The organism is Archangium sp., from assembly GCF_045802675.1.
Classification (GTDB): Bacteria; Myxococcota; Myxococcia; order Myxococcales; family Myxococcaceae; genus Archangium.
Genome location: NZ_JBJMQO010000117.1, coordinates 1 through 55602, shown reverse-complemented (window position 1 = coordinate 55602; position 55602 = coordinate 1). Strand labels below are relative to the sequence as shown.

The 55602-nt window shown below is 71.0% G+C and carries 53 protein-coding genes (1 of these 53 only partly in view); 35 read left to right on the top strand and 18 right to left on the bottom strand.

From position 1 onward, the window contains the following. Nucleotides 1–1990, bottom strand: partial view of an ATP-binding protein gene (locus ACJ8AN_RS32625; RefSeq protein WP_407759450.1) — the 5' portion only. It extends 140 nt beyond the left edge of the window; 1990 of the gene's 2130 nt are visible here — the first part of the coding sequence; its start codon is at nt 1988–1990; its stop codon lies off the left edge, out of view. Between the two features lie 70 nt (nt 1991–2060). After that, entirely contained in the window at nt 2061–2555 is a 495-nt protein-coding gene (locus tag ACJ8AN_RS32620; protein WP_407759449.1) for a YbhB/YbcL family Raf kinase inhibitor-like protein, read from the bottom strand. A gap of 218 nt (nt 2556–2773) precedes the next feature. On the opposite strand from ACJ8AN_RS32620, the gene ACJ8AN_RS32615 reads away from it, so the two are divergent. From ACJ8AN_RS32615 to ychF, 9 genes are all read left to right on the top strand, one after another. Then, nucleotides 2774–3292, top strand: a complete 519-nt coding sequence (locus ACJ8AN_RS32615) for an N-acetyltransferase family protein (protein WP_407759448.1) — start codon at nt 2774–2776, stop codon at nt 3290–3292. Between the two features lie 22 nt (nt 3293–3314). Continuing rightward, nucleotides 3315–4271 carry a hypothetical protein gene (locus ACJ8AN_RS32610; protein ID WP_407759447.1) on the top strand — a complete coding sequence of 319 codons (957 nt, stop codon included), beginning with the start codon at nt 3315–3317 and terminating at the stop codon, nt 4269–4271. A 5-nt stretch (nt 4272–4276) separates the two neighbouring features. Continuing rightward, the gene (locus tag ACJ8AN_RS32605; protein ID WP_407759446.1) at nt 4277–5686 is read left to right on the top strand and encodes a putative metal-binding motif-containing protein; all 1410 of its coding nucleotides are present in this window, start codon (nt 4277–4279) and stop codon (nt 5684–5686) included. A gap of 145 nt (nt 5687–5831) precedes the next feature. Then, entirely contained in the window at nt 5832–6095 is a 264-nt protein-coding gene (locus ACJ8AN_RS32600; RefSeq protein WP_407759445.1) for an AtpZ/AtpI family protein, read from the top strand. Beyond that, the gene (locus ACJ8AN_RS32595) at nt 6092–6490 is read left to right on the top strand and encodes a hypothetical protein (RefSeq protein WP_407759444.1); all 399 of its coding nucleotides are present in this window, start codon (nt 6092–6094) and stop codon (nt 6488–6490) included. The genes ACJ8AN_RS32600 and ACJ8AN_RS32595 overlap by 4 nt, the downstream gene beginning before the upstream one ends. Further along, complete coding sequence (gene atpB / locus ACJ8AN_RS32590) at nt 6490–7629, top strand: F0F1 ATP synthase subunit A (protein ID WP_407759443.1); 1140 nt, start codon at nt 6490–6492, stop codon at nt 7627–7629. The genes ACJ8AN_RS32595 and atpB overlap by 1 nt, the downstream gene beginning before the upstream one ends. 137 nt (nt 7630–7766) lie before the next feature. Beyond that, nucleotides 7767–7997, top strand: coding sequence for an ATP synthase F0 subunit C (locus tag ACJ8AN_RS32585; protein WP_407759442.1), 231 nt, complete (start codon nt 7767–7769; stop codon nt 7995–7997). A 152-nt stretch (nt 7998–8149) separates the two neighbouring features. After that, entirely contained in the window at nt 8150–8689 is a 540-nt protein-coding gene (atpF, locus tag ACJ8AN_RS32580; RefSeq protein WP_407759441.1) for a F0F1 ATP synthase subunit B, read from the top strand. Between the two features lie 45 nt (nt 8690–8734). Further along, a complete protein-coding gene (ychF, locus tag ACJ8AN_RS32575; protein ID WP_407759440.1) occupies nt 8735–9844 on the top strand; it encodes a redox-regulated ATPase YchF in 1110 nt (369 codons plus the stop codon). Nucleotides 9845–9936: 92 nt separating this feature from the next. Here ychF and ACJ8AN_RS32570 read toward each other — a convergent pair whose 3' ends face one another. Beyond that, complete coding sequence (locus tag ACJ8AN_RS32570; protein ID WP_407759439.1) at nt 9937–10215, bottom strand: hypothetical protein; 279 nt, start codon at nt 10213–10215, stop codon at nt 9937–9939. Between the two features lie 178 nt (nt 10216–10393). Then, nucleotides 10394–11686: a citrate synthase family protein gene (locus tag ACJ8AN_RS32565; protein WP_407759438.1), complete on the bottom strand. Its 1293-nt coding sequence runs from the start codon at nt 11684–11686 to the stop codon at nt 10394–10396. Between the two features lie 74 nt (nt 11687–11760). Between ACJ8AN_RS32565 and ACJ8AN_RS32560 the strand changes: the two genes are divergently transcribed. Then, nucleotides 11761–12540 carry a class I SAM-dependent methyltransferase gene (locus ACJ8AN_RS32560; RefSeq protein ID WP_407759437.1) on the top strand — a complete coding sequence of 260 codons (780 nt, stop codon included), beginning with the start codon at nt 11761–11763 and terminating at the stop codon, nt 12538–12540. A 100-nt stretch (nt 12541–12640) separates the two neighbouring features. Next, a complete protein-coding gene (locus ACJ8AN_RS32555; protein ID WP_407759467.1) occupies nt 12641–13141 on the top strand; it encodes a hypothetical protein in 501 nt (166 codons plus the stop codon). A gap of 6 nt (nt 13142–13147) precedes the next feature. On the opposite strand, the gene ACJ8AN_RS32550 is transcribed toward ACJ8AN_RS32555, so the two are convergent. Next, nucleotides 13148–13675, bottom strand: coding sequence for a hypothetical protein (locus tag ACJ8AN_RS32550; protein ID WP_407759436.1), 528 nt, complete (start codon nt 13673–13675; stop codon nt 13148–13150). A 130-nt stretch (nt 13676–13805) separates the two neighbouring features. Between ACJ8AN_RS32550 and ACJ8AN_RS32545 the strand changes: the two genes are divergently transcribed. After that, nucleotides 13806–14123 carry a hypothetical protein gene (locus ACJ8AN_RS32545; protein ID WP_407759435.1) on the top strand — a complete coding sequence of 106 codons (318 nt, stop codon included), beginning with the start codon at nt 13806–13808 and terminating at the stop codon, nt 14121–14123. On the opposite strand, the gene ACJ8AN_RS32540 is transcribed toward ACJ8AN_RS32545, so the two are convergent. Next, nucleotides 14124–15143: a Rieske 2Fe-2S domain-containing protein gene (locus ACJ8AN_RS32540; protein ID WP_407759434.1), complete on the bottom strand. Its 1020-nt coding sequence runs from the start codon at nt 15141–15143 to the stop codon at nt 14124–14126. A gap of 136 nt (nt 15144–15279) precedes the next feature. Between ACJ8AN_RS32540 and ACJ8AN_RS32535 the strand changes: the two genes are divergently transcribed. Then, entirely contained in the window at nt 15280–15933 is a 654-nt protein-coding gene (locus tag ACJ8AN_RS32535) for a TetR/AcrR family transcriptional regulator (RefSeq protein WP_407759433.1), read from the top strand. Here the strand turns inward: ACJ8AN_RS32535 and ACJ8AN_RS32530 are convergent. The 3 genes from ACJ8AN_RS32530 to ACJ8AN_RS32520 form a co-directional block, all read right to left on the bottom strand. Next, complete coding sequence (locus ACJ8AN_RS32530; RefSeq protein ID WP_407759432.1) at nt 15930–16883, bottom strand: type VI immunity family protein; 954 nt, start codon at nt 16881–16883, stop codon at nt 15930–15932. The two genes, ACJ8AN_RS32535 and ACJ8AN_RS32530, sit on opposite strands and share 4 nt — an antisense overlap. A gap of 110 nt (nt 16884–16993) precedes the next feature. After that, complete coding sequence (locus ACJ8AN_RS32525) at nt 16994–17773, bottom strand: hypothetical protein (protein ID WP_407759431.1); 780 nt, start codon at nt 17771–17773, stop codon at nt 16994–16996. A gap of 128 nt (nt 17774–17901) precedes the next feature. Continuing rightward, a complete protein-coding gene (locus ACJ8AN_RS32520) occupies nt 17902–18411 on the bottom strand; it encodes a hypothetical protein (RefSeq protein WP_407759430.1) in 510 nt (169 codons plus the stop codon). A 330-nt stretch (nt 18412–18741) separates the two neighbouring features. On the opposite strand from ACJ8AN_RS32520, the gene ACJ8AN_RS32515 reads away from it, so the two are divergent. From ACJ8AN_RS32515 to ACJ8AN_RS32505, 3 genes are all read left to right on the top strand, one after another. Beyond that, on the top strand, nt 18742–19866 hold the full coding sequence (locus tag ACJ8AN_RS32515) for a metallophosphoesterase (protein ID WP_407759466.1): 1125 nt from the start codon (nt 18742–18744) through the stop codon (nt 19864–19866). A gap of 82 nt (nt 19867–19948) precedes the next feature. Further along, nucleotides 19949–20413 carry a hypothetical protein gene (locus ACJ8AN_RS32510; protein ID WP_407759429.1) on the top strand — a complete coding sequence of 155 codons (465 nt, stop codon included), beginning with the start codon at nt 19949–19951 and terminating at the stop codon, nt 20411–20413. Nucleotides 20414–20559: 146 nt separating this feature from the next. Beyond that, a complete protein-coding gene (locus tag ACJ8AN_RS32505; protein ID WP_407759428.1) occupies nt 20560–21078 on the top strand; it encodes a DUF2062 domain-containing protein in 519 nt (172 codons plus the stop codon). Between the two features lie 66 nt (nt 21079–21144). Here ACJ8AN_RS32505 and ACJ8AN_RS32500 read toward each other — a convergent pair whose 3' ends face one another. After that, nucleotides 21145–21657, bottom strand: coding sequence for a hypothetical protein (locus ACJ8AN_RS32500; RefSeq protein WP_407759427.1), 513 nt, complete (start codon nt 21655–21657; stop codon nt 21145–21147). A 431-nt stretch (nt 21658–22088) separates the two neighbouring features. On the opposite strand from ACJ8AN_RS32500, the gene ACJ8AN_RS32495 reads away from it, so the two are divergent. From ACJ8AN_RS32495 to ACJ8AN_RS32450, 10 genes are all read left to right on the top strand, one after another. After that, nucleotides 22089–24674, top strand: a complete 2586-nt coding sequence (locus ACJ8AN_RS32495) for an SDR family NAD(P)-dependent oxidoreductase (protein WP_407759426.1) — start codon at nt 22089–22091, stop codon at nt 24672–24674. Nucleotides 24675–24719: 45 nt separating this feature from the next. Further along, nucleotides 24720–25898 carry a lipid-transfer protein gene (locus ACJ8AN_RS32490; RefSeq protein WP_407759425.1) on the top strand — a complete coding sequence of 393 codons (1179 nt, stop codon included), beginning with the start codon at nt 24720–24722 and terminating at the stop codon, nt 25896–25898. A 121-nt stretch (nt 25899–26019) separates the two neighbouring features. Further along, nucleotides 26020–28233: a CHASE domain-containing protein gene (locus ACJ8AN_RS32485; protein WP_407759424.1), complete on the top strand. Its 2214-nt coding sequence runs from the start codon at nt 26020–26022 to the stop codon at nt 28231–28233. Nucleotides 28234–28407: 174 nt separating this feature from the next. Next, nucleotides 28408–29892: a CoA-acylating methylmalonate-semialdehyde dehydrogenase gene (gene mmsA / locus ACJ8AN_RS32480; protein WP_407759423.1), complete on the top strand. Its 1485-nt coding sequence runs from the start codon at nt 28408–28410 to the stop codon at nt 29890–29892. 10 nt (nt 29893–29902) lie between these two features. Further along, nucleotides 29903–31156: a GTP cyclohydrolase II gene (locus tag ACJ8AN_RS32475; RefSeq protein ID WP_407759422.1), complete on the top strand. Its 1254-nt coding sequence runs from the start codon at nt 29903–29905 to the stop codon at nt 31154–31156. Beyond that, nucleotides 31149–32339, top strand: coding sequence for a URC4/urg3 family protein (locus ACJ8AN_RS32470; RefSeq protein WP_407759421.1), 1191 nt, complete (start codon nt 31149–31151; stop codon nt 32337–32339). Before ACJ8AN_RS32475 ends, ACJ8AN_RS32470 begins: the two co-directional genes overlap by 8 nt. A gap of 57 nt (nt 32340–32396) precedes the next feature. After that, nucleotides 32397–33035 carry a uracil phosphoribosyltransferase gene (gene upp / locus ACJ8AN_RS32465; RefSeq protein ID WP_407759420.1) on the top strand — a complete coding sequence of 213 codons (639 nt, stop codon included), beginning with the start codon at nt 32397–32399 and terminating at the stop codon, nt 33033–33035. A gap of 48 nt (nt 33036–33083) precedes the next feature. Beyond that, on the top strand, nt 33084–34403 hold the full coding sequence (locus ACJ8AN_RS32460; RefSeq protein ID WP_407759419.1) for an AHH domain-containing protein: 1320 nt from the start codon (nt 33084–33086) through the stop codon (nt 34401–34403). Between the two features lie 15 nt (nt 34404–34418). After that, nucleotides 34419–34982: an imm11 family protein gene (locus tag ACJ8AN_RS32455; RefSeq protein ID WP_407759418.1), complete on the top strand. Its 564-nt coding sequence runs from the start codon at nt 34419–34421 to the stop codon at nt 34980–34982. Between the two features lie 286 nt (nt 34983–35268). Further along, on the top strand, nt 35269–36411 hold the full coding sequence (locus ACJ8AN_RS32450) for a hypothetical protein (RefSeq protein ID WP_407759417.1): 1143 nt from the start codon (nt 35269–35271) through the stop codon (nt 36409–36411). A 27-nt stretch (nt 36412–36438) separates the two neighbouring features. Here ACJ8AN_RS32450 and ACJ8AN_RS32445 read toward each other — a convergent pair whose 3' ends face one another. After that, on the bottom strand, nt 36439–37104 hold the full coding sequence (locus ACJ8AN_RS32445; protein WP_407759416.1) for a sterol desaturase family protein: 666 nt from the start codon (nt 37102–37104) through the stop codon (nt 36439–36441). A 274-nt stretch (nt 37105–37378) separates the two neighbouring features. On the opposite strand from ACJ8AN_RS32445, the gene ACJ8AN_RS32440 reads away from it, so the two are divergent. The 3 genes from ACJ8AN_RS32440 (at nt 37379) to ACJ8AN_RS32430 (ending at nt 41576) form a co-directional block, all read left to right on the top strand. Continuing rightward, nucleotides 37379–38665 (top strand): c-type cytochrome, encoded by a 1287-nt coding sequence (locus tag ACJ8AN_RS32440; protein ID WP_407759415.1) that lies wholly within the window; start codon nt 37379–37381, stop codon nt 38663–38665. Nucleotides 38666–38669: 4 nt separating this feature from the next. Continuing rightward, nucleotides 38670–40322 (top strand): M55 family metallopeptidase, encoded by a 1653-nt coding sequence (locus tag ACJ8AN_RS32435; RefSeq protein WP_407759414.1) that lies wholly within the window; start codon nt 38670–38672, stop codon nt 40320–40322. A 273-nt stretch (nt 40323–40595) separates the two neighbouring features. Next, nucleotides 40596–41576: a hypothetical protein gene (locus ACJ8AN_RS32430; RefSeq protein WP_407759413.1), complete on the top strand. Its 981-nt coding sequence runs from the start codon at nt 40596–40598 to the stop codon at nt 41574–41576. A 36-nt stretch (nt 41577–41612) separates the two neighbouring features. Here ACJ8AN_RS32430 and ACJ8AN_RS32425 read toward each other — a convergent pair whose 3' ends face one another. Further along, nucleotides 41613–43016: a cytochrome P450 gene (locus ACJ8AN_RS32425; protein ID WP_407759412.1), complete on the bottom strand. Its 1404-nt coding sequence runs from the start codon at nt 43014–43016 to the stop codon at nt 41613–41615. 163 nt (nt 43017–43179) lie between these two features. Between ACJ8AN_RS32425 and ACJ8AN_RS32420 the strand changes: the two genes are divergently transcribed. After that, on the top strand, nt 43180–43734 hold the full coding sequence (locus tag ACJ8AN_RS32420) for a molybdenum cofactor carrier protein (protein WP_407759411.1): 555 nt from the start codon (nt 43180–43182) through the stop codon (nt 43732–43734). A 98-nt stretch (nt 43735–43832) separates the two neighbouring features. Here the strand turns inward: ACJ8AN_RS32420 and ACJ8AN_RS32415 are convergent, their stop codons facing one another. The 6 genes from ACJ8AN_RS32415 to ACJ8AN_RS32390 form a co-directional block, all read right to left on the bottom strand. Next, the gene (locus tag ACJ8AN_RS32415) at nt 43833–44153 is read right to left on the bottom strand and encodes a hypothetical protein (protein ID WP_407759410.1); all 321 of its coding nucleotides are present in this window, start codon (nt 44151–44153) and stop codon (nt 43833–43835) included. 94 nt (nt 44154–44247) lie between these two features. Next, a complete protein-coding gene (locus tag ACJ8AN_RS32410; protein ID WP_407759409.1) occupies nt 44248–44853 on the bottom strand; it encodes a hypothetical protein in 606 nt (201 codons plus the stop codon). Nucleotides 44854–44982: 129 nt separating this feature from the next. After that, nucleotides 44983–46050 carry an Ig domain-containing protein gene (locus ACJ8AN_RS32405; protein WP_407759408.1) on the bottom strand — a complete coding sequence of 356 codons (1068 nt, stop codon included), beginning with the start codon at nt 46048–46050 and terminating at the stop codon, nt 44983–44985. Next, entirely contained in the window at nt 46047–46796 is a 750-nt protein-coding gene (locus ACJ8AN_RS32400) for a hypothetical protein (protein WP_407759407.1), read from the bottom strand. The genes ACJ8AN_RS32405 and ACJ8AN_RS32400 overlap by 4 nt, the downstream gene beginning before the upstream one ends. Beyond that, nucleotides 46793–48052: a hypothetical protein gene (locus ACJ8AN_RS32395; protein ID WP_407759406.1), complete on the bottom strand. Its 1260-nt coding sequence runs from the start codon at nt 48050–48052 to the stop codon at nt 46793–46795. The genes ACJ8AN_RS32400 and ACJ8AN_RS32395 overlap by 4 nt, the downstream gene beginning before the upstream one ends. Nucleotides 48053–48178: 126 nt before the next feature. Then, complete coding sequence (locus ACJ8AN_RS32390) at nt 48179–50386, bottom strand: NAD(P)-binding protein (protein WP_407759405.1); 2208 nt, start codon at nt 50384–50386, stop codon at nt 48179–48181. Between the two features lie 131 nt (nt 50387–50517). On the opposite strand from ACJ8AN_RS32390, the gene ACJ8AN_RS32385 reads away from it, so the two are divergent. The 5 genes from ACJ8AN_RS32385 to ACJ8AN_RS32365 form a co-directional block, all read left to right on the top strand. Beyond that, a complete protein-coding gene (locus ACJ8AN_RS32385) occupies nt 50518–52578 on the top strand; it encodes an FAD-dependent oxidoreductase (protein WP_407759404.1) in 2061 nt (686 codons plus the stop codon). A gap of 199 nt (nt 52579–52777) precedes the next feature. Continuing rightward, on the top strand, nt 52778–53392 hold the full coding sequence (locus ACJ8AN_RS32380; RefSeq protein ID WP_407759403.1) for an RNA polymerase sigma factor: 615 nt from the start codon (nt 52778–52780) through the stop codon (nt 53390–53392). After that, entirely contained in the window at nt 53389–54168 is a 780-nt protein-coding gene (locus ACJ8AN_RS32375; RefSeq protein ID WP_407759402.1) for a zf-HC2 domain-containing protein, read from the top strand. Before ACJ8AN_RS32380 ends, ACJ8AN_RS32375 begins: the two co-directional genes overlap by 4 nt. A gap of 102 nt (nt 54169–54270) precedes the next feature. Beyond that, entirely contained in the window at nt 54271–54696 is a 426-nt protein-coding gene (locus tag ACJ8AN_RS32370; RefSeq protein WP_407759401.1) for an arsenate reductase ArsC, read from the top strand. 106 nt (nt 54697–54802) lie between these two features. Continuing rightward, the coding region (locus ACJ8AN_RS32365; protein WP_407759400.1) for a HAMP domain-containing protein at nt 54803–55602 on the top strand (800 nt) is incomplete at its 3' end.

The window sequence follows — 55602 nt, the reverse complement described above, 5'->3', positions numbered from 1 at the left end:
TGCCGGTGGCCTTGGTGGTGAAGAAGGGTTTGAAGAGGCGCTCGCGCACCTCCTGGGGGATGCCGGGGCCGGTGTCGGAGAACTCCACGATGGCGCCGGGGCGCTGGGTGCAGGCGCGGGCGCGCACGCACAGGGTGCCGCCGTGGGGCATGGCCTGCACGGCGTTGAGGGCGAGGTTGAGGAAGGTCTGCCGCATCATCCGCTCGTCCAAGGGTACGGGAGGCACGTCGGGCGCGAGCTCCCACTCCACGCGGATGCGGGGCTGGCCGCTGGTGGCGGTGCGCACCGCTTCCTCCAGCAGGCGCGCGAGCGGCACCGGGTACAGCTGGGGCGAGGAGGGGCGGGCGAAGTCGAGCAGGTCATCCACCAGCCGGTTGAGGCGGTTGGCCTCCTCCTCGAGGATGGTGACGAGGGTGTGGGCGGGGGCGGCGGGCTCGACGAAGCGGCGCAGGGTGGCCACGGCGTTGAAGATGGCGCCCAGGGGGTTGCGCACCTCGTGGGCCACCACGGCGGACAGCTCGCCGAGCGCGGCCAGGCGCTCATGCTCCACCACCTGGCGCTGCGCGCGCTCGAGCTGCGTGTGCAGGCGCGCGAGCTCCTCGGCGCGCCCGCGCACCTGCTGCAGCAGCCGGTGGGACTCGATGGCGGCGGCGAAGTGGGTGCCCATGGCCTGGAGCGTCTCCAGCTCCAGGGCCGTGAGCGGGCGGTGCTGGCGGAAGGTGAGCACGAGCGTGCCCACCATGAGCGAGCGCACCTGCAGGGGCACCATGACGATGGTGGTGCGGTCGTTGCGCCGCATGTCCTCGCGGATGGACTCGGGGAAGTCATCGGCCTGCAGCACCAGGGGGGTGCCCAGGGCCATGACCCGCCCGGAGAGGGTGCCCTGCACTGGCTGGCGCTGGTAGTGGCGCACCGACTCCTCGGTGACGCCCTGGTGCCAGACGAGCTGCAACTCGTCGGAGTCCTCGGCGCGCAGCAGGATGAGCACGCCGTCGCAGTGGATGAGCCCGACGATTTCCTCGGTGCCCGGCCCGAAGAAGGCGCGGGGCTCGGCGGCGGTGGCGGCCACGGCGGCCAGGCGGCTGAGGGCGGCGAGCGCGATGTTGCGCGTGGACAGGCGGGAGATGGTGCGCGCGGACTCGAGGGCGGCGGACACCTGCGCGGCGAACAGGCGCAGCGGGGGCAGCTCCTCGTCGCGCAGCCAGTCCGCGGCCACCGCCAGCAGCGCCCGGGGCCTGCCCTCCAGGTCGATGCGCACGCAGATGGCGCGCAGGGGGCCCACGCGCCCCAGGTGCGTGCTCACCGGCTCGGCCCAGTCCGGGCCCAGGAAGCGGGCCGTCTCCCGGGCGAAGTCCTCGCCGTAGGCGCCGCCCTCGCGCCAGGCCTGCTCCAGCATGGGGGACCAGGTGCCCGGCACATCCACCAGGTGCTGGCCGGTGAGGCGCGACTCGCCCGCGGCGGTGCCGGAGGCCACGAAGGCATGGCCCAGCCACACCCGCGCGCCCTCGGGGACGAGGTAGCCGTAGGAGAGCTCCAGCTCGGCCAGGCCCTCGAAGACGCGGCGCAGCACCTCGTCCTCGGTGTGGATGCCGGGCAGCGCGGCGCCGAGCGAGGCCACGCGCTGCAGCAGCTGGCGGTGGGCCACGCGGCCGGTGAGGTCGCGCAGCAGCAGCCAGGAGTCCGGCCCCTTCCGGGAGATGGACAGCTCCACGCGGCGCTCGCCCGTGGCCGTGAGCACCACCGTCTCGTAGGTGTCCGGGACGGGCTCGCCGCGCATGCGGCGCACATACCGCTCTTGGATGAGCGCTTGTTGGTGCGCCGGGAGCAGCTCGAGGAACTTGCCCACCACCTGCTCTCGCGGGAAGCCGAGCAGCTCCAGCAGGGCCGCGTTGGCATGGACGATGCGGCTGTCGCGGATGACGGCCACCGCGAAGGGCAGCGTCTCCAGGTGCTCGTACGGGGCCCCCCCCGTTCCGTCGGGCGTCGTCACAGGGAGCGAGGATGGCACTCCCGGAGCCACGGGGGGAAGCGGGCCCGGGCGTTTTCCGGGCCCGGGGTTTTCAGTGACGGGGGTGGTTGAACTTCTCGTAGGTGCCCATCAGCTCCGTCTGGCCGAGCACGTGCCCTTCGATGGCGCGCTCCACCTGGTGCCAGGGGACGTGGCCCATGTCGGGCAGCACGGTGTCCAGGGCGTAGAGCCGGATGAAGTAGCGGTGGCGGCCGATGGGAGGATTGGGGCCGCCGTAGCCTTGCTTCTTCCAGTCGTTGAGGGCCTGGCGGGCGCCGGTCGGGAGGCTCTCGGGCAGCATGGAGTCGGGGATGTCGTGGATGTTGGGCGGCAGGTTGTAGAGCACCCAGTGCACCCAGGTGGCCCGGGGGTTGGCCGGGTCGGGCGCGTCGGGGTCCTGCATCACCAGCACGTAGCTGCGCGTGCCTGGAGGCTCGCCCCGCCAGTGGAGGGGCGGGGGCAGGTCGTCTCCCTCGCCGGTGTAGGCGACGGGAATCGTTTCTCCATTCTTGAAGCGGGGCGAGGTGAGCTCGAACGGGATGGGCATGCCGCGGGTCCTCCTGACGTGGGAAAGCGTTCCATGACGGAAGCTGGCGACGCGGAATGCGCGTGGCGAGGTGGGCCCGGCGGCCCGGTGGGGGCGAGGCCGCCCATTCCCCTGGCGCCGCGCTGGCTGTCCTCCGGGGAATAATTCGCGCGAGGGCTCCGGGTGCTGCCCGAGCGCTTCCTTGACCCGGTGAGGTGGCCGGGGTGGAGGATGGGCGGGTGGATTTCCTCATCCGACGCGCGGGCCCCGAGGACGCCGAGGGCATCACCCGGGTGCACATCGACAGCTGGCGCAGCAGCTACCGGGGCCTGCTGCCGGGGGACTACCTGGAGGGGCTCGACTACGAGGAGCGGCTCGCGGGGTGGCGCGAGGGTCTGGCGCGCACGGGGGCGGCGGTGTTCGTCGCGGTGGAGCCGGTGGGCGGGCGCGTCGTGGGCCTGTGCGCGGTGGGGAGGAACCGGGCCGAGCCCGAGTCGCTCCCGGGCTACCAGGGCGAGCTGTACGCCCTCTACCTGCTGGAGGCGGTGCAGCGGCGGGGCGTGGGCCGGGCGCTGTTCCAGCGCGGCACCGACTGGCTGCGCGAGCGGGGCTGGGTGCCCTTCGTGCTCTGGGTGCTGAAGGACAACGCCCTGGCCCGGGGCTTCTACGAGCGGCTCGGGGGGAGGCTCGGCGGCGAGCAGCCGATTGAAATCGCCGGCCGGGCCTGGCCCGAGGTGGCCTACGTCTGGGAGGCGTGAACCTGGGCTACAGTGGCGCGCCGTGAAGCGCCTCCTGGTTCCGTTCCTCGTCCTGTCCCTGGTGTCCCTGCCCGCGGTGGGGGCCGAGCGGCTCTCGGTGCGGTTGCAGCACGGGGGCACGCTGAGCGCGGCGGAGGTGGAGCGGGTGCTGTCGCTGGCCGAGCAGGTGGGCCGGGAGCTGACGGGCCTGGAGGTGGCGCGGGTGGCGGAGGGGGTGCTGTCGGGCCGGTGTGGCGCGCAGGACGCGTGCCTGCGCGCGACGGCGGCCGAGGCGCGCACGGAGCACGTGCTGGTGCTGGGCGTGGTGCCGCGGCGCCAGGGCGCGCTGGACGTGGACGTGGCGTGGGTGGACACGGTGCGCGCGAGCGTGGCGAAGCGCGCGGTGGTGGGCGTGCCGGCGGCGGGGCTCGCGAAGGAGCTGCGGCCGGTGGTGGCGGCGCTGGTGCCGGCCTTCGCGCGCAAGGGCTGGGGCGGCCTGGTGGCACCGGGCCCGGCGCGGCTGCGCGTGGACGGGCGGATGACCGGGCCGGGCGAGGTGGTGGCGCTGACGGCGGGGCCGCACGAGGTGGACCTCCTCCAGCCCTCGGGCGAGGCGACGCTCACCCGCGAGCGGATTCCGGAGGGCGTGCGCCTGCGCCTGGAGCCCCGGCCGGACTTCCTGCCCGAGGCCGGAGCGTCCCAGGCGCCTTCCCGCGGCAAGGGGCTGCGCACGGCCTCGTATGTCACCTTCAGCGTGGGAGCGCTCGCGGTGGCGGGCTCCCTGGTGGCGGGCGGCCTGTCCCGGGGCGCCCTGCGTGACGTGGAGCCCTGCGAGGCAGGCCAGCGCCCCTGCACGGCCTTCACCACCGCGAGCCCCGCCTACGCGCAGGCTGGACGCTACGCGCGCACGGGCAACGTGCTGCTCGGCGCGGGCGCGGGCCTCGTCACCGTGGGCGCGGGCCTCTTCGTCTTCGATCTCCTCTCCTCCCAGTCCGAGTAGTGCCCATGTCCCCCACTCCCCGTCTGCTCCGTTCTGGCCTGCTCGCCCTGGGCGTGAGCGCTGCCTTGGCCTTCGCCTGCTACGAGGTCCCCTCGGTGCGGGACTACTACGCCTGTCAGCAGGACGCGGAGTGTGGGGACGGCGGCTTCGTCTGCGACGACGGGGTGTGCTGCCGCGAGAAGGACGACCCGGTGTGCCTCGGCCGGCCGCTGGACGGGGGCACGTGCCTGGATGGGGGCTCGGCGCTGCTCTTCTTCGAGGACCTGGACGAGGACGGCTTCGGCAACCTCACCAGGCCGCTCTACCGCTGCGCGCCGCCCCAGGCGGTGCCCACCGTCACCAACGGCGAGGACTGCAACGACAACCCCACGGCGGGAGGCCGGCTCTTCTTCCCGGGCGCGCCCGAGCAGTGCGACGGCTACGACAACGACTGTGACGGCGTGGCCGATGACGGGCTGGACGGCGGCGTCTACTACCGCGACGAGGACAACGACGGCTTTGGTAACCGCGCGCTGTCGTCGACGTTCTGCCAGCGGCCGGTGGGCTGGGTGGAGAACCCGGACGACTGCGGCCCGGCCAATGGCGCCGTGCACCCGGGGGCCCGTGAAATCTGCAACGGCCTGGATGACGACTGCAACACGGGGACGGACGACACCCCCGAGACGGGCCAGCCGTGCACCGTCGCCGGCAAACTGGGCGTGTGCGCCGAGGGCGCCCGGGCCTGCGTGAGCGGCAAGGACACGTGCCGCCAGGTGAACACCCCCGCGGCGCTCGATACCTGCAACGCGAAGGACGACGACTGCGACGGCACCACGGACGAGAAGCCCGACTGCGGGGGGCCCGGCCAGTTCTCCGCGGACCCCTCGGTGGTCTTCGGCGCGAGGCACCTGGACACGGCCCTCAATGGCGTGCCGGGCGGGTGCTTGAAGGACTCCGCCTACGCGAACCTGGCCCCGGCGGACACGGTGACGGGGGACGTGTGGACGGGCTCGGGCGCCACCAGCCACGTCTTCTGGGCCGAGCGCGATGGCGGCACGTGGGACCTCACGCGCCCCATGACGACCCTCAAGCTCTTCGTCGACGTCTCCAGCGACGCGGGCACGGTGACGAACCCGGATGGAGGGCTCAACCGCTGGGCGGGCCACCGGCAGCCGGTGGTGCTCCTGTGCGGGCCGGGCGGCTTCCTGCGGCTGGTGGCCCCCACACCGCTGCTCGACTCGGCGGGGCTCGAGACGATCCGGCAGGTCATCCCCCTGCCGCCCCCGGACGCGGGGAGCTGGGTGGTGGGCAGCAACAGCACGCCGGACGTGCAGGGGGTGCTACGCCAGGTGAAGCGGGTGGAGATCCTCGTCCAGCCGGCTTCCTCGACGGGCAGCTTCCGGGCGGATTTCCAACCGGACTTCGGCTTGCCCTAGGCATTTGCCCCCCTTCTAGGTGGGGAACACCCCGGAGCGTACAAGTTGCGCGGTGCGCGACTTCAATGCTAAGCGGCGCCCGCGCGTGGGAATGGCGGGGTGGTCGGAAAGCAAACCCGAGGTTTTCCCGGGGGTTGTCGAGGCGATGGCGGAGAAGGAGCCCGGGAAGGACCAGGACGGAAGCGAGCTGTCGGAGACGGCTCGGGAGATGCGGGCGGCGCAGCCCTACATCTCCGCGGTGTGGAAGCTGATTGGCGGGGCGATGGTGGGCGTGCTGGGCGGGTACTTCCTGGACAAGTGGCTGGGGACGTCTCCCTGGCTGCTGCTGGGGCTGAGCCTGATGGGTATCTCGGTGGGCTTCTACGGGTTCCTCCACGAGATGGCGCGGTTGGGGAAGCGCAAGCGGTGAGCGGACAGGGCGCGGAGACGTTCCGGAAGCATGCCGGACTGGCGGTGGTGACGGTGGCGGTGGGGTGGGTGCTCGCGGCCTTCCTGCCGAGGGAGCCCGAGTCCCGGCAGGCGGCGTTCATCGGGGTGGGGCTGGCGGCGGTGACGGGGGCGGTGGCGCTGGTGCTCAAGCGGCGGGCGGCGAGCCGGGATTTGAAGGACGCGCTGAAGGTGGTGGGGGTGGTGTTCGGGCTGAGGGCGGTGGGGGTGGTGGTGGGGCTGCTGCTGGTGGTGCGGGCGGGACTGGGGGCGGTGGCGTTCGTGGCGGGGTTCTTCGGCACCTACTTCGTGCTGCAGTGGATTGAAGTGAGCTACGTGATGGCCGCGTCCCGGGACGCGGCGGGCGGAGACGAGTGATGCGCAAGGCAATGGTTCTTCTCGTCGGGTTGATGGCGGGCGTGGCATTCGCGGCCCCCCAGGACGACGAGCAGCACGGCTCCGAGGCCACCGAGGCCCATGGCGGTGAGCACGGCGCCGCGGCCGGGCACGCCGCGGGGGGCGAGACGCGCCTGGAGAAGGAGGAGGAGGACGTGGCGGGCTACATCCTCCACCACGTCTCCGACTCCAACGAGTACGAGCTCGAGGTGCCGCTGAGCCGCAACCACTCGGCCATCCACCTGCCGCAGTTCGGCCTCCCCGTGCGCGCGGGCGCCGACTGCTCGCCGCGCGAGACGGAGCACGGCCACGGCCTGTCCGTCCCCGGCTGGAGCGAGGGCTGCCTGGACCTCTCCATCACCAAGCACACGGTGATGATGTGGCTGGCGGCGGCGCTGCTCATCTTCTCGCTGCTGGCCTTCAGCAACCGTGACAAGACGAAGCTGGTGCCCCGTGGCACGACGGCCAACCTCTTCGAGATGCTCGTGCTCTTCGTGCGCGACGAGCTGGCCATCAAGAACATCGGCAAGGAGGAGGGCCCGCGCTACACGCCCTACCTGCTGACGGCCTTCTTCTTCATCCTCTTCATGAACCTGCTGGGCCTGTTCCCCTGGATGGCGAGCGCCACCGGCAACATCGCCGTCACGCTCGGCCTGGCCCTGTGCACCTTCGTCATCACCCAGATCGCGGGCATCCGCGCCGCGGGCTTCGGTGGCTACCTGGCCCACCTGACGGGCGGCGTGGCCTGGTGGCTGTGGCCCATCATGATTCCGGTGGAGATCCTGGGCCTGTTCACCAAGCCCTTCGCGCTCACCATCCGTCTCTTCGCCAATATGCTGGCGGGCCACATCGTCATCTTCTTCCTGCTCGGCCTCATCTTCATGCTCGGCAACCCCGCGGTGGCGCTGGTGAGCGTGCCCTTCGCCATGGGCATCTACCTGCTGGAGCTCTTCGTGGCCTTCGTGCAGGCGTACGTCTTCACCATGCTCTCCGCGCTCTTCATCGGCATGAGCGTGGCCATGGGCCACCACGGCCACGGCGAGCACGCCCACGCCGACGAGCACGGCAAGGAGCCGGGTCACAGCCACGACCACGGCAAGGCCCACGTCCTGGGCTCCTGAGTTCAAGTTAGCGGGGCCCCGAGGTGTGGGGCCCCGGTGAGTACCCGGCGATTCGAAAGGTCGCTGGAGGTCGTCCAAAAGGGCAGCCACGACCCCCCCACAAGTGGGTCCCCTCCGAAGAAAGAAGAAGCACTCCCATGACCAACGTCGCTCTCGCCTTCCTCGCCGCCGGCCTCGGTGCCGGCCTCGCCATCATCGGTGCCGCCCTCGGTATCGGCCGTCTGGCCGCCGCCGCCATGGACGCCACGGGCCGTCAGCCGGCCGCCGGTGGTGACATCCGCACCACCATGATCATCGCCGCGGCCCTCATCGAAGGCGCCACGCTGTTCGCGCTGGTCGTCTGCATCCTCCTCGCCATCAAGACCTGATTCAGGTTCCTGACGTCGAGTAGGACCCCGGGTCCGGCGCTCGCCCGCTCACGCGGAGGGCGCCGGCCCTTGCAACATGTAGAGCCGTTCCCGCCGTAACGCCGTACCTGTCGTAACGCCGTGACCCTGACGCCGTACCAGCGAAGGCCGCCATGCTCCTGCCCAACGTTCTCGCCGCCAGCAGCTTCGTGGAGGTCCGCCCGGGCCTCATCTTCTGGACCCTCGTCACCTTCATCATCGTGGCCATCATCCTGCGCTGGAAGGCCTGGGGCCCCATCCTGTCGCTGGTCGAGGAGCGCGAGAAGCAGATCGCCAGCTCCATCGAGGCCGCCAAGCGTGAGCGCGCCGAGGCCGAGAAGCTGCTCGCCGAGCAGAAGACGGCCATCGCCGAGGCCCGCCGCGAGGCCCAGGAGATGCTCCGCCGCAACCAGCAGGAGGTGGAGAAGTTCCGCGAGGAGCTGATGGCCAAGAGCCGCAAGGAGGCCGAGGAGTTCAAGGCCTCCGCCACGCGTGAGATTCAGGAGCAGAAGTCCAAGGCCATCGCCGAGGTGAAGTCGATGGCGGTGGACCTGGCCATGGAGGTGGCCGGCAAGCTGATCAACGAGCGCCTGGATGACTCCAAGCACCGCGCCCTGGCCGAGCAGTTCGTGCAGGGCCTGCCCGCCAAGGGCTCGTCGACCCCCCGGGCGTAAGCGTCCGGATTTCCGGGTCCACGTCTAGCTGTTCAGGAATCCAATATGGCGCTTTCCATCGGCATCGTCGGTCTGCCCAACGTGGGCAAGTCCACCCTGTTCAATGCACTCTCGGCGGCGGGGGCCCAGGCGGCCAACTACCCGTTCTGCACCATCGAACCGAACGTGGGCGTGGTGCCGGTGCCGGACGAGCGGCTGGACAAGCTGACGGCGCTGGTGAAGCCGCTCAAGAAGATCCCCACCTCGCTCGAGTTCGTGGACATCGCGGGCCTGGTGCGCGGCGCCTCCAAGGGCGAGGGACTGGGCAACCAGTTCCTGGGCAACATCCGGCAGGTGGACGCGGTGCTGCACGTGCTGCGCTGCTTCGTGGACGACAACGTCACCCACGTGGAGGGAGGCGTGGACCCGGTGCGGGACCGGGACGTGGTGGACACGGAGCTGTGCCTCAAGGATCTGGAGACGGTGGAGAAGCGCCGCGAGCGCACCCAGAAGAACACCAAGATGGGTGGCAAGGCGGGCGACGAGGCGAAGGCGGAGCTGGTGGTGCTGGACAAGGTGAAGGCGGGGCTGGACTCGGCCATCACCGTGCGCGCGCAGAAGCTGACGGCCGAGGAGCGGGCGGTGCTGCGCGAGCTCTTCCTGCTGACGGACAAGCCGGTGCTGTACGTGGCGAACATCAGCGAGAAGCAGATTGGCAAGGAGGACTCGGACCCGATGGTGCAGCGGGTGCGGGAGATGGCGGCGAAGGAGGGCGCGGGCGTGGTGGTGCTGGCGGCGGCGAAGGAGTCCGAGATCCAGCAGCTGCCCGAGGAGGAGCGTCCGGGCTTCCTGGAGAGCGCGGGCCTGTCGGAGCCGGGTCTGAACAAGGTGGTGCGCGAGGGCTACAAGCTGCTGGGCCTGCAGACGTACTTCACGGTGGGCGAGCAGGAGTGCCGGGCGTGGACGATCCACAAGGGTGACAAGGCGCCGCAGGCGGCGGGGGTCATCCACACGGACTTCGAGCGCGGCTTCATCAAGGCCGAGGTGATGAGGTGGGAAGACCTCATCAAGCTGGGGAGCGAGTCGGCGGTGAAGGAGAAGGGCCTGCTGCGAATCGAAGGCAAGGAGTACGTGGTGCAGGACGGCGACTGCATGCACTTCCGCTTCAACGTGTAGCCAGGGGCGAAGAAGCAGGCGAGAGGGTGTCACGAGGACCGAGCAAAAGGTCCCGGGCACCCTCTCCGCTTTGCGGGCCCAGGGGAGCGCGCCTACCTGGGTCCACGCAGGGCGGTGTAGAGCCACAGCGCGACGCCGAGCACGGCGACGAAGGTGGAGAGCACGGCGGCGCGGCGGGAGCGTCCGGTCTCATCGGGGTACTTCCGGGCGCGCAGCCACATGCCGCCGACGCGGACGGTGACGAAGAGCGCGAGCAGCACGGTGCCAATCCACAACCAACCTGGGGGGCGTGAGACGGCGACGGCCCAGGCGGCGATGAAGGCGACGTTGCCGAGCAGCAGCACGACCTGGAGGCGCACGTAGTGGCTCATGAGTGCTTCCGGTAAGGCGGGCGGGGAGCGGAGTCCAGCGCATTGTCATCCGCCGTGCGAGCGGTGGGCGTGCGCGCGTTGGCTGGGAAACCCCGAGGCGTAGCATGAGGGGGCCATGGCCCGGCCGGACGAACCGCGCTCGATGCGTGTAGAGCGGAGCCCAGCGTCAGGTTGATCATCACGTGGGTGGAGTGACGGGAGTGCCCACGTAGCGGGCCCTCGGGCGCAACACGTGTCCCTGCTCTCGCTGCTCCAGCACGTGCGCCACCCAGCCCGCCGAGCGCCCCACCGCGAACACCGCCGCCGCCGTGCCCGCTGGCAGTCCCAACGCCACGGCCAGCGCCACCAGCCCGATGTCCACCGTGGCCGCCGGGTGTCCCGCCTCGCGCATCGCCTCCTCCACCGCTCGCAACACCCGCACGCCCACCGGCTCCGGACGCAGCGCATACGCCGCCTCCAGCAGCGGCGGCGTGCGGGGGTCTCCCTCCGGGTACAGCGGGTGGCCGAAGCCCGGCACCGACTCGCCCCGGCGCAGCCGCTCGTGCACCACCGTGCGCGCCCGCTCCGGCCTGCCCACCTCCTGCAGCAGCGCCTCGATGCGATCGCACGCGCCCCCGTGCCTCGGCCCCGAGAGCGCCGCCAGCGCCGCGCTCACGCACGCGTACAGGTCCGCCCCCGAGGACGCCGTCACCCGTGCCGCGAAGGTGGACATGTTCAGCTCGTGATCCGCGCACAGCACCAGCGCCCGGTTCAACATCTCCGGCGCCCGCTTCGCCGTCGCTCCCCACGCCACCGCCAGCGAGGCCGCCACCGTCTCCTCCTTCAGCGCCCGAGCCACCCTCGCGGGCGCGTGCGCCGCGCATACCCAGGCCGCCAGGTGCCGCAGCAGGCGCCTCCCGCGTATCCGCTCCTGCTCCGCCGGGGCGGCGAAGCGCACCTCGTCCCAGGCCCCCAGCAGAGGCACCACCGCTTGCAACACCGTCACCGGCGGCGAGCGCTTCGGCAACAGCTCCGCCACCGCCGAGGGCTGAAGGGGCAGCTCCGGCGAGGGCCACCGCACCGGCTCCGCCGGCAGCGTCCCCGTCCAGAGCAGCTCCGCTACGTCCTCCAGGCTCCGCCCTTCCTCCGCGAGCCGCACTGCCGCATGGCCCCGGTACGCCAGTCCCTCCGTGCCCACCCTCGACACCGCGGAGTCGATGACGGGCTCGCCCCAGCGCAGCGCTCCGGCCGCCACCGCCGCGTGCCCCGCTCGCGCGTCGTGCCTCGTCTTCAACCGCTCGAGGTCCGCCTTCACATACCGGTTCTCCTTCGTCCCCTGCTCGGGCACGCACCGCACGAGGCCCCGGCTCACGTACGTGTACAGCGTCGCCCGCTTCACCCCCAGCAGCTCTGCCGCCTCCGCCGCCGACACCAACTCCTCATGTCGACTGTCGAATCGAGATTGAGCCCGGGGCTCCTTCTCCTTGACCATTCACGTGTCTCCCAGGGCGTATTGTCGACTCGACTCGATGGCGTGTCGAGATGAGACACGAGGAGCGGGCCACCATGCAGGTCGACTTCGGACGGACGGCGCAGGACTACGTGAAGCACCGGGCGGGCTTCCCGGAGCGCTTCTTCCAGCGGCTCTCTCGCGACGGGGTCCTCCGGCCGGGGCTGCGCGCCGTGGACCTGGGCACCGGCACGGGCACCGTGGCCCGGGGACTCGCCCGGCTCGGCTGCCAGGTCACCGCCCTGGACATCTCCGACTCCATGCTCGCGGGCGCACGGGAGCTCGCCACCGGGGAGGGGCTCTCCATCGACTTCCGGCGCGCTCCCGCCGAGAACACCGGGCTGCCCGAGGCCTCCGTGGACCTCGTCCTCGCGGGCCAGTGCTGGCACTGGTTCGATCGCCCCGCCGCTGCTCGCGAGGCCTTCCGGGTGCTCGTTCCCGGTGGCCGGCTCGTCATCGCCCACTTCGACTGGGTGCCGCTGCCCGGCAACATCATCGAGGCCACCGAGCAGCTCATCCACGAGTTCAACCCCGCTCCGGTGGGGCCCTACCTCCACTTCGGCCAGGGCTCCGGCGTCTACCCCGCCTGGTTCAAGGACGCCGCGGGCGCGGGCTTCGTCGACCTGGAGAGCTTCACCTTCGACGTCTCCGTCCCCTACACCCACGAGGCCTGGCGCGGCCGTGTCCGTGCCAGTGCCAAGATTGGCGCCTCGCTCCCGCCCGAGCAGATCGCCCGCTTCGATGCCGCGCTCGCCGCCCTGCTCGCCGAGCGCTTCCCCTCCAATCCCCTCGCCGTTCCCCACCGCGTCTTCGCCCTCCTCGCCACCCGGCCGTAGCGCCCTCTCGCGGCCTACCTGCCCCTGGCCTCGCAGGTGGGCTCCTGGGACGGCGAGGAGGGTTGAGCCTCGGGGAGACGCCGTGGCACCCTCGCGTCCCATGGCCTCCCTCCTCGACTCGCTCGAACGCTCACGCCTCCTCAAGGACCGTGAGGCGGCCCGGGAGCTGCTCAACCCCGCCGAGCCTCCCCACGTGGCCCTGCTGCGCCTGGGCGACGCGGGGCTGCTCGAGGGCGGCCTCACCGTGGCCTACGGCGTGCGGCCCGATGAGCTGGTGGGGCCCCTCACCCTGGCCATGGGCGGAGCGGCGCGGCGCTTCAAGGTCGTCGACGTGCGCGAGCGCCCCGTCCTGGAGCTCCACATCCTCGCGGGCGAGACGTCCGAGCGCTGGGAGGTGGAGGACCTCTGGGCGCTCGTGCACAACCTCAACGACCTCTACCGAGAGGTGGCGGACGTGCGCGCCGTCGCGGTGCTCGGCGAGTGGAACGACGCGCTCCAACTGCTGTGCGTGGACAAGCGCGCGTTGCCCAAGCTGCTGCGCGAGCACTTCTTCGAGCCCCGCAACCGCGACGCGCTGGAGCGCATGACGGAGAAGCGCTGAAGCGCCTCAGCGTCCCCGCCGCCGATTGAACTGCGCCAGGCTGAGCTGCTGGTTGAGCCGGGCGATCTCCTTGTGCGCGGCCTCGAGCTCCTTCGCCTTGCCGCCCTCGAAGAGCCCGCGCACCCAGCCCAACAACGAGGAGGTTCCGCCCCCGCCCTGCTTGCTGCTCAGCTTCTGGAGCCTGGCCTTGGACTTCTCCAGCGCCTGGGCCGTGGATTCCAATTCCTTGCGCAATTGATTCGCCTCGTCGCGAGTCCGGGCCGCCTCTCGCCGGGCCTCCTTCACGTCCGTCTCGAGCTGGGCTCGCTGTTCCTCGGCCTGCGGGCGCGCCGCGAGAAGCGAGGCATTCTCCGCTTCCAGCGCCGTCACCCGCCCGCGCAGCGTCTGAAGCTCTGCCTGTTCCTTCTCATCCAGGGGCCGCGGTGCGGCGGGCTCCGCTTTCTCGCGCGTGGCCAGCTCGGCCTCGAGGCGCCGCACCTTGGACTGGGTCGTCTCCAGCAGGTCTCTCAGCTCGCGCTCTTCCGTCTTCGCCACGGTACTCCCTCCGCATGGAGAGCATAGAACGAGCGAGGGCCCACCGCCCGGGCGGGCCGGCGAAGGGGATTTCGCGGAGGCTCGTTTCGCGGTTTGCTGGGGACTCCACCCTGTCTGTCAGGAGTCCCCCATGTCGCGTCTGTCGAAGCTGTTCGCCGCCGCCTGCTTCTCCCTGTCGCTCGCCGCTTGTGGCGGGAGCGAGCTCGCCGATGAGTCCACCCCTGCCCGGGACCTCACCAGCGTGGAGCAGGGCGTGGATCCCCTGCCGATGTGCCCCATGGGGGAGACGCTCGTCTACTGGGATGAGGCCTATGGGTACTGCGGTGGGTGCACCGTGTCGCGCCAGCCGGGGCAGCCCATGCGCCACTACGCGGCCTGCTCCGGGAACATCACCGGGACGAAGTCGATGATTGGCACCTACTGCAGCTCGGGGTGTGAGCTGCTCTAGTCAGCTCGCGAGCGGCGGGGCCTCGGGGGTGTCAGTGGAAGCGGTGGCCTCGCGTGGGCCGCGCTTCTTGCGCTCGAGGTACCAGCGCCGGAAGGCCAGCGTGGCCCGGTCCGTCGCCACGCTGCGCTCCTCGGACACGGGCGGCGCCTCGATGGGGTCGCTCGACTCCACCACCGCCTGGTCCTCGCGGAGGATGCGCTTGTTGTAGAGGTCCACCAGCCGCGCGAACGGCTGCAGCTTGAGGAAGTCGCGAGAGCTCACCAGCATCATCCGCGTGTGCGTCGCGTCCACCGGCACGCAGTACATGTACAGGCGCATGAGGCGGTGGGGGATGGGGATGTTCAGCTGCATGCCGTTGGGCCGCAGCCACTCCAGAGAGCCATCCGACGGCCGTCCGTCCATGCTCCACGAGGTGCGGAAGCCCGTGGGCGTGGGGTGCACCTCCAGCTCCAGCTGGGAGTCCGGCTTCATCCGCTTCCACATGGGGCCGCCGATGGTGCGCCGGTGCACGAAGGGCAGGTGCGGCGAGTCCAGCATGTTCTCCATGGCCCGCGTCCAGTGCGCGTTCCACGTCTCGGCGTAGTGCCACAGGTGGATGCCGGGCTGCTCCATGACGGGGGGCACCGCGGGCTCCTCCGGGGCCTCGGCGCCCGGACGCGTGTACACCCAGATGAGGCCGCCGCGCTCGCGCACCGGGAAGGCCGTGGCGGCGTAGCGCTGGCGCTTCTCCTCGGGCATGGGGTTGAGCGGGATGTGCGAGCACTCCCCGCCCGACGCGAAGCGCCACCCGTGGAAGGGACACTCCAGGCACCCGTCCGGGCTCACCTTCCCCAGCGACAGCTTCACACCCCGGTGCGGACACCGGTCGTGCAGCGCCGACACCCGGCCCGCGTTGTCCCGGAAGAGCACCACGCGCTCCGAGGCCAGCGTCAGCCCCAGCGGCGCCTTGCCCAACTCGCGAGACATCGCCACGGGCGTCCATACGTCCGCGAAGCCCTCGTTGGCGAAACCGTCCAGCATGAAATCCTCCCTCGGGTGCCGCTCTTGGATAGAATATTCATGGTGGTTTATTTAATTCAAGCCGAAGTGAGGGGAGGGCGAGGGTGGGCGTGGCAGCGAGGTGGATTTCCTACCCCATGCGGGTTATTCAAGCCCCATGGCCCGGGTGAAGGGGAGCCGCAACGCGGACTACGAGAAGGAGCGCGAGCGTCTGCTGGAGGCGGTGCGTGTGCGCCTGCTCGCACCGGACGGGGCGCAGACGAGCTTCCGGGAGCTGGCCGAGGTGGCGGGGGTGAGTGTGGCCACGCTGCGCCACTACTTCGGCTCGCGAGAGGCGCTGTTGGCGGAGGTGATGGCGGACATGCACCGGCGCGGCCTGCCGTACCTGCTCGCCGCGGCCATGGAGAGTCACGGCCCGGTGCGCGAGTCGCTCCAGTGGTTCCTCCAGTCCCTGCTCACCGGCTGGCGCATGGGCGTGGGGGCGGTGCACGCCTTCGGGCTCACCGCGAGCGTGGGCCACGAGACGCTCGGGCCGGTGTACGTGCAGGAGTTGCTGGAGCCCACGCTGCAGTCGGCGGAGGCGCGCCTGTCCCGCCACATCGCGGATGGGGAGCTTCGGCGCTGCGACGTGCGCCACGCCGCGCTGGAGCTGGTGTGCCCGGTGGTGCTCGGCCTGCTGCACCAGGTGCAGCTGTCGGGCGCGCGCTGCCGGCCGCTGGACGTGGAGCGCTTCCTGGCGGACCACCTGGACACGTTCCTGCGCGCCTACGCCGCGGCCCCGGAGAAGCCCGGCCGCAACGCCAGGGGTTAATCGAGGAACCGCCTCCACCAGCACTTCGCCTCATCCACGGTGAAGAGCAGGTGGGATTGGCGTGGGGGCCGGCCGGACCCGTCGGCCTTCACCAGGCGCAGTGGCTCGAGCCAGGGCTCCAGCACCCGTGCGAACTCGCGGTATGCGGGGAGGACCTGCGCGGCAGACAGGTCGCCCGCTTCGGGCTCCTCGCCGAGTGAGACGGCCACGCGTTCCGCGTCGAGCTCGTGCACCAGGGTCCGAGGGGACTGGAGGCGGGAGCGAAGGGCCGAGGCCCCACCGAGCTGGCCCAGCACGGGCTGCCCGAGGAAGTTGAGCCAGTGGATGCCATCGACTTGCGAGCCCATCCAGTGCGTGCGTAACCAGGCGGGGCGCAGGTCGATCCCCGGGTAGCACAGGAGCTCGGAGCGGAAGTCCTCGTCACTGTCCTCGTCAATGGAAGCCAGGGGCGAGTAGAGGTGGAGCGCGAAGCCAGCGTGGCCGGTGGCGAAGCGAAGCTGGGACGCCATCTCCATGGCGAGCTCGCGCACGCGCGTGGCACCGTGCTCCTCCAGGTACTCCGTGGGGAGCGTCGCGGTGAGATAGCTCACGTAATCCGGCGGGGGTGTGCGGGTGGGAATGCGGGCCCGGTACCAGAGCTCGTAGCCGTTGGTGCTGGGGAAGGCTCCGGTGAGGATGAGTTGAGCGGCGTAACCCATCTTCTCCAGGTCGCGGGCACTGCGCTCGTTGAGCTCTTCGATGAAGCGGTAAGGCCGCTCGGGCCGGAGGAGGAAGTGGATGGAGTTCCAGCGCTCCTCGCTCAATGCGGCGCCCTCGTCATCATTGATGTAGCAGTGGTTGATGGTCCTGGGTCCCTGACCCACCGCACGCAGGTAGCTCTCGACCGCACGGCTCACCCCAGAGGCGATCTCCAGGTGGTCGTACGGCAGGTAGAAGGCGATGCGGACCACGTCCCGTGCGAGAAGCTCCCGTGGAGCATGGTCGGGCGTTTCTCCCTTCCAGATCGCGAGAGGGACGGTGCGGCGTCCACGGTACCGGAGGCGAGGGGAGCGGGAAGTCATCAGTCGATGCCGAATTGGAAGAGCCCCGCCGGAGAGATGAGGGCAGCGGGGCATCGCCAGGTGAGTGCCTGATAAGCCTTCAATTGTGCCGTTACCCCCTTGGCATTGCGAGGATCCAGCTTGTGGGCGGATAAGCAGGGGAACTTGAGTTCGTAGACGCACTGTACGTTGGTGGCATTCCGGGTCCCATGGACCACGAAATCCGGGTGGAGGGTGTCGAGGCCCTGGTCCGTCAGCTCGACTCCATTCATCTCCGGGTCGGGTTTGTAGCGAGGCTCCACGGTGAAGTTCTCCCGGAGGTTCGGAGGCAGGCGCATCTTGAGACAGGCAAAGGCCTTGGCGTGCTTGAGCCTCCCGAGCTCCTGCGCGAGGGAGATCTCGTTCCCTTTATCGGTGAACTTGACCGTCTTCAGGCACTCCGCGTCGTTCGGGAACTTCCCGTTCTCGAACGGAAAGCCCCCCTCTTGCTGCTGGTAGGACGCGTTGACGTCGGCGTGGGCTTGCGCCACGCAGTCCTTGAGCGTGGCCTCGACGAGATTCAACTCCGCGCCGGTCAGCGCCCGCTCGAGGGTGTTGAGGCCCTGGATTGCCTCGGCGAACTCGAGGGCCTTGTCGAGGATCTGGCCGCCTCGGTTTGCCGTGGGCGCGAGAATCTCCCCGGTGCTCGCATTGGCCGGGGCGGCGCAAGCGGCGCCACACGATTGCTCAAACCGCGCGCGACCACCCGTGAGCGGCATGCCGGGTCCCGTGGCACAGGAGAGGCACAGGAGCGCGGCCACGGTCGCTCGATTTCAGCACAAGAGTCTTTGAAGAGAGCGCACCGCACACCGCCAGGCCATGTTGCGAAGTCAGTGCGGTGGATTACGCGGAGTCGTGCTCTCTCCGTCAAGGCAGGGGCACTCTCCGCTTAGGGCGTGCCGAGGAGGATGGCGAGCGTGGCCAGGGTCATCGCCTGCCCCTGTTGGGCGAGCGCGGGTGGAATCGCGAGCACCACGGGCCGCTCGGGCGGACCTCCGCATGAGCGCGAGCCCATGTACACCTCGTCCGGGGTGATTTTCAGGTCGTAGCTGCACGGGCCCACCGTGCCGGTGAGTTCTTCGTTGCTGAGGTTCAGTTCCGCGATGTGGCCGTAGAAGGTGCCGCGCGCCTGGGTGACGCCGTCCTTGTCCTCGAAGCTCAACCGGCTGAGCTCGCTGCCCAAGGTGCCGCCCAACTCCTTGCCGTTGAGGCCGAGGAACACCGCGCGCCCGAAGGCCCTGCCACGCAGCGTCTTGCCATCGCGAGACAGTTGCAGATCAGGGCCGGTGACGCTCTCCCCATTCACGCGCGCCGTGACGGCGGCGTTCGGAGTGCGCAGGTAGAGGTACTGGGAGTCACCCTGCGCGGATGCCGCTCCCAGGGCGAGCAGGGATGCCACCCCGAGTGCCCGGCCGACACGCTTTGTGTGTGAGAGCTTCATACCCGGAGAATAAGGACGCGGGAGTTTCCCGGTGGCATTCCCCCGTCTGGCTGCTCGTGGCCCAGGCGCCGGGGATGGCGCGCTCCGGCAGGACGGCACGGCGGGCGTCCGCCCGGTTGCCGGGCGAGCACGGCCCGGGACTGTTATGTCTTCGCGCCACACCCAGCCCGCCGGGGCATGCCGGCGAAGGAGTCAGCCGCGGTGTCCGACCCATCCACGAGCGCGCAGCCACAGCGGGGCGTCCGCCGGGGCGGGGTGGCCCTGGGGCTGCGACTGCGAGGCATCCTGATGCTGTTCACGATCGTGGGCATGGTGGCGGCGCTGCACGTCTACCTCGGGGTGCGGCTCGTGTCGGACCCGGCGTGGGCGCAGCCGTGGGCGGCGCTGGGCTGGACGGTGCTGGCGCTGGGCTTCGCGTCCATTCCGGCGGCCATGGCGTCCACGCGGATGCGGCACTCGTGGAAGGAGCAGGTGCTGCACTGGGGCGGCATGCTGTGGATGGGCGCCTTCGGGCTGCTGCTGACGGCCATGGTGGTGGCGGACGGGGTGGGGTGGGTGTGGCGGGTGGTGGGCCCGGCGCCCGAGGCGCTCGTGCTGGCGCGGGACAAGGCGCTGGCGGTGGTGGCCCTGGTGGTGCCGGCGATGTTGTTCGCCTTCCGCACGGCGAGGGCTCCGGCACGCGTGGAGCGGGTGACGGTACGGGTGAAGGGACTGGGCGCGGGGCTGTCGGGGATGAAGGTGGTGCAGATTTCAGACATCCACATCGGCCCCACGCTGGACCGGCGCTTCATGCAGCGGGTGGTGGAGCAGGTGAACGCGCTGAAGCCGGACGTGGTGGCGGTGACAGGGGACCTGGTGGACGGCAGTGTCACGCGGCTGCGCGACGAGGTGGCGCCGCTCTCGGGCCTGCGCGCGCCGCTGGGCGTCTACTACGTCACGGGCAACCATGAGTACTACCACGGGGGTGCTTCCTGGGCCGCCGAGGTGGCGCGGCTGGGGCTCACCGTGCTGCTCAACGCGCACCGGGTGGTGGAGCGTGGGGGCGCGCGCCTGACGGTGGCGGGCGTGACGGACCTCGAGGGCGGGAGGATGGACCCGTCACACGCGTGCCGGCCGGACGTGGCGCTCGCGGGGGCTCCGGAGGGCGTGCCGCGCCTGCTGCTCGCGCACCAGCCTCGCGCGGCGGTGCTCGCCCGGGACATGGGCGTGGACCTGCAGCTGTCCGGGCACACGCACGGCGGACAGCTGTTCCCCTTCATGGCCTTCGTGAAGCTGCAGCAGCCCGTCATCCAGGGACTGGCCACCATCGCCGGGGTGCGCGTCTACACCAACCGGGGCACCGGCTACTGGGGCCCGCCGTTGCGCCTGGGGCCCTCGCCTGAAATCACCGAGCTCACGTTGGTGAGCGCGTAGCGCGAGTGCTCGCGGAGTTCACTGCCCGTCGCTGCGGGGGCGATTCGTTGCCCGCGCCGCGGCCACGGCGTACCCTGGCTCCGTGCCTTCCGAGCCCCCTTCCCGACAGCCGCAGGGCGACGGACGCTCCCAGGGGCGGGCTCCGGCCGCGGCCCTGCGGGTCCTCTACGTGGGGGATGCCCCGGCGCCGCGAGACGCCGCCCGGCGCGAGCTGTCCCCGGGCTTCGAGCTGCTCCCCGCCAACACCTTCGCCCTGGCCCTGCCGCTGATGGAGCTGGAGCCGAGGCCTGCCGTCGTCGTCATCGACCTGGGGCTCGCGGATGCGAAGGGGGCGGCGGACTTCCTCGCCGCGCTCGTGGAGCGGGACTACCCGGGCCCGCGCATCCTCCTGTCCAGCCGCTTCCGTCCCGAGGAGGCCTCCACCCTGAGCCAGGCGAGCATCATCCACTTCGCGCTCGCCACGCCGTGGGGGCCCGGGGAGCTGCGCGCCTTCGTGGAGGCCGCGCTCGGCTTCCGTCCCTTTCCGGGAGCCATGCACGCCATCTGATGGATGGTGGCAGGCGGGCGACCGGGCCGCGCGACGACGTCCTGCGCGCGGGCGGGCTCCTCGTTATCCTGGCGCGGTTCCGGGGATTCTCGGCCTTCGAAGCGTGGTGCACCGTGTCGTCGTGGTGGAAGGTAGCCAAGAGGAAATTGCGTCGGGCCCACGTGGGATTGCTGCGGGGCTCGGGAGCTCCGGCGGAGATCGCCGGCGGCATGGCGCTCGGTCTGTTCATCGCCATGCTGCCCATCATGGGCCTGCAGCTGCCCCTGGCGCTCGTCATCGCCGAGGCGATGCGCCGGCTGACGCACTTCCAGCTGTCGCGCGTGGCCGCCGCCGCGGGCGTGTGGCTCAACAACCCCGTCACCGCCGCGCCCGTCTACGGCCTGTGCTACCTCATTGGCCGCCCCATCGCGCACCGCCTCCTGCCGGCCACCCCGCAGCAGACGGGGGCCCAGGCCGCCACCGGGTTCGACTTGAGCGCGCTCCTCACCAGTCCTGATGCGCTCGAGGCGATACTCGGCCTCGTCATTGGCGGCGTGCTGCTGGGCGTGCCCACCGCGTGGCTCGGCTACCGCATCACGTACGGCATGGTGTCGCGCCACCAGGCCCGCCGCGAGGAGCGCCGCTCCCGTCGGGCGCGCGGTCTGCGCATGGCCTCCGGGACCTGACGGCCGGCGCCCTTTCGCGAGGGCTCCGGCCGCCGGTCCGTTCTCGGGCCGTCCCGAGGCCCGCCGCTAGTCGCCGAACGAGTTGTACTTGCACCCCGAGTCGACGGGCGTCGAGCCCTGGCCCATGTCGTGCGGCACGCCGACGAGCACCGTGCCCTTGCACGTCTTGCCCTGGTTGTCCTTGGCCGTGAATGCGATGCAGTACACGCGCCCGTCACCCTGGCCGCTGCGCTCGGCCCGCAACTCCACCTGGTACTTGTGCCCCCCCACCTTCATGGCATCCGGGGTGGTGTGGCCGTCGCCTCCCGCATCCAGGGGCTCGTCCTGCTTCACCGACGTGATGGAGATGCTCTTCGCGCCGCTCAACGAGACGAGGTGGAACTTGTGGTTCGGTGGCCAGAGCAGGTTCGGGTTCGCCTTCACGTTCGGGCAGGCCTGATCGTGCAGGGCCGAAACGTCACCCGGCTGCTGCTGTGCGTCCTGCTGCTCGGGAGAATCCTCCTCCATGGGGCCACCGCATCCCGCCCATCCCAGCATCGCCACCACGGTGAAGAGCGCCGTCTTCCCAATCCCTCGCATGTCCCTACCCTCCTGTGCGCTGTGTCCCTTCCAGCGAGCCCGTGCCGGGTCCGCCTTGGAGTTGAAGTTGGGAAGCGCGCAGTCCCTTTGTCCATCCGGCGACAGGGTGGGGTCATTGCTCGCGTGGGTACCGGGACGGGGCACTTCCGGCATGGGGGAGCGCTTCACTCGGGTACGTGGGCACTGGTAGGCACCCCCGTCCGTGCAGTGCGGCAAGGAACACGACTGTTCGTCGCTCAACGGCCCGGTGCGTCCCCGACCGAGGGCATCGTGAAGCAGAGTGGAGGGACCCTCCGCGTCCCCTCGCGTCCACACCGCGCTCCGCTCCCGGGCACAGCGGCTCCTGCACGGAGTCAACCCGGGGGCGCGTGATTGACTCACTTGTCAAAGTCCGCGTCCCGTCGTCTGCTCCCGGTCCGTAAGGAGACCGAATGGGCAACGAGCTTCGTTTCGACGGGAAGGTCGCCATCGTCACTGGCGCCGGTAATGGACTGGGCCGCTCGCACGCACTGCTGCTCGCGAGCCGTGGCGCGAAGGTGGTCATCAATGACCTCGGCGGTTCCAGCACCGGCGGTGGCCGGGGCTCTGACGCCGCCGACAAGGTCGTCGCCGAAATCAAGGCCGCGGGCGGCGAGGCCGTCGCCAACTACGACTCCGTCGAGGACGGCACCAAGATCGTCCAGACGGCGCTCGACACCTGGAAGCGCCTGGACATCGTCATCAACAACGCGGGGATTCTCCGCGACACCAGCTTCCAGAAGATGACCGAGCAGGACTGGGAGCTCATCTACCGCGTCCACCTGCTCGGTGCCTTCCGCGTCACCCAGGCCGCCTGGCCCCACCTGCGCGACCAGAATTACGGCCGCATCCTCTTCACCGCCTCGGCCGCCGGCATCTACGGCAACTTCGGGCAGGCCAACTACAGCATGGCCAAGCTGGGCCTCGTCGGCTTCGCCAACACGCTCGCCATTGAAGGCCGCAAGAAGAACGTCCTCGCCAACGCGATTGCCCCCATCGCCGGCAGCCGCATGACCGAGACCGTGCTGCCCAAGGAGGTCGTGGACGCGCTCAAGCCCGAGTACGTCAGCCCGCTCGTGACGTGGCTCTGCCACGAGGACTGTCAGGAGACGGGCTCGCTCTTCGAGGTCGGCGGCGGCTTCATGGCGAAGCTGCGCTGGGAGCGCACGCGCGGCAAGGTGTTCAAGCTCGGCCGCCCCATCACCCCCGAGGCCGTGCAGAAGTCCTGGGACGCCATCACCGACTTCACCGAGGCCACGCACCCCACCGACGTGGCCGCCAGCATGCAGCCGGTGATGGACAACCTCACCTCCCAGAGCAAGGGCGGCAACGAGCTCATCGACGTCGACGCCGCGCTCGGCTACCAGTTCCCCGAGACCACCTCGTCCTATGACGAGCGCGACCTGTCGCTCTACGCGCTGGGCGTGGGCGCCGCGCGGGATCCGCTCGACACGAAGGAGCTCCAGTACGTCTACGAGCTCCACGGCGAGGGCTTCCGCCCGCTGCCCACCTACGGCGTCATCCCCGCGCTCAACTCGGTGTTGAAGATGACGGCCGAGGGCAAGCAGGCCCCGGGCCTCAACTATGGCCTGGACCGCGTCCTCCACGGCGAGCAGTACACCGAGCTGCTCCGCCCGCTGCCCACCAAGGCCTCGCTGCGCCACAAGGGCCGCATCAAGGACATCTTCGACAAGGGCAAGAACGCGCTCGTCGTCACCGAGGTCACGAGCTACGACGCGCAGACGGGCGAGCCGCTCGTGCGCAACGAAATCACCACCTTCGTGCGCGGCGCGGGGGGCTGGGGTGGGGACCGCGGGCCCTCGACGGATGTGGTTCCGCCGCAGCGCGAGCCCGATGCCGTCATCACCGAGAAGACGCACGAGAACCAGGCGCTGCTCTACCGCCTGTCCGGTGACTGGAACCCGCTGCACGCCGACCCCGGGTTCGCCCGGAACTTCGGCTTCCAGAAGCCCATCCTCCACGGCCTGTGCACCTTCGGCTACGTGGGCCGCCACGTCATCAAGGCCTTCGCCGGGGGAGACCCGCGCCTCTTCAAGAGCATCCGCGTGCGCTTCGCCGACAGCGTGCTGCCCGGCGAGACGCTCCGCACCGAGATGTGGAAGGAGGGCGAGCGCGTCATCCTCCGCTGCAAGGTCGTCGAGCGCGACAAGGTGGTCATCAGCAACGCCGCCGTGGAGCTCCACAAGGAAGTGCCCAAGGCCCAGGCGAAGCCCACCGCCGCGCAGGCGAGCGCTCCGGCTCCGGCCGGTGGGGGTTCGGCCAGTGCCCGCGTCTTCGAGGCCATCCGCGGCTACGTGGCGCAGCACCCCGAGCTCGTCGGCAAGGTGGCCAATGTCTATCTCTTCAAGCTGACCCAGCCGGAGAGCGCCTGGACGTTGGACCTCAAGAGCGGTGGCGGCGCGGTGCTCGAGGGCGCCCAGGGCAAGGCCGACTGCACGCTGGAGCTCACCGAGGCGGACTTCCTCGCGATGACCTCCGGCAAGGCCGATCCCCAGAAGCTCTACTTCGGCGGCAAGCTGAAGATTACCGGCAACGTGATGGCTTCGCAGAAGCTCGGGTTCCTCGGCAAGCTGGGCCCGGCGGGTGAGGGCGCTTCCACCGCGAAGGTCTCCGCGGCTCCGGCGGCGGCTCCGGCTCCGGGGGCCGAGAAGGGCAACAGCCGCGCCGCGTCCATCTTCAAGGCGCTCGGCGAGCGGCTGGCGCAGAAGCCCGAGCTGGCCCGAGAGTTGGGCGCCGTCGTCCAATTCCTCGTCACCGAGCCCCAGGGCGCCTGGGTGGTGGATGGCACGGCCACGCCGGGCGTGCGCGAGGGCAAGGCCGACAAGGCGGACGTCACGCTCCGTCTCTCGGATGAGGACCTGGCGGCCCTGGTGCAGGACCCGCAGGCCGTGCAGCGTCTCTATCAACAGGGCAAGCTGCGGGTGGACGGGGACGTCCGGGCCGCTTCCCGCCTGGGCTTCCTCAAGCAGCTCATCTGAAACACGCGCGGACCCACACGGCTCCAAGAGAAAGAGAGAACAAACATGGGACGTCGAGCCAATGTCATCGGAGTGGGGATGGTGAAGTTCGCCAAGCCGGGCGCCAGCGAGGAGTACGACGTGATGGCGGCCAAGGCGGCGCAGACGGCCATCAAGGACGCGGGCATCCGCTTCGAGGATATCCAGCAGGCCTATGCCGGCTATGTCTTCGGGGACAGCACCTGCGGCCAGCGCGCCGTCTACTCGGTGGGCCTCACCGGCATCCCCGTCATCAACGTGAACAACAACTGCTCCACCGGCTCCACCGCGCTCTACCTCGCGCGCCAGGCCGTCGAGGGCGGCATGGCCGAGTGCGTACTCGCGCTCGGCTTCGAGAAGATGGAGAAGGGCGCGCTCGCCTCCAAGTATGACGACCGGGCCAACCCGCTCGAGCGCCACGTGGACACGATGAACCGCGCCCAGGGCATGAATCAGTCGCCCTTCGCCGCGCAGATGTTCGGCGGCGCTGGCCGCGAGTACCGCTGGAAGTACGGCACGAAGCGCGAGACCTTCGCCAAGATCTCCGAGAAGGCCCGCAAGCACGCGAGCAAGAACCCCTACGCGCTCTTCACCCAGACGCTCTCGGTGGAGGAGATTCTCGCCTCGGACGAGGTGTTCGATCCGCTCACGCGCTTCCAGTGCTGCCCGCCCACGTGCGGCGCCGCCGCGGCCATCGTGTGCTCGGATGAGTTCGCCCGGAAGCTGGGGCACTCGAACCCCGTGTACATCGCCGCCCAGTCGATGACCACGGACCTGCCCTCGAGCTTCGGCGACAGCATGATCAAGATGGTCGGCTTCGACATGGCCGCGCTCGCCGCGAAGCAGGTGTACGAGAAGTCCGGCCTCGGCCCCCAGGACGTGGACGTCGTCGAGCTGCACGACTGCTTCACCGCCAACGAGCTGCTCACCTACGAGGCGCTCGGCCTGTGCAAGGAGGGCGAGGCGGAGAAGTTCATCTGGGACGGCGACAACACCTTCGGCGGCCAGTTCGTCACCAACCCCTCGGGCGGTCTGCTCTCCAAGGGCCACCCGCTGGGGGCCACGGGCCTGGCGCAGTGCACGGAGCTGGTGTGGCAGCTGCGGGGCCAGGCCGAGCAGCGTCAGGTCGAGGGCGCCCGCGTGGCGCTGCAGCACAACCTCGGCCTCGGCGGCGCGTGCGTGGTGACGATGTACCGCCGCGACTAGACGGCCGTGGAAGCGCTCGCCCGCCCTCCCATTCGCGGAGTGCGGGCGCGCGGGGATGGAGCGGGGGCCCCTGGCGCGTTGTGCTCCAAGCACCGGGCTCGTGCATTGCCCGCTCTTCCCCGTGACGAAAATCCTGCGCCATCCCCGTCTCCACCGCATCCCCCGGCACCTCGTGCCCGTGGCCGTGCTCGTCCTCTCGCTGCTGCTCACTCTCGGTGTGAGCCTGCTCCTGAGGTCGACCGCGCGGGCGAGGGATCAAGCGCGTTTCGCGAGCGTGGTGCAGGCGACGGCCGATCGCATCCAGCGCCGGTTGGACTCCTACGTCGCGCTCCTCCAGGGCACCGAGGGCCTGTTCGCCACCCAGCGCGAGGTGACGCCGGAGGAGTTCTCCACCTTCGTCCGGTTGCTCGAGCTCCAGAAGCACTATCCGGGCATCCAGGGGATTGGTTTCTCCCGGCGCTTCTCGCGCGAGGAGCGCCCCGAGATCGAGCAGAGGCTCCGTACCCACGAAGGCCTGCCGGGCTTCCATGTCTGGCCGGAGGTCTCCGGTGATGAGCTCCACTCCATCGTGCTCCTGGAGCCACGGGACGCGAGGAACCTGGCGGCCATGGGCTACAACATGTTCTCGGAGCCCACCCGCAGCGAGGCCATGGTGCGCGCCCGAGACACGGGGCTGCCCGCGCTCACCGCGAAGGTGACGCTCAAGCAGGAGATCCACTCCGACAAACAGGCGGGCTTCCTTCTGTACCTGCCCGTGTACCGCGGTGGCCAGGTGCCGGCCTCGCTGGAGCAGCGGCGCGAGGCGCTCGTGGGCTTCGTCTACAGCCCCTTCCGCGCGGATGATCTGCTGCACGGCATCTTCGGCACCGAGCAGCAGCCGCGCGTGGCCTTCCAGCTCTACGACGGCCCGGCGGTGGACGCGGAGAAGCTGCTGCACAGCTCGCACGGCCCGGAAGCCCCGCGGCATGCGTCCATGCTCACCACCACCACGATCTCCGTGGCCGGGCGTCCCTGGACCCTCGCCTTCGCCTCGCGGCCGCCCTTCGAGGATGCGTCCTCGGAGCGCATGGTGCTGCCCTTCGCGCTGGCGGGCGTGCTGGTGAGCCTGGCCTTCTTCTTCATGATGCGTGCGCAGGTGCGGGCGCGCGGGGAGGCGGAGCGGAGCGCGGACGGGCTGCGCGTGGCGCTCCACGAGCGGGCCCGCGTGGAGGAGCAACTGCGCGAGGCGGACCGGCGCAAGGACGACTTCCTGGCCATGCTCGCCCACGAGCTGCGCAACCCCCTGGCCCCGGTGCTCACCGCCGTGCAGCTCATGGAGCACAAGCAGCGCGAGGGGCTGAGCACGGAGCGGGAGCGCGACGTGGTGGAGCGCCAGGTGCACCACATGCGGCGCCTGGTGGATGACCTGCTCGACGTGTCGCGGGTGACGCGGGGCAAGATTCAACTCCACCAGCGGCCGTTGGAGCTGGTGGGCGCGGTGGGGCGGGCGCTCGAGGTGGCGCGGCCCTTCGCCGAGTCGCGCGAGCACTCGCTGCGCCTGCGGGTACCAGACGGGCCGGTGTGGACGCAGGCGGATCCGGTGCGGCTCGAGCAGGTGCTCACCAACCTGCTGCACAACGCGGCGAAGTATTCGGAGCCGGGGGGCCGCATCACCCTGAGCCTGACGTGCGAGGCCGGCGAGGCGGTGGTGCGGGTGACGGACACGGGCATGGGCATCCCCGCCGAGGCCCTGCCGCACCTCTTCGAGCCCTTCATGCAGGTGGCGCGCACGTTGGACCGGTCGCAGGGCGGCCTGGGCCTGGGGCTGACGCTGGTGAAGCGGCTGATGGAGATGCACGGTGGCCGCGTGGAGGTGGCGAGCGAGGGCGTGGGCCGGGGCAGCGTCTTCACGGTGCGCCTGCCGCTGCTGCCCCAGGCACGTATCCCGGTGGAGCCCGAGGAGACGCGGCCCGGGCAGGACATGCCCGCCGAGGGCCGCCGCGTGCTCGTGGTGGATGACAACGTGGATGCCGCCGAGCTGCTCGGCGAGGTGCTGGAGCTGGACGGGCACCAGGTGACGGTGGTGCACGACGGCCAGACGGCGCTGGAGCGCCTGGACACGCTGGAGCCCGAGGTGGTGTTCCTCGATATCGGCCTGCCGGGGCTGGACGGGTACGAGGTGGCGCGCCGGATGCGGCAGCGGTTGGGAGGCGAGTGTCCCCGGCTGGTGGCGATTACCGGCTACGGACAGTCGTCGGATCGCCAGCGCTCGCGCGAGGCGGGTTTCGACGCGCACCTCGTGAAGCCGGTGGAGCTCGAGACGGTGCGCGCGATGGCGGCCGAGGGCGCCTCTTAGGGCGCTCGGCCGGAGCGGGGGATTGCGCCCGTGTCACTGCGCACCGCGTCGTAAGGACGGAAACCTGGTTGGAGCGCCGCCTGTCTGGTTCCCCGGTTGCCCCCAGGATTTCCGGATTCTCCAGGTGGTTTGGTATGCTCGCCGTGACCCAGCCGTCACCGTGGGGGAGCGCGCGTGTCCTTCGTCCAGTTACCCGAGAGCGTCACCACCTGTCGCAACCTCGTTGGAGGAGAGTGGCTCGTGCCGCGAGATGCCTCGCTGCTCGATGTGCACAGTCCCTACACGGGAGGAGTCATCGGCCGCGTGCCGCTGACGCCCGCCGAGGGCGTGGCCCAGGCGGTGGAGGCCGCGCGAGCCGCGGCGCCCGGCTGGCGCGCCACGTCCCTGCGCGAGCGCACCACGCTCATGGCCCGCTTCCGCGCGCTGCTCGAGAGCAACCTCGAGCGCCTCTCCCAGCTCGCCGCGAGCGAGGCCGGCAAGACGGTGGCCGAGGCACGCGCGGGCATTCTCAAGGGCATGGAGGTGTGTGACTTCGCGCTCTCGCTGCAGAACCTCGACACGGGCGGCGGCATGGAAGTGAGCCGCGGCATCAGCTGCGAGTTCCGCCGCGAGCCGCTCGGCGTGGTGGCGGGCATTACCCCGTTCAACTTCCCGGCCATGGTGCCGCTGTGGATGTTCCCCATCGCGGTGACGGTGGGCAACGCCTTCATCCTCAAGCCCTCGGAGAAGGTGCCGCTCACCGCGTGCGCGCTCGGCGAGCTCATGGTGGAGGCGGGCATTCCGCGCGGTGTCTTCTCGGTGGTGCACGGCGGGCGCGAGACGGTGGAGGCGCTGGTGGCCCACCCGGACGTGCGCGCGGTGGGCTTCGTGGGCTCCTCCGCCGTGGCGCGGCGCGTGTACGCGGAGGGCAGTGCGCAGGGCAAGCGCGTGCTGGCGCTCGGCGGGGCGAAGAATCACCTCATCGTCGTGCCCGACGCGGACGAGGCCCTCACCGCCCAGGCGGTGGTGGACTCCTTCACCGGGTGCGCGGGCCAGCGCTGCATGGCGGCCAGCGTGCTGCTCGCGGTGGGCGACGTGCAGAAGATTGTCGAGCAGGTGCGCGAGCGCGCCTCCCGGATGGAGGTGGGGCCCGGCATGGGCGCCCTCATCGACCGGGCGAGCCTCACCCGTCTGGAGACGGCCATCGCCACGGCGGAGAAGGCCGGTGCGCGGGTGCTGTTGGATGGGCGCGGGAAGAAGCCCGCGGGCGAGAAGTGGGCGGGCGGCTACTGGCTCGGGCCCACCATTCTCGATGGCGTGCGTCCGGACATGGAGGCGGCGCAGCGGGAGCTGTTCGGCCCGGTGCTGGCCATCGTCCGCGTGCCCACGCTGTCGGCGGCGCTCGAGGTGGAGAACGCCTCGCCCTACGGCAACGCGGCGTCCATCTTCACCACCAACGGCGCGGTGGCGCAGGCGGTGGTCGACGGCTCGCGCGTGGGCATGGTGGGCGTCAACGTGGGCGTGCCCGTGCCTCGTGAGCCGTTCTCTTTTGGTGGCGTGGGCGAATCGAAGTTCGGCCACGGCGACATTACCGGGACGTCCAGCCTCGGGTTCTGGACGGACTTGAAGAAGGTTACCCGCAAGTGGACCGCGCGCAGCGACGGTAGCTGGATGAGCTGAGAGGATTCCCATGGCAGACAAGAAGCCCGTCAATCACATCCGTCTCACCTCGCACCCGGACAGCGATAGCCAGGCTGTCCCCATCCGCTGGGGAGAGTCCGAGCCGCTTCGCCGCGGCCCCGTCATCGCCACGCTCACCGAGCCGGCGCACCGCAACGTCATCGGCACGCACTCGGGTTCGTACGCCATCTACCGGGCCGTCGCCGTGGCCGCCGGGCAGCTCACGCAGGACCACCGGGCGGACCTGACCAACACCGCGCCCGCGGTGCAGATTGGCCCCCACAAGGCCTGGAACGACCCCGATCGCATCGTGTCGATGGACCCGTGGGGCGCGGTGGCCCCGCAGGTCTTCCGCGCCCACATGGAGCAGGGCATGGACCTCCGCCCGACCATCGCCATCACCCGCGCGCACATCAACATGCCCGAGCTGCGCGATGCCATCACCGCCGGCCGCCTCAAGCCGGACGGCAAGATTCTCTGCGCCAACGGCGACGTGAGCGTGGTGAAGGCCGCGGTGGAGCCGGTGTGGTTCCTGCCCGGCATCGCCAAGCGCTTCGGCCTCACCGAGGCGGCGCTGCGCCGCGGCCTCTTCGAGCAGACCGGCGGCATGTTCCCCGAGCTGATTACGCGCTCGGACCTGGAGGTGTTCCTGCCGCCGATTGGTGGGCTCACGCTCTACTTCTTCGGGGACATGGACGCCATCTCCAACCCCGACGTGCCCCTGGCGGTGCGCGTGCACGACGAGTGCAACGGCTCGGACGTGTTCGGCAGCGACATCTGCACGTGCCGGCCCTACCTCACGCACGGCATTGAAGTCTGCATCCAGACGGCGCAGGAGGGGGGCTCGGGCGTCATCGTCTACTCGCGCAAGGAGGGCCGCGCGCTGGGCGAGGTGACGAAGTTCCTCGTGTACAACGCGCGCAAGCGCCAGGAGGGCGGGGACTCGGCGGCCACCTACTTCCACCGCACCGAGTGCGTGGCCGGCGTGCAGGACATGCGCTTCCAGGAGCTGATGCCGGACGCGCTGCACTGGCTGGGCATCACCCGCATCCACCGCTTCGTGTCCATGAGCGACATGAAGCACGACGCCATCGTGCGCTCGGGCATCGAAATCCTCGAGCGCGTGCCCATCCCGGAGGAGCTCGTCCCCGCCGACGCCAAGGTGGAGATGGAGGCGAAGAAGGCCGCCGGCTACTTCACCACGGGCAAGGTGGCTTCCAAGGAAGAGCTCACGGAGGTGAAGGGCAGGGCACTCGATGCCTGAGGTCTCCTCCACCGTCGCGTACCTGCGCAGCCCTCGCGCCATCCGCGAGCGCTGCCGGGCCCTGCTGGAGCTGGGGCTCGCCGGCAAGCTGAAGCACTTCAGCGTGGACATGGAGCGGCTGCCCGCGGTGGCGGACTATGTGCTGGACGTCACCCGCGCGGCCTACCCCACGCTGGAGATTCCGGTGCACAGCCGCTGGGGGCACTTCGACGTGGGCGGTGTGCGGCGCAACGCGGAGCTGGATGCGCGTCTGGCCCCGCTGCCGCCCGCCGAGCGTGCTCGCGCGAAGTTGGATCTCGTCGTCACCAGCGTGCTGCTGGACGCGGGCAGCGGGCCCACGTGGAAGTACAACGAGTCCGGCGGTGGCACGTACGCGCGCTCCGAGGGCCTCGCCGTGGCCAGCTTCCGCATGTTCCTCGCGGGAGCGTTCTCCTCGGATGCGCGCCAGCCACTGCGCGCGGACGCCGAGGGCTTGCAGCGGTTGAGTCTCGAGGCGCTCGCGCGGGGCTTCCAGGTGACGGAGGCCAATCCGCTCGCGGGGCTCGAGGGGCGGCTCACGTTGTTGCAAGGGCTCGGGCGCGCGTTGCCGAGGCCCGGGGCGCTCTTCGACGCGCTCGCGGCGAAGGGCTCGCGCGTGCCCGCCTCGGCGGTGCTGGGACAGGTGCTCGAGTCGCTGGGCACCATCTGGCCGGGGCGCATGACGCTCGACGGGGTGAACCTGGGCGACGTGTGGCCGCACTCGGCGCTGGGGCCCGAGGGCCGCCCGGAGTCGCTGGTGCCCTTCCACAAGCTGTCGCAGTGGCTGACGTACTCGCTGCTGGAGCCGCTGGAGGAAGGCGGCATCACGGTGACGGACCTGGACTCCCTCACCGGCCTGCCCGAGTACCGCAACGGGGGCCTGCTGGTGGACGGGGGCCTGCTGGTGCCGAGGGACGCGCGGCTGCTGACGGACGCGTTCGCGCCGGGAGCCGAGCCCATCGTGGAGTGGCGCGCGCTGACGGTGGCGCTGCTGGACGAGGTGGCGAAGCGGGTGCGCGAGCGGCTGGGGATGACGGCGGAGCAGTTGCCGCTGGCGAAGGTGCTGCAGGGCGGGACGTGGAGCGCGGGCCGGAGAATCGCCGCGGAGAAGCGCGTGGGAGGCACGCCGCCCATCCGTATCGAGAGCGACGGAACGGTGTTCTGAAGTTGGGTGGGGTGGGGGACTTCTTTTCACACGAGCTGAAGGACGAGGGAGGCAGTCTTGACGTACCCGGACAACTGCACCGTGGTGGACCACCCGCTGGTGAAGCACAAGCTGACGCTGATGCGGCGCAAGGACACGAGCACGGCCGCGTTCCGCGCGCTGCTGCAGGAAATCTCCCTGCTGCTCGCCTACGAGGCGATGCGGGATTTGAAGGTGACCGAGGAGACCATCGAGACGCCGATGATGCAGATGCAGGCACCGGTGCTCGAGGGCAAGAAGCTGGTGCTGGTGGCCATCCTCCGGGCGGGCCAGGGCATCCTGGACGGCATGCTGCAACTGGTGCCGAGCGCTCGCGTGGGCCACATCGGTCTGTACCGCGATCCCAAGACGCTGGCGGCGGTGGAGTACTACTACAAGGTGCCGAACAATCTGGCGGACCGCGACGTCATCGTGTGCGATCCGATGCTGGCGACGGGCAACTCGGCGGTGGCGGCGCTCAACCGCATCAAGCGCAGCAAGCCGGGGAGCCTGCGCTTCGTGTGCCTCCTGGCGTGCCCCGAGGGCCTGACCAACCTGCGCGAGCACCACCCGGACGTGCACGTCTACACCGCCGCGGTGGACGAGAAGCTCAACGAGCACGGCTACATCCTGCCGGGTCTGGGCGACGCGGGAGACCGGCTCTTCGGCACGCGGTAGTTCGCGTCTCGTGGTGCGGCGGCGCGGTGGCATGCATGCTGCCGCGCCATGTGGACCTGCCTCTGCTGGCCGCGCGTGGCCGCGGCCTTGTTGCTGCTGCTGCCGCTCTCGTGCGCGACGTCCCCGGGGAGTGCTGCCTCGGGGGTGCGTCGTGAGGCGGAACCGAAGCTCGTCCAGGTAGAGGCGCTGTCCGGAGGAAGGCTGCGGCTCTCCTTCGAGCCGGTGTTCCCTGCTCCAGAGCTGGAAGTGCTGCGAGTGGAGGAGGCACGAAGAGCGCTCGTGGCCTTCCAGGAGTCGTTCCAGAGAGGGCAGGGGACTCGGCTCCGGCTCGTGCGGACGTCGGCGGGCTCGGGGACGTTGGGGGAGGGTGGTACCGAGGCGTGGGAGTTGCGGCTGCGCGAGGAGTTCCTGTCGCGGTACGGCCCATCGCGGCTACCTCTGCCACAGTCTTTGGAGACGAGCCGCCTCTTCATGGCCCTGAAGCTCTCCCCTCGCTACATGGGCGAGGGCGTGCGTGAAGCGGCGCGGGAGCTGTTCAGCTCGCCCCTGTTCGTTTCCAGTGTGGCGCTGTCTGTCTTCATCTATTTCGCCGCGTGGCTGGCGCCCGAGCCCATCTTCACCAAGGCCTTCGTGGCGGCGCTGACGCTGCGGCTGTCGCTCGCGGTGGGTGTGTGGGAGCTCTCCCAGGTGGCACGGGCCTGCCTCCAGCTGTACCAGGAGGCGGAAGCGGCGAGGACGGTGCAGGAGCTCGAAGCGGCGGCGGAGCGCTTCGGCAAGGCGATGGGAGGCACGGGACTGCGGGTGCTGACGCTGGTGGCCAGCATGGGCGTGGCCAAAGGGTTGCCCGAGGTGCCCACGGGAGGCCTCGGGGCGTTGTTGCGTGCACCCCGCTACTCGTTGCCCGGCGGCATGACGATGGGCGGCACGACGACGGTGCAGATGGTGGCCGACGGCACCGTCATCGTCACGGGAGTGGCGGCGGGCACGGCGGCGGCAGCTGGAGGCAGTGCCTGCACCGATGGCTCAGAGAATCAGGATGGCTACCACTGGCACCATATCGCTACGAACAAGAACGAGGTCTCGACACGAAGCGGAGGGCCCTGGACGCCGCTGTTCGAGGCGTTCTTCGAACTGGCTGGGATGAACCTGGATGCGGCGGAGAACCTCGTCTACCTCAAGGGCCACAAGGGGCCGCACCCAGAGGCGTATCATCGAGAGGTATTCAGGAGGCTCAACCTGGCGACTGATGATTGTGGAGCCACCTCTCAATGCAAGAGGAAATTGCAAGAGGCGCTCCGGATGATTGCTGAAGAGGTATGTACCCCGGGGTCACTGCTCCACCAATTGGCGACCAAATCTCAGGAATGAAGCGAAGTGGAAGACATGTCCAAGTACTATGAGTTGGAGGATGACAGGTACCATCCAGGGCGCTGGCATCTGAGGAGCCCTGTGGATGAGAACGGACAGGGGATCAATCCCTGGCAGTTCTTCAAGGGCAGACGACTCGACCTCCAGGTTAGCATCCGCTTCCCGGTGAGGCCTGATGGGGTAGAGCTGGATTTCAGTTGGGCCGCGTTCTCCATCCCCGTGGTCCACGCTCGCTTCGTCCAACTCTTCGAGCGCCTGGGCGTCCAGGACGTGCAGTTCATCCCCGTTCAGGTGGAGGGGCACGCAGGGCCCTTCTTCATCCTCAACACGCTGCGCACCATCCGCTGCATCGATGACGCCCGCTGCGCGGAAGTGCAGTACTGGAAGCCGGAGGACGGTCAGCCCGAGAAGGTGGGAAGGTACCGGGTCGTTTCGGGTTTGCGCATCGACCCATCGAAGGTGGGGGACGCCCGCATCTTCCGCACCTGGGGCTTCTTCCTGGGCCTCATCCTCTCCGAGGACCTCAAGCAGGCCCTGGAGGCGGAGCGTTTCACCGGTACGCGGTTCGTCGAGGTGTGAGCGGGCGCTCGGGATTGCTTCCGGCCCGCACTGCGTTTACCTTCCCAGAGCGATGATTCTCCTGACGTGCCAGCGTCGATTTAGCCGCCCCCCGAGCCCCACCAGGCGCCGGGAGGCCGTGCTGCGTCGCTAGCCCGTTCTCCCTCCGCGGATCGCCTCTCGGCGTGACGCTCGCCTGGACCTGGGGTTCGGGGGGTGTCCGAGCATGGCGCCGCCCCTTCGTCCCCTCGTGGACCGGGCGTCGCCTGGAGCCGTCTTCCTTCTCCTCCAGCCCGAGAGCCCTTCCATGTCCGTTTCCGTCCTCAGCACCGACGCCGTCCGCCGTGCCCTCTCCGTCCGCGACCTGACCGACCCCGCCGCCGGCCCCCATGCCATGCAGCGCCTCATCGAAGACGTGCTCGCCGCCCTCCGCGAAGCGTGGCACTGCGACGTGCGCCTGCACCGTCAGAGTCCCATCGTCTCCGTCTCCGACAACTACGACCGGCTGCGCTACCCGCCCGACGGCGCCGCCCGCGATGCGCGCTACACCCGCTACGTCTGTGACACCGCCCTGCTGCGCACCCAGACCTCGGCCATGATTCCGCCGCTGCTGCGCCAGCTCGCCGCCTCGCCCCGCCCTCCCGGGGACGTGCTGCTCGCCTGTCCCGGGCTCGTCTACCGGCGCGACTGCATCGACCGGCTCCACACCGGCGAGCCCCACCAGATGGACCTCTGGCGCATCCGGTATGGCGCGCCGCTCGGGCCCACCCACTTGCGCCACCTGGTGGAGACCGTGGTGCGCGCCCTCCTCCCCGGCCGCGAGTGGCGCACCACTCCGGCCCAACACCCCTACACCACCGACGGCCTCCAGATAGACGTCTGCCATGGCGGCGAGTGGGTGGAGATCGGCGAGTGCGGCCTCGCCCACCCCGCGCTGCTCGCCGAGAGCGGGTTGGAGCCGGAGCGCGTGTCGGGGCTCGCCATGGGGCTCGGGATGGACCGGCTCCTCATGCTGCGCAAGGGCCTGGACGACATCCGCCTGCTGCGCGCCGAGGACCCTCGCATCGCCTCGCAGCTGCTCGACCTGGAGCCCTACCGCGAGGTGTCCTCCATGCCCGCGGTGCGCCGCGACTTGTCCCTGGTGCTCGAGGGCGAGGCCACCTCCGAGGACCTCGGGGACGCGGTGCGTGCCGCGCTCGGCTCGCGCGCCGAGGTGGTGGAGGCCGTCGAGGTGCTCTCGGAGACGCCCTATGAGGCGCTGCCGTCCCCCGCCATCCGGCGGCTCGGCATCTCACCCGGGCAGAAGAACGTGCTGCTGCGCGTGGTGCTGCGCGCGTTGGACCGCTCGCTCACCCATGCCGGGTGCAACGAGCTGCGCGACTGCATCTACGCGGCCCTGCATCGGGGCACCGCCTGGCAGTGGGCCTCGGCTTCGGCCGCTCACCCCTGAGGCGGGCCCCGTGGAGCGCGGCGGGGACTACTCCGCCGCGTTCGTGCTGGTGCCCTGCTTCGTCGCCTCGCGCGCCGCCTGCCCGCGCACCTGCAGCGAGCCCACCACCCCATCAATCCAGCGGTGGCTGATGCCGAAGTTCTTGTCCGGGCAGGCGAAGTGGTGCGCCATGTGGTGCGAGCGCAGCGCCTTGCCCCAGTTCGTCCACGGCTTCTTGTAGTGCACCGCCCAGTGCAGGTAGTCGTAGGCGAGGTAGCCCACGACGACGCCGAAGAAGTACGGAATCGTCGCGTCCGGCCGGCCCACCAGCCACAGCAGCCCGCCAATCACGATGGCCAGCGGGATGCTCGCGCCCAGCGGCATCACCAGCCGCTGCGGATCATCCGGGTACGTGTGGTGGTAGCCGTGGATGATGGCGTGGAAGCGCCTCGTCAGCGGCCCGTTCCCCTCCCAGTGGAAGAGGTTGCGGTGCAGCGTGTACTCCATGAAGCACCACGTGAGGTAGCCCAGCGGGGCGAACAGGGCCGCCTTCCCCAGGTTCGTCGTCCCGCTCCAGAGGGCCCAGCCCAGCATGGCCGTGATGAGCGGGATGTAGAAGACGAAGGGGGTGGCGGGGTGGATCTTCGAAGCGGCTTCGAGGAAGGCGTTCTCGAACATCCGCCCGGAGGAATGACGCTCGTACTCGGTCTTCATGGCCGTACCAGCTTGGGAGGCGGGGTGTCGGTAGGGGCCGGCCCCCGGAAGGGCGATTGGGTGTTTCCTGGCGGACACCGCCCGCCGTGGGTCCTATATACCCCCGGGCCCGCGAGGGGACGCCACCAAAATACCGGAGGCGTCTTCCACTGCGCATGCGGCGCGCTCGCCCCGTCCTCTCCTCCACGCCCGTCCGAGGGGCAGGCGGACGGGCAGTGTCTACCGTTGAACCCCGAGTTGCGGCATCCTGGATTTCTCCGGAGGTCGTGAACGGATGCGCCAGAGAGTCCTTAGCGCCGTGTATGGCACCTTGCTGGTGGGCAGCGCCCTGCTGTCCGGGTGCGCGAGTGTGTCCCATACCGCCTATCCGCCCATCCAGGCGGACCGCTCCCCCGAGGCGCTCGCGCGCGGTGAGGGCATCTTCCGCGGCGCCTGCGAGGGCTGCCACCGCGGGCCCGACTCGCAGCGCGTCACCGGGCAGGCCATGAAGGACGCGCCCGGGTGGCTCGGGCAGCTCCACACCGCCAACCTCACCGCGCACCCCACCGCCGGCATCGGCTCGGCGAAGGACGAGGAGCTCGCGCGCGTCATCCGCTACGGCGTCAGCCGCGACGGGCGCCTCATCCCCATGCCCGCTTCCCTCATGGGCGACAAGGATCTCGCGGCCGTGCTGGGCTTCATGCGCTCGCGGCATCCGCTCTTCGAGGCCGATGCCACCGTGGCGCCCCACACGGAGTTCTCCTTCCTGGGCGGCCTGGCCTTCGGCCTCGTGACGCGCGTGCCCGAGCACCCCGCCTCCGGCATGCCCGTGCCCCCCAAGGGGCCCACCCTCGAGTACGGCCGCTACATGGCCCATGTGCTCGACTGCGCCGGCTGCCACACCGACAGCTTCGACCCCAAGGACGCCGACGGCTCCAAGGGCTTCTCCGGTGGCCGTGAGTTCCTCGGCGCCGATGGCAAGCCCATCCGCTCGGCCAACATCACCTTCGATGCCACGGGCCTCCAGGGCTGGAGCCTCGAGGACTTCACCCGCGCGGTGCGCGATGGGCTCGCTCCCGGCGCCATCGTCCGCTACCCCATGCCGCGCTACCGCGGCGCGGACGACGTGGACATGAAGGCCATGTACGAGTACCTCCGCTCGCTGCCCCCGCGCCGCCACGAGGTGCCCGGCGCCCGGCCCCACTCCACGCCCGCGCCCGGTTCGCCCTCGGCCTCCACCTCCTCGCAGGCCGTGGAGCCCGGCTCGCCCGTGCGCACCTCGGCGCCCGCCGCGCTCGCCGGGCTGGTGCTCGCCCAGGCCGAGCCGAAGAAGGACGTGGACCCCGCCGCCCTCTTCTCGCGCCTGGGCTGCACGCTGTGCCACGCCCCGGGTGCCCGCTACCACGACCGCATCGTCAAGGCCGCCGGCAAGTCCGAGCAGGACCTGGCGAAGTGGATCCGCAACCCCGAGCAATTCGTCCCCGGTACCACCATGCCCACCTACGCCTCGCTCATCGACGAGCCCACGGCGCTCGCGCTGGCGAAGTGGATCCGGGCTGGCGGCCCTGGTGCGGGGAAGTAGGCGCATGAGCGGGCGCCGGGCGCTGCTCGTCGTGGACCTCGAGGGCGTGGCCGGCGTGGACTCGCCGGGCGCGCTCATCTGCGAGACGCAGGAGTACGCGCGCTCGCGCGCCCTGCTGACGGCGGAGGTGAATGCCGCGGTGGAGGGCCTGCTCGCCTCGGGCTTCCAGCGGGTGCGGGTGAGCGACAGCCACCTGTCCGGCTCGGGAGCAACCAATCTGCTGATGGAGGCGCTGCACCCCGCCGTCGAGCCGGACTTCCACGGGGAGGATGCCTACGCGCCCCGCTTCTTCGAGGACGTGCAGGCGGTGGCCTGTCTGGGCATGCACGCGGCGGCGGGCCAGGCGGGCTTCGGCGCGCACACCGTGGACCTGATGGGCGCGTGGTCGTGCGCCGGGCATGGGCTGTCCGAGGCGGACCTCGTGCTGGGGCTGGCGGCGGAGGCCGGCGTGCCCGCGGTGTTCGTCTCCGGAGACGACGTGCTGCAGGCGCGGCTGGACGGGCGCGTGGGCTACGTGCGCACGAAGGTGGCCCTCTCCGTCACCCGGGCGTACTCGCGCGCCCCCGAGGAGGTGCTGCCGGAGTTGAGGCGTGCCGCCTCGCTGCCGGGCCGGCGGGTGGAGCCTCTCCCGGACGTGCCGCTCGTCCTCACCTTCAAGAGCGGGCACCAGGCGGCGCTCGCGGTGGAGGCGGGGGCGCGGCGGTTGGACCGCTACCGCGTGGAGGTGGCGGGGCGCACCTTCCGAGAGCGCTATTCGAGGGCCCTGCGCGCCGCGTCGGCCGCGAGCTCGGTGCTGGGGGGGGCGGTGGCGGGCGCGCCCGGCTCTCCGGCCTTCCTCCGGGATGCCACGGCCCTCTTCCGCCTGCCGGGGCCTCCCGCGCAACCCTCTTCACCGAGGGCGGACGCGGTGGAGCGCGCGCTGCGGGCCTTCCTCTCCCTGACGGAGGGCGACTCGGACGCATCGCGGGCCCTGCGCGCGCTGACGCTGCACATGCTGGAGGGCCATGCGCCCCGGGCCTTCGCGCGGCGGGAGCTGGGCCCCGCGCTGGAGGCGGCGGTGGCCGCGCTGGCCGAGGTGCCCCTGGCGCTCCCCGCCGGCCTGCCTCCGGACGAGGGCATGGCCCGGGTGGATGCCTGGTACGTGCGCCGCGAGCGCGGCCTGCCCCATGCCCCGCTCGAGCCCCAGGCCCTCCGGGCCTACCTGGAGCACCTCGACGGCGAGGACTATTCGCTCCATGCGTGGCTGCTGGGGGAGATGGCCGCCTCGTGCGGCCTGGACGTGCGCCTGTCCATTCCCGAGCGGGCCTTCCGGGACAGCTCGCATCTGGCGGACCTCTACTGGCTCACCCACCTGTACCTGCTCGACACCCGCTACCTGCGCCAGGCCCCGAGAGACCCCGGCGTCACCGGGTGGACGGAGGAGCTGCTGGTGGCCACGCCCTGGGTGGTGGAGCAGGGCAACGTGGACCTCGCGGCGGAGCTGGCCTTCTGTCTCCAATGTGGCGGAGAGGCCGGGGGCGGTGCCCACGCGGCGCTCCTGGAGATGCTCGCCGAGCACCAGCAACCCGAGGGAGACCTGGGGGGCGACGACCATGCCACCGCCGGCGCGCTGCTGGCCCTGGCCGGCGCCGAGGAGCGACTTTCCTCCCCACCCTGACGAACCGGTGAGTGCCGGAGTGGCGCCATCTTTCCCGGATGGGGAAAAGACTTTCCACGGTGACCCTGTAGGCCCCTGTAGGTAGCCCCGGCTCCCTGTTGAGTGCCCCACGTTGCGCGGCCCGCAGCGTCGAGCGGCCGACGGGGTAGCTGTCGGGCCTCACACTTCTACGGCTTTCCTGGACTTCCCGCCCATGCAGGTCTGGCGGTGCATCCCCACCGTGACTTCTGGCCGCGGGGGAAACCCCCGGTGGCCGCGAGCCGGAGGTGAGCCATGGGTGTCACGTCTTTCGATGGTCTGCGGATCGGGATGGCGGGGCGTGGAGCGGGTCGGGGCGTGGTGGGGTGGATGCTCGCATCGAGCCTCTCCCTGGTGGGCGCCACCGGCTGCGGGGTGCAGGACCTCCCGGCCGAGGAGCAGGACGCGGCGCTGAGCACCCAGGAGCAGGCCCTCCACGAGGACAACGGTCTGTCGCTCAATGGTCTGTCGCTCAACGGTCTGTCGCTCAACGGTCTGTCGCTCAACGGCCTGTCGCTCAACGGCCTGTCCACCACGGACTTCTCCACCTGGTTCAACGGCAACCCGGCCAGCAATGACCAGCTGATGCGCTACATGGTCCGCTGCGCGGTGCCCGCCACCGAGACCCGCAGCTTCACCAACCCGCTCACGGGCGCGCTCTACACCTGGCAGGGCGGCCTGGGCCTGGCGCCGAGCTGGTCGGGCGGCGCTCCGGCCACCCTGGCCGAGCAGCAGATCATCTCCGCGTGCCTGGGGGCCCACGCCAACAACTACGGGCTGCACATCTCCATCTCCGTGCTGGGGCGCGACTCGAACGGGGTCAACATCCCCTACACCAGCGACGAGCTGGCGAGCTTCCCCAAGAAGGAGTCTTGCTTCTTCGGCAACGTCTTCACCAACGAGGGCCTCTTCGCCGGCAATGACCGCAACGCGCTGGCCGCCGACGAGAGCACCTCGCGCCCCTGCGGCCTGAAGGGCTTCGGGGCGCTGGCCAACGCCGAGTGCACGCAGGTGAAGCGCATCGGCCAGTGCGAGAACTACTGCACCCTGGACGCCAACGGCACGTCCTACACGCAGTGCACCTTCAACGGCGTGCAGTACAAGCCGCTCACCACCCGCCTGCGCGCCGAGGACGTCCACCACTGCGGCGACGGCGTGTGCCAGACGGGCGAGAAGTGTGGCTGGGGCGTCACCGCCGACAGCTGCCTGCTCGACTGCGGCACCTGCCTCCTCTGAGACGCCCTCCGGGACGCTTCGGAGCCCCCGCGCGGCTCACCCCGCGCGCGCCTGGACCTGGGGCACGCCCTCGCGGCGCGCCACGTTCATGGGCATGGGGCCCTTGGGACGCAGCGATACGTGGGGCTCGGGCACCACCGGCACCCCGGGCACCCCGCGCAGGCGGTAGCGCTGGGCCACCATCGCCAGAATCAGCTGCGCCTCCATCATCGCGAAGTTGTTGCCGATGCACTGCCGCTGCCCCCCGCCAAAGGGCAGGTAGGCCCAGCGCGGCCGGTCCTTGCTGTTCTCCGGGAGGAAGCGCGTCGGGTCGAAGCGCTCCGGCTCGGGCCAGAAGTCCGGGTGGCGGTGGGTGACGTAGGGCACCAGGATGACGATGTCCCCCTTGGGAATCCGGTAGCCCCCTACCTCGTCGTCCTCCTGGGGCACGCGCGGAATGGCCCAGATGGGCGGGTAGAGGCGCATGGCCTCCTCGAAGACGCAGCCCACGTAGCGCAGCTTCGGAATGTCCGCCAGCGTGGGCAGCCGCCCCCCGAGCGCCGCGTCCACCTCCGCGTGCAGCGTGGCCTCCACCTCCGGGTTGCGCTCCAGCAGGTGGAACGTCCACGCCAGCGAGGTGGCCGTCGTCTCGTGGCCCGCCAGCAGCAGCGTCATCACCTCGTCGCGCAGCTGCGCGTCATTGAAGGTGTCGCCCGTGTCCGAGTCGCACGCGGCCATCAGCATGCCGAGCAGGTCATGGTCCGCCGGGGCCCCAACCCCCTTGGCGCGGCGCTGCGAGATGATGCGGCGCACGATGGCGTCCAGCGAGTCCACCGCCTGGCGGAAGGCGCGGTTCTTCCGCGTGGGCAGCCGGTAGAGCCAGGGCAGGTAGGGCAGCGGCGAGATGATGCGCTCGTTGGTGACCTCGAGCGCGGTGGTGAAGGCCTCGCCCACGGCGCGGGTGCTCTCGCCCACGTCCACGCCGAAGAGGGCGCGCACCGCCACCGTGAGGGTGAGCTTCATCATCTCCTGGAACACCGGCAGCGGCCGGCCCCCGTCCACCGCGGGCTCCCACTGCTGGAGCGTCTCCTGGATGGTGTCCGTCATCATCCCGCCGAGCGCGGCCAGGCGCTCGCGGTGGAAGGCGGGCTGGGCGAGCCGACGCTGGCGCTTCCAGAAGTCGCCCTCGGCGGTGAGCAGGCCATTGCCCACCAGCGGGCGCGTCTTGTCGAAGACGGTGCCCTTCGTGTAGCGCGCGTTCGCGTCGGCGAGCACGTGCTTCACATGGTCCGGGTGCGTGAGCTGCTCCACGAAGATGTAGCCCATGCGGTAGCGCACCACGTCGCCCAGCCGCTCGCGGCTCTGGAGGTACAGGCCGAGCGGGTTGCTCTCGCGCTCGGGCAGGTGGCCCAACAGCCAGTGGCCCGGCGGCATCGGTGGCAGCGGTGCGGTGGTCGTCATGATTTCCAGGGACAGGCGAAAAGAGAGCGGCATTGTGTACGCCGCGCCGTGTCGGAGCCAGCGTCCAGCGGGAGACGGACGGGACGGGGCGAGGCCCCGGCTCCCTGACAGAGGGCTAGGGTGAGGGCCTTCTCCCCCCTTGGTGCGCGCTGGGAGCGAAGCCATGCACACCCGTCGTGAAATCATCGGCGTGCTGGGCTCGGGGAAGGAGGAGCACCGGGCGTGGGTGGAGCCGCTGGCGCGGTGGGTGGCGCGGCGGGGCTTCCACCTGCTGACGGGGGCGGGCGGCGGGGTGATGCGCGCGGCGGCGGAGGCCTTCGTGGCGGTGGAGGGGCGCGAGGGGCTCTCGCTGGGCATCGTCCCGGGCGAGGTGGTGGACGGCAGGTGGCGCGGCAAGCCCGGCTACCCCAACGCGGCGGTGGAGGTGCCCATCCTCACGCACCTGCCGCTGAGCGGCGAGCAGGGAACGGAGCCGATGAGCCGCAACCACCTCAACGTGCTCACCGCGCGGGCGCTGGTGGCGCTGCCGGGAGGCGCGGGCACGGTGTCCGAGGCGGTGCTCGCGCTGCGCTATGGCCGTCCGCTCATCCTCTTCGGGCCGCGCGAGGCCTTCGGCGCCTTCCCCGCGGAGCTCGAGCGCACCGAGGCCCTGGAGCGCGTGGGGGACTTCCTCCTGGCCGCCGTGGGGCCTCGGGCCCGGGTCACGGACGGAGGCTGAGCCGCCGGAAGAAAAGACGCCCCCCGCGCCGGAGGGGGGAGTGCTCCGGCGCGGGGGGCGGCGCGTCGAGGGGTGGCTCGCGCGCGCTGGCATTCGGGTTACTGCGAGACGGGGACGAGCGTGTCCACCGCGGCGGTGCCGGTGAGGATGAGCGTCTTCACCAGCCCGTCCGTGGCCAGCGACGGATCCACCACGGCCTGGGTGAGCGCCGCCCGCGCCTGGGCACTCGAGTAGAGCGCGGTGCAGGCGCTCGGGGCGGTGGTGGGCTGCTCCACGACGGGCTTCTTGCTACCGCCCTGCAGCGCGGCGCGAGCCTTCGCGGTGGTGGAATCGCTCCCGGTCTCCGGGGCCGAGGTGCCACAGCCAGCGAGGAGGGCCGCGGTGGTGAGGGTGAGGCCCAGCGTCTTCACGGAGTTCATCATGCTCCCCAATGCCGGAGCGCCCGGGGCACCCGGCCGTGGGCGGCTTCTCCTGTCATTGCGGCGGGCCTTCCGGGTTGGATCCGGATTCCATTCAAAAATGATTTTCCGCCTGGAGCGGTGCGAGGTAGTGGGCTGTGCGCAGCTCGCCGCCGAGGTCCACGAAGAAGCGTGGCTCGGCACTGGTGGGCCACGGGGAGGCCGAGTCCTGTAGCCACTGCGTGGGCAGGACGAGCGTCCCCTCGCGCAGCGGGAGGAGGTACCCGGGTGCGCTCCAGATGTGGTCCCCGAGCTGGAGCGCGAGCGTGGGCGTCTCCACGAGCGACCCGGGGGCGTCGAACACCGCGCGCGAGACGAGGATGGGAATGGCGGGCGTGCTCACCCCGAGGTGCTCGCAGGTGCGGCCCGTGCCGCTCGCGTCCCGCAGCACGGTGACGGCGCGCGCCAGGGAGGCGGCTCCCGCGACGAATATCCTGCCCACGCTGGAGGGCTCGTCCTCGCCCGGCGACCGGCGCGAGTACCCGAGCACCCCCTGTCCCTCCTCATCGAGGTGGACCCGCACGGGTTGCTCCCCGGCCTGCTCGGGAGGAACGAGGACGACGATGGCGGGGGTGGCCACGGTGGCCAGGCCCGCCTGGCCCAGCAAATAGGCGCAGGGCGGTTCTCTCAGGGAGGCGCCCGCCACCGACAGTCCCGCCACCGCCACTCCCGCGAGGAGCGGCTTCCAACTCCCTGGACTCTTCCAACCCTGCTGATGTGGCGCGTCGATGATGTGCCCTCCAGTCCCATGGACACGTGAGGGATTGGGCGGGGCGCGCGCGGTTGGATCTCAGTAAACGGTCAACTTCAGCGGCCTCGACGAGGTCGCCGGGCCCAACAGGCCCGAGGCCGCGGAGACGGTGAAATCATATGTCCCGGGCAGAGAGGGCGTCCCCGAGAGCACGCCCGTGTCGCTGTCGAGGGTGATGCCCGGGGGCAGCTTCGACGCGTCCACCACGCTCCAGGTGACGGGGGTGGGGTTGCTCTGGAGGGAATAGGTGTAGGGCGAGCCCGCGCGCGCATCGGGGGTGGCGCTGCTCTTGATGCAGACGGCCGTGGACGAGCACGCGATGGAGGTGAGCTGGAGGCGGCGGATGGCCGTCTGCGGAGGCTCGTCGGAGTCCGTCACCTGGACGTCGAAGGGCGGAGTGTCGCCGTCGTCCGACTTGCCATCCACCTGCCCGGTGTCGCGCAGGACGATGCCCGAGGGCGTGCTGCCCGACATGAGCTCGAAGGTGTAGGGGGCTTTGCCTCCGGTGACCGAGAGCTGTTCCGTGTAGGCCTTGCCGCTCTCGAAGTACGTGAGGACGCCCGGCCCGGCCAGGCGCAGCACGGGACGGATGCTCACGGAGAGCTCCTGGCCGGCGCGCTGCGTCCCGTCCTGGTCCACCACCTCGACGGTGAAGCGGAACTCTCCGGCCGCGGTGGGCTTGCCGGAGAGCTCTCCCTGGACGCCGAGCGACAGGCCCGGCGGCGTCTCCCCGGCGATGACGGAGAAGGCGTAGGGCGGAGTCCCTCCGCGGGCCTCGAGGCGATGGAGGTAGCTCACCGTCTCCGTGCCCACGCCGGGGCTGCCCGGCACGAGCACCAGTTGCGCCGGCCCCGCGTCCGGCGTGCCGCCATCCGTGCCCGCGTCGGAGTCCCCATCCATGCCCGAGGGCGTATCGGCGGGGCAGGGGCCGCGCTCGCCACAGTCCGGAACGCAGACCTTCTCGGAGGCCAGACATGTCCAGCCCTCGGCGCACGCGCCCTGCGCGTCACACGCGGGGAAGCGCGAGAGGTCCGGCTGGAAGACGCACGCCGCCCCTCCGAGTCCCAGCACCGCGGCGAGTCCCATCCATGTCGGCCAGCGGCTCATGGCAACTCCCAGACGAAGAAGACGGCCCCACCCGCGCCCAGCACCGCGCCCGCCCCCATCAGCACGTTCGCCGTGCGCGCCTGCTTGCGGCCCTCCTGCAGCCGTCCCTCGAGGCAGGCGCGGAAGGCCTCGCCGTCGCCAGTGCAGCCCGCGTTGCCCTGGGTCAGGCCCGTCTCCGCGCGGCGCGCCGCCAGCCCGAAGCCCACTCCCGCCGCGAGCGCGACGCCTCCCGCCGCCAGCAGCACCGTGGGCAGGGCCCGGACCGGGCGCTCCACACGCTGGGAGGCCGGCCGCGAGGACCACAGCGCGCCGAAGGCCTCACGCACGCGCGTCTCCTCCAGTCCCGGGGGGCCCTCGCCGGAGAGCTGCACGAGGGTATGGGACTCCTGGCCCTCGCGGTCCACCAGGGAGAGCGACACGCTGCGCGCACCGCCCACGCCGAGCGCCACGCCGCGCACCAGCCGCTCCGTGCCGAGCGCCACCACCTGCGCGCCCCGGCACGCCGCGTCCACGCAGCCGGGCATCCGTCCGCCCTGGGCGCGCACCTTCGCCACCGTCGGCGCGCGCGGCTCCAGGCACAGGCCGGAGGTGCCCCCGGCCACACGGCGCACCACGTCCTCCAATTGCCGCGTCTCCGCCGTCGACAGCGCCACCGGTTGGAAGGGGACGAGCACCACCCGCTCGCCCTTGCACGAGGAGGGGGTCTGCGCCAGTGACAGCACCAGCGCGAGGGACAGAAGACTCATGGCGAGAGGTCGGGCTCCTGCTCGGGGGCGACGGGCGTCTGCCCCAGGCTGGCCATGTATCCGGAGTAGAAGCGGGGGCCGAAGGGCATGGAGAAGAGCCTGTCGCGGAAGGCGTCCTCCACGGCGCCGCGCGAGGCCACGGCGTTGTCGCGCCAGGAGAGGCCCCCCGCATCCACCACCGCGCTCGCCCGGGGGAACTTGAAGGCGGCCTCGCGCCCCGAGGCCCTCAGGAAGTAGCCGTACCCGGGCGGCAGGCCCAGCACCACCGTGCGCTCGCGCTCCTTGTTGAGCTCGGCCACGCGCAGGCCGCGCGAGTCCTCCACCCACAGCCGTCCCTCCAGGCCCGCGGGCAGCAGGAGGAAGCCCAGGCGCGCCCTGTCCCCCAGGTCCACCAGCGCCGCCGAGCGGTCCTGCGCGGGCGGTTGGATGGACACCTCGAGTCGGCCGCGCACGTCGTCCACGCCCTGGTTGGCGGCGGCGATGAAGGCCTGCAGCTCCGAGTACTCCACGCGCCCGTCCGCGTTGACGTCCGCGGCCCCGGAGAGCGCCGAGAGCACCTGGTGGCTGAAGACGCCCGAGCGGATGGCGCTCCACTCATGGCTCTCCTGCTCGCGGGTGGTGGAGAGCACGGCGCCCACGTGCGGGTAGCGCGTGAGCTCGCGCGTGGCCAGCAGGCCCTGCACCGCCTGCACCTGGGCGGGCGCCACCGGCAGCGCGCCCCGCGAGTTGACGAAGTAGTACGAGTCGCACGCGTCCACGATGAGGTGGATGAAGGACGCGCTGCTGGGGGCAATCACCTGCGCGTAGAGGTCCGTGCGCGTGAAGGCCCCGTCCAGCAGGGCCACCGCGCCCTCGCCGGCGGCCCCGCGCTTCCCGTGGCCGGTGAAGACGAAGTAGAGCACCGGGCTGTCGCCGCGCTTGCGGTCCTCGGACATGAGGGCGTTGAGCCGGCCGAGCGCTTCCTTGAGCGCCGGGCGGGTGGGCGGACGCGTCCGGGCGGCGAGCCCCGGGTGGAGCGCCTGCGTCTCGGCGTCCAGCACGGAGAGCAGCACCGTTTCCTTGGTGTGCGAGGAGAAGAGCTCGTAGTAGCGCGCGCCGTCATCATCGGCGTAGCGCAGGGGGGCCTGCTTCGGTTCGAGCCCGGTGTTGTTGGCGAGGATGAGCGCGTAGGTGGGCCGCTCGGGCGCGGCGCTCGCGGCGGTGCCGACGAGGAGCGCGACGCACAGGGCCACCGGAGTGCATCGGAGCAGTCGCATGCGCGGGGGAGTGTCTCCGGGAGGCACCGGAGGCCGCAAGGTGCCAGGGGTGCGCGGGGGTACTCCCCCCCGTGTCCCCTCCAATGCCTCTCCGGGACTGCAGTGTTGCTCAGTCGACCTTGAGGCTCATCCCACCTCGCGCTCGGGGCGGGGCCGGGGCGCCTCGTCGCGATGGGGTGGCTCCAGCGGAATGACGCGGGCGGACGGAGCGGACGTGGGCTTGTCCCAGCCCAGCTCCTCGCCGATGAGGGGGAAGTGCACGCCGGAGAGGGCCCGCGCCGCGAGGAGGCCGCCCTGCACCGCGCCCTCCATGCACGCCACGTACATCCCGTTGTCTATCCAATCGCCGGTGACGACGAGGTTGGCGTAGCCGGTGTCGCCCGCCTTCATGCGGTACTTCGTGGAGCCGGGGAGCGCCACCGTGCAGCGGTCCGCCGGGTCGCAGTTGGAGCGGTAGTACTGCGCCTCGAGCCGGGCCTCGCCCTGGCGCTCCTGGGGGTCCACCAGCCGGTTCCAGTCGATGCGCGGCGGCACCCGGGGGTCCACCAGGCCGGGCACCAGCGGGGTGAGGTGGTGGCGCAGGAAACCGAGCGACTCGTCGCGGGCGCGCGCCGTTTCCCGGGCGGGGTAGCCCGTGTCGCTCGCGGGAGGCGCCAGGTCCGGGCCCTCCTGGGGGCCGGTGAAGTAGTGCACGCTCCGGGGCCGGTACGCCGCGGGCCAGGGCTCCGAGTGCAGCACCTGTGTCATCTCCGCCCAGGTGTTCATCGGCTCCACGTACAGGCTCAGCAGCGGCGAGGGCATGTCCCAGCCCAACTCCTTCAGCGAGCGGTCCAGCCACACCTGGAGGGAGAGCGTCTGCACCGACTTCACGTTCGCCACCATGTCCCGCCAGCGCGGGCTGTGCGCGAGCAATTCCTGGCACAGGAAGGGGACGCAGCCGATGGGCGTGGCGAGCAGCACCTGGTCGAAGTCCTCGCCCGCCTTCAGCGTCACGCCGCCCACGCCCTTCCACGCCGAGTAGTAGGACTCCAGGTCGTGGCCCTTCACGCGCTCGGCGTCGCGCACCTGCTCCCAGAGGGGCTCGGCGGGCCAGCACTCCAGGCCGTTGACGGAGACGAGCGGCTCATAGCCCTTCTGCGGCTCCTTCAGCTCCACCTGCCGGGTGAGGCGCACCGAGTCGATGGCGTCCCCGCCCGGCGTGAGGTGCAGCGACTCCACCTTGTGGAAGAGCTCGAAGCGCACCCCTCGCCGCTTCAGCACCTGGTAGAGCGGGGCGAAGACGGCATCGCCCATGCCCGAGCGCATCTTGTAGTAGGCCGAGCCCTTGTAGGTGAAGCCCATGCGGAAGAGCGCGCGCAGCGCGGTGCCGGCCGCCACCCGGGGCCGCAGTGGGTCTCCCCGCTCGTAGGAGAACGCCGCCCCGTAGATGGTGCGCACGAAGGCCGACTCGAGCGTGTCGGAGTGCGCGCCGTGCCCGCGCAGCCAGTCGCGCAAGTCCTGCTCGTCGAGCGCCCGGAGCGCGCCCGGCTCGTACAACCGGTCCGCCATCATCCCGATGAAGACGGTGGACCAGAAGTCCACGTAGGCCCAGACGCGGAAGGAGCGGATGCTGTCCTGGGAGCGGCGGTGCAGGGACGCGATGGCGAGCTGGCGCACGCGCCGCACCAGGTGCAGCAGCCGCGGGGCATGGGCCTCGAGCGTGCCCGAGGCCTTCCCGGCCAGCTTCAGCGCGGCCCGCAGCAGCCGCAGGGCCACCTGGAGGCCCGCGTCCGGACGGCCCGAGGGGGTGCGCGGTGCATCCGGGCTCTGCCTCCAGAGCCGGCGGTGCGAGTGGAGCGCGTCCGCCACCCGCCGCTCCGCCTTCCAGCCGAGCAGGAACTCCAGCAGGGTGTGCAGCAGCAGCGAGGCATAGTCCCCACTGCTGTTGAGCACCGCGCCGTTGCCGGGCACCGCGGCGTTGGCGGGGAACTCGACGGGCCAGGGGTGCCAGCGGCCCTGGAACCACTCCTCCACCAGCCCGAAGCTGTGGGGCTCGAAGGCATCTCGCCACGTGGCGAGCGGGTGCTCCGGCGGCCGCCCCAGCTCCTCGTAGCAGGCGCGAATCATCGAGAAGAAGTTCTCGTAGAAGCCGAAGAGGATGTGCAGCCCGTGCTCCTCGATGCGCCCGTCCCGGCCGCGCCCGCTGCGCCCCTTGCCCCCGAGCCGCCAGCCCATCTGGTACACGGTGAGCTCGTAGCGCGCGCGGAGCTCTGGATTCGAGGTGAGGTGGTAGGCCGCGGTGAGCGCGGACGGGCCGCCTCCGAGGATGGCGATTCGGGTGCGTGCTGCGGGCATGGTGTTCTCGCGCGGTGGGGGAGCCTACCTCTCATGCCCCTTCAGGCGCGCGGGGGTCAAGCCGCCCCCCGCCTGGGCCGGCGCGGGGTGGACTGCTAGCCTCGCGCCCGCCCCCCCACCGTTTCCGCCCCATGCCCCCCGACTCCCAGACCGACTCCCGCACCCGCGTCCTCATCCTCGGCGCGGGCCCCGCCGGGCTCTCCGCCGCCCACGCCCTGAGCCGTACCCCCGAGCTGCGCGCCCGCTACGCCGTCACCGTCTACCAGGTGGGCTGGAGGGCCGGAGGCAAGTTCTCCTCGGGCCGCCGGCCGCCCGCGAGCACCATCGACGTGAATGGCACCCACTTCCTCTTCGGGTGCTACGACGAGACGTTCTCATTGGTGCGCGAGGCGTATGACGCGCTGCGCGCCCGCGGCGACACCCGCTCCGGCACCTTCGAGCAGGAGTTCCTCCCGCGCAACACGCTGGTGTGCCAGCAGTTCTTCGCCGGCCGCTGGACGCGCTGGGCGCTGGAGTTCCCTCCCAACGCGCTGCGTCCCGGGACACCGGGCTCGCCCATCCTGCCCTCGCAGTACTTCTGGATGGTGGTGGGGTGGCTGCGCACGGCGCTCGTCGGTCAGGGCTCGGGGGCGAGCGCTCCGCCGCGCCTGCTGCCCGAGGGCTGGGGCGCGGAGCTGCTCCAGCGGGCGCTCGGGATGCTGGGCCCGGACACCCGGAGCTCCGAGGGGGCCCGGCGGTGCTCGGCGGCGCTGCGGCTGCTGCGGAGCGGCGCGTGGCGGATGCTCGGCGGGCGCGTCGACTCGGACCTGGCCACGCGGCGCCTCTGGCTGCTCCTGGACATGGCCAGCACGGCGGCCATCGGCATGCTGGAGGACGGGGTGCTCGGCCCCGCGGGCTTCGACGCGTGCGACGGGGAGGACCTGCGCGAGTGGCTGGCGCGCCATGGCGCCACGGAGATGACGTGCCACTCGCCCCTCATCACCACCTGGTACGACGCCCTGGCGGCCTACGAGTGCGGAGACACCTCGCGGCCGGCGCTGTCCGCGGGCCTCAGCCTCAAGTCGCTGTTCCGCGCGATGTTCACCTACCGGGGAGCGCTCGCCTGGCAGATGCGCTCCGAGGCGGGCGAGTCCCTCATCGCCCCCGTCTTCGAGCTGCTGCGCGAGCGCGGCGTGCGCTTCCGCTTCTTCCACCGCGTCTGGGAGCTGCTCCCCGAGGCGGGCCACATCGAGCGGCTGGTGGTGGAGCGGCAGGTGGAGCTGAAGAGCGGGGACCCGGACTCCTACGAGCCCTTCATCGAGGTGAAGGGCCGGCGGGCCTGGCCGGACCGGCCGCTGTACGAGCAGCTCGCCACCCCGGACGTGGCGGGGCACGACCTGGAGTCCTTCTACACGCAGTGGCGCGGGACGAAGCACGAGCTGCGGCGGGGCGTGGACTTCGACGAGGTGGTGTTCGCGCTGCCGGTGGGGGTGGTGCCCTTCCACTGCGAGCGGCTGCTGCAGGAGCGGGAGGAGTGGCGGCGGATGGTGCGGCACGTGCCGGCGGTGGAGACGAAGTCGCTGCGGCTCGACTTCGCCACGGACCTGGCGGGGATGGGGTGGCCGGGGTCGGTGCCCATCGTGTCGGCCTACGTCCGCCCCTTCAGTACCTGGGAGGATGCCGGTTCGCTGGTTTCCGTGGAGGACTGGCCGGAGGGACTGGCGCCCCGGGCGGTGGCCACGGTGTTCGGTCCGCTGCTGGCGCCCGAGCAGCCGCCGGGGCCGGAGGAGGTGGACTACCCGCGGCTGCAGCACGAGGCGGCCCGGGCCGAGGCGCTGCGTTTCCTGGAGAACGACGTGGGGGCGCTGTGGCCGGGGGTGGTGGGGGCCCAGGCGCCGGGGGTGGACTGGGCGAAGCTGGTGGACCCCGAGCAGCGTCAGGGCCGGCGGCGCTTCGGGGCCCAGCGTGTCCGCGCCAACTGCGGTCCCTCCGAGCGCTACACCATGGCCCGGCCCGGGGGGCTCGAGCACCGGCTGCGGCCGGACGGCTCGGGCTACGCCAACCTGTGGCTGGCCGGGGACTGGGTGCGCAACGGGCTGGATATCGGCTGCGTCGAGGGGGCCACCCTGGCGGGCCGGCAGGCGGCCGAGGCCCTCGTCCGGGGCCAGACCGACTCGACACAGCAGGTGCCCGCGGAGACGCGGACGGGTTGAGAGCTCGTTGGAGAAGGCCATCGGCGAGCGTCACCCGCACGACGGATGAGCTCCTCCCCACGGGTCCCCCCCCGTCCTGCCTTTTTCCACCCGGGGCGATCCAATCCGGCCGTCCCCGAACAATTTCAGGAAAAGGCAGGGGTGACGCGAAAGCCCGGCCACGGTAAGTCGCCGAGGGATGGAGTGGGATGCGCGGACATTGCAACGCTTCCGGGACGGTGACTCGGAGACCCTGGGCCGGGTGTACCGGGCCCATGCCGAGACGCTGGCGCGGATGCTGCGGGCCATGGCGTGGCGTGGGCGGGGTTTCGGGCAGATGAGGGGCGCGCTGGAGCTGGAGAACACGGTGCTGGAGACGTTCGCCCGGGCCTTCGAGCCGAGGACGCGGGCGGCGTACGACGGGGTGCGGCCGTACGGGCACTTCCTGGTGGGCATCGCGCGCAACGTGCTGCTGGAGCAGGCGCGGCAGCGCGAGGTGGCGGTGGGGCTGGAGCCCTTCGAGGAGATGGGCGAGCCGCCGGCGGAGGGCGAGGGGCTGGCGCAGTCGCTGGAGGACCGGGAGGTGGAGGGGTTGCTGGCGAGCTTCAAGGAAGGGCTGACGCAGGAGGAGCGGAGTCTGTTCGAGCTGCGCTTTGGCGAGGACGGCCTGGCGCAGGAGAGCGCGGCGGAGCGGTTGGGGCTGACGCGCATCCAGGTGCGGCGCCGGGAGTTGGGGCTGAAGACGCGGCTGCTCGAGTTCCTGCAGGCGCGGGGCTACCTGGAGGGGATGGAAGTGAAGGGGTGGAGCTTCTTCAAGCGGCGAGGCCAGTCATGACGAGGTGCGCGGACCGACAGGCGAAGAAGGCGCTGGAGGCGCTCTTCCGGGGCGAGCTGGACGGGGAGGGCTACACCCGGCTGCGCGCGCACGCCTCGGAGTGCGGCGAGTGCCGCGAGGCCTACGACAAGCTGGGCCGGGTGGAGTCGGCGCTGGAGAAGCGCGCGCTGCCCGCGAGCCGCGAGGCGCTGCTGGAGAAGGAGCTGTTCGCGCGCCTGGGCTCGGCGACGGCGACGGCGGCGAAGCCCGCGAGGACGGCCGAGCCCGAGCGCAAGCGCTTCTTTCCCACCTTCTTCCTGCCGGTGACGGCGGGGCTGGCGCTGGCCGGGGTGGCGCTGCTGCTGGTGGTGCCGGCGGTGCTGAAAACCCAGACGCAGCCCGCGCGGGACGAGTGGGGCTCGCGCGGAGGCGAGCCGGGGACGGCGGCCTGGGGCCTGCGGGCCTTCTGCGTGGGCGCGGACGGACAGGTGCGGGGCGAGGCGCGGCCGGGTGGCACGCTGGTGTGCGGCGAGGGCAACGCGGTGCAGTTCAGCTACACGGCGCCGGAGGGCGCGAAGCTCACGGTGGAAGCCGCCTCCCCCGACGGTGAGCCCCTGCGCTTCTTCCCGCGGGAGGGCTCCTCGGAGCAGGTGACGCCGGGAGTGGACGTGCTGCTGCCCTTCAGCACGCCGGTGCAGGAGGGGTGGCTCGCCGGGCCGCTGGAGGTGCGAGCGACCTTCATGAACGCCCAGGGACGGCTGCTCTCGCGCACGCGGCTGACCCTCTCGCCGAGATAGCGAGCCCAACAACCCCTCTCCCATTGCCCCTTGGCGTCCCTGGGCCCGCGGTCCCACCCTTGTCACGCCATGACGTCCCCGAGCCCCTTCCGAGTCCTCTTCTTGAGCACGCACAACGCGGCTCGGAGCATCCTGGCCGAGTACCTGCTGCGCCGCCTGGCGCACGGGCGCTTCGAGACCCGCAGCGCGGGCCTGGAACCGAGGGGGGAGGTGCACCCGCTGACGCTGAAGGTGCTCCGGGAGCGCTTCCGTATCGAGCCGGAGGGGGCGCGCAGCAAGTCCTGGGAGGAGCTCCAGGGCGAGTCCTTCGACCTGGTCATCACGGTCTCCGACAAGGCGCGCGAGGTGGGCCTGCCGTGGCCGGGGCGGAGCATCACGGCCCATTGGGACGAGCCGGACCCGGTGCCTTTCGAGGGGGACGCGTGGGCGCATGAGCTGCGCTTCGTCCAGGTGGGGAGGGAGCTCTCCCAGCGCCTGGATCTCCTCTGTGCACTGCCTCGGACGAAGCTGGAGAACCTGGCGCTGTAGCGCTCGCCCGAGCGCCTGCCCTGGTACAAAGCACCATTGGAACAGGAACGAACGCCCGCGCCAGTCGGGTTGGGAAGACGCCCAACTTTCCGAACTGGAGAAGGCCGTGAATCGACGTTCCAGCCATTCCACCCGTACCCAGACTGGGAAGAAGACGCGCAAGAGCACGACCCTCGCGCGTCTCTCTCATGCCCGCCCGCGCAGGGTCGCGACGGCCGAGGCGCTCGAGACGCTGTTGGAGTCCCTGCGCGCCGTGACGCACGGCGACTTCTCCGTCCGCCTGCCCCCCGAGGATCAGCCGGTGGCGATGGAGGAGATCGCCCACGCCTTCAACGGCATGGTGGCGATGAACCAGCGGATGCAGGACGAGCTGGTGCGCGTGGAGCGCGTGGTGGGCCGCGAGGGCCAGATGGCGGAGCGTGCCTCGCTCGGCCCGGTGAGTGGCGGGTGGGCGTCGAGCATCGGCTCCATCAACTCGCTCATCGCGGACCTGGTGCAGCCCACGACGGAAGTCGCGCGCGTGCTGGGCGCGGTGGCGCGCGGTGACCTGACGCAGAAGATGGCGTTGGACCTGCCGGGGCAGCCGGTGAAGGGCGAGTTCCTTCGCATCGGCACCACGGTGAACGCGATGGTGGACCAGCTCAGCTCCTTCGCCGCGGAAGTGACGCGCGTGGCTCGCGAAGTGGGTACGGAAGGAAAGCTGGGCGGCCAGGCGCGCGTGCCCGGAGTCGCCGGTACGTGGAAGGATCTCACGGACAGCGTGAACCAGCTGGCCAACAACCTGACCGCGCAGGTGCGAAACATCGCCGAGGTGACGACCTCGGTGGCCCGCGGTGACCTGTCGCGCAAGATTACGGTCGACGCGCGCGGCGAGGTGCTCGAGCTGAAGAACACCGTCAACACGAT

Bases quoted from the DNA above. Each gene is read 5' to 3' on its own strand.
- ACJ8AN_RS32460 (WP_407759419.1), top strand. From the start codon at position 33,084: ATGTGGACCTGCCTCTGCTGGCCGCGCGTGGCCGCGGCCTTGTTGCTG.
- ACJ8AN_RS32515 (WP_407759466.1), top strand. From the start codon at position 18,742: ATGCTGTTCACGATCGTGGGCATGGTGGCGGCGCTGCACGTCTACCTC.
- ACJ8AN_RS32415 (WP_407759410.1), bottom strand. From the start codon at position 44,153: ATGAACTCCGTGAAGACGCTGGGCCTCACCCTCACCACCGCGGCCCTC.
- ACJ8AN_RS32570 (WP_407759439.1), bottom strand. From the start codon at position 10,215: ATGAGCCACTACGTGCGCCTCCAGGTCGTGCTGCTGCTCGGCAACGTC.
- ACJ8AN_RS32375 (WP_407759402.1), top strand. From the start codon at position 53,389: ATGACGAGGTGCGCGGACCGACAGGCGAAGAAGGCGCTGGAGGCGCTC.
- ACJ8AN_RS32490 (WP_407759425.1), top strand. From the start codon at position 24,720: ATGGGACGTCGAGCCAATGTCATCGGAGTGGGGATGGTGAAGTTCGCC.
- ACJ8AN_RS32495 (WP_407759426.1), top strand. From the start codon at position 22,089: ATGGGCAACGAGCTTCGTTTCGACGGGAAGGTCGCCATCGTCACTGGC.
- ACJ8AN_RS32535 (WP_407759433.1), top strand. From the start codon at position 15,280: ATGGCCCGGGTGAAGGGGAGCCGCAACGCGGACTACGAGAAGGAGCGC.
- ACJ8AN_RS32545 (WP_407759435.1), top strand. From the start codon at position 13,806: ATGTCGCGTCTGTCGAAGCTGTTCGCCGCCGCCTGCTTCTCCCTGTCG.
- ychF (WP_407759440.1), top strand. From the start codon at position 8,735: ATGGCGCTTTCCATCGGCATCGTCGGTCTGCCCAACGTGGGCAAGTCC.
- ACJ8AN_RS32425 (WP_407759412.1), bottom strand. From the start codon at position 43,016: ATGACGACCACCGCACCGCTGCCACCGATGCCGCCGGGCCACTGGCTG.
- ACJ8AN_RS32455 (WP_407759418.1), top strand. From the start codon at position 34,419: ATGTCCAAGTACTATGAGTTGGAGGATGACAGGTACCATCCAGGGCGC.
- ACJ8AN_RS32395 (WP_407759406.1), bottom strand. From the start codon at position 48,052: ATGCGACTGCTCCGATGCACTCCGGTGGCCCTGTGCGTCGCGCTCCTC.
- ACJ8AN_RS32450 (WP_407759417.1), top strand. From the start codon at position 35,269: ATGTCCGTTTCCGTCCTCAGCACCGACGCCGTCCGCCGTGCCCTCTCC.
- ACJ8AN_RS32585 (WP_407759442.1), top strand. From the start codon at position 7,767: ATGACCAACGTCGCTCTCGCCTTCCTCGCCGCCGGCCTCGGTGCCGGC.
- ACJ8AN_RS32440 (WP_407759415.1), top strand. From the start codon at position 37,379: ATGCGCCAGAGAGTCCTTAGCGCCGTGTATGGCACCTTGCTGGTGGGC.
- ACJ8AN_RS32620 (WP_407759449.1), bottom strand. From the start codon at position 2,555: ATGCCCATCCCGTTCGAGCTCACCTCGCCCCGCTTCAAGAATGGAGAA.
- ACJ8AN_RS32500 (WP_407759427.1), bottom strand. From the start codon at position 21,657: ATGCGAGGGATTGGGAAGACGGCGCTCTTCACCGTGGTGGCGATGCTG.
- ACJ8AN_RS32390 (WP_407759405.1), bottom strand. From the start codon at position 50,386: ATGCCCGCAGCACGCACCCGAATCGCCATCCTCGGAGGCGGCCCGTCC.
- ACJ8AN_RS32435 (WP_407759414.1), top strand. From the start codon at position 38,670: ATGAGCGGGCGCCGGGCGCTGCTCGTCGTGGACCTCGAGGGCGTGGCC.
- ACJ8AN_RS32400 (WP_407759407.1), bottom strand. From the start codon at position 46,796: ATGAGTCTTCTGTCCCTCGCGCTGGTGCTGTCACTGGCGCAGACCCCC.
- ACJ8AN_RS32555 (WP_407759467.1), top strand. From the start codon at position 12,641: ATGGCCTCCCTCCTCGACTCGCTCGAACGCTCACGCCTCCTCAAGGAC.
- ACJ8AN_RS32405 (WP_407759408.1), bottom strand. From the start codon at position 46,050: ATGAGCCGCTGGCCGACATGGATGGGACTCGCCGCGGTGCTGGGACTC.
- ACJ8AN_RS32560 (WP_407759437.1), top strand. From the start codon at position 11,761: ATGCAGGTCGACTTCGGACGGACGGCGCAGGACTACGTGAAGCACCGG.
- ACJ8AN_RS32565 (WP_407759438.1), bottom strand. From the start codon at position 11,686: ATGGTCAAGGAGAAGGAGCCCCGGGCTCAATCTCGATTCGACAGTCGA.
- ACJ8AN_RS32540 (WP_407759434.1), bottom strand. From the start codon at position 15,143: ATGCTGGACGGTTTCGCCAACGAGGGCTTCGCGGACGTATGGACGCCC.
- atpB (WP_407759443.1), top strand. From the start codon at position 6,490: ATGCGCAAGGCAATGGTTCTTCTCGTCGGGTTGATGGCGGGCGTGGCA.
- ACJ8AN_RS32470 (WP_407759421.1), top strand. From the start codon at position 31,149: ATGCCTGAGGTCTCCTCCACCGTCGCGTACCTGCGCAGCCCTCGCGCC.
- ACJ8AN_RS32430 (WP_407759413.1), top strand. From the start codon at position 40,596: ATGGGTGTCACGTCTTTCGATGGTCTGCGGATCGGGATGGCGGGGCGT.
- ACJ8AN_RS32475 (WP_407759422.1), top strand. From the start codon at position 29,903: ATGGCAGACAAGAAGCCCGTCAATCACATCCGTCTCACCTCGCACCCG.
- ACJ8AN_RS32420 (WP_407759411.1), top strand. From the start codon at position 43,180: ATGCACACCCGTCGTGAAATCATCGGCGTGCTGGGCTCGGGGAAGGAG.
- atpF (WP_407759441.1), top strand. From the start codon at position 8,150: ATGCTCCTGCCCAACGTTCTCGCCGCCAGCAGCTTCGTGGAGGTCCGC.
- ACJ8AN_RS32445 (WP_407759416.1), bottom strand. From the start codon at position 37,104: ATGAAGACCGAGTACGAGCGTCATTCCTCCGGGCGGATGTTCGAGAAC.
- ACJ8AN_RS32385 (WP_407759404.1), top strand. From the start codon at position 50,518: ATGCCCCCCGACTCCCAGACCGACTCCCGCACCCGCGTCCTCATCCTC.
- ACJ8AN_RS32600 (WP_407759445.1), top strand. From the start codon at position 5,832: ATGGCGGAGAAGGAGCCCGGGAAGGACCAGGACGGAAGCGAGCTGTCG.
- ACJ8AN_RS32605 (WP_407759446.1), top strand. From the start codon at position 4,277: ATGTCCCCCACTCCCCGTCTGCTCCGTTCTGGCCTGCTCGCCCTGGGC.